General features: G+C 70.2%; 44 protein-coding genes (2 of these 44 running past the window's edge). 26 read left to right on the top strand and 18 right to left on the bottom strand.

Annotation, left to right across the window (positions count from 1 at the left end; translation table 11 throughout):
* The 4 genes from WME97_RS41895 to WME97_RS41910 all read left to right on the top strand — a co-directional run.
* Positions 1–1,146, top strand: the end of a protein-coding gene (locus tag WME97_RS41895; protein WP_437546233.1) for a sulfatase-like hydrolase/transferase. It extends 1,158 nt beyond the left edge of the window; only the last 1,146 of its 2,304 coding nucleotides appear in the window; the start codon falls outside the window, past its left edge; it ends in the stop codon at positions 1,144–1,146.
* A gap of 204 nt (positions 1,147–1,350) precedes the next feature.
* The gene (locus WME97_RS41900; protein WP_437546235.1) at positions 1,351–1,776 is read left to right on the top strand and encodes a MarR family winged helix-turn-helix transcriptional regulator; all 426 of its coding nucleotides are present in this window, start codon (positions 1,351–1,353) and stop codon (positions 1,774–1,776) included.
* Between the two features lie 54 nt (positions 1,777–1,830).
* Positions 1,831–2,814 carry a hypothetical protein gene (locus WME97_RS41905; RefSeq protein ID WP_437546237.1) on the top strand — a complete coding sequence of 328 codons (984 nt, stop codon included), beginning with the start codon at positions 1,831–1,833 and terminating at the stop codon, positions 2,812–2,814.
* 102 nt (positions 2,815–2,916) lie between these two features.
* Positions 2,917–4,464 (top strand): Eco57I restriction-modification methylase domain-containing protein, encoded by a 1,548-nt coding sequence (locus WME97_RS41910; protein ID WP_437546239.1) that lies wholly within the window; start codon positions 2,917–2,919, stop codon positions 4,462–4,464.
* A 198-nt stretch (positions 4,465–4,662) separates the two neighbouring features.
* Here WME97_RS41910 and WME97_RS41915 read toward each other — a convergent pair whose 3' ends face one another.
* Positions 4,663–6,369 carry a hypothetical protein gene (locus WME97_RS41915; RefSeq protein ID WP_437546241.1) on the bottom strand — a complete coding sequence of 569 codons (1,707 nt, stop codon included), beginning with the start codon at positions 6,367–6,369 and terminating at the stop codon, positions 4,663–4,665.
* Between the two features lie 136 nt (positions 6,370–6,505).
* On the opposite strand from WME97_RS41915, the gene WME97_RS41920 reads away from it, so the two are divergent.
* From WME97_RS41920 to WME97_RS41945, 6 genes are all read left to right on the top strand, one after another.
* Positions 6,506–6,763, top strand: coding sequence for a hypothetical protein (locus WME97_RS41920; protein ID WP_437546243.1), 258 nt, complete (start codon positions 6,506–6,508; stop codon positions 6,761–6,763).
* Positions 6,760–7,845, top strand: a complete 1,086-nt coding sequence (locus WME97_RS41925; protein WP_437546245.1) for an ATP-binding protein — start codon at positions 6,760–6,762, stop codon at positions 7,843–7,845. The genes WME97_RS41920 and WME97_RS41925 overlap by 4 nt, the downstream gene beginning before the upstream one ends.
* Before the next feature lie 13 nt (positions 7,846–7,858).
* Entirely contained in the window at positions 7,859–10,315 is a 2,457-nt protein-coding gene (locus WME97_RS41930) for a DUF5682 family protein (RefSeq protein ID WP_437546247.1), read from the top strand.
* Positions 10,316–10,394: 79 nt separating this feature from the next.
* Positions 10,395–12,062 (top strand): VPA1262 family N-terminal domain-containing protein, encoded by a 1,668-nt coding sequence (locus tag WME97_RS41935; RefSeq protein ID WP_437546249.1) that lies wholly within the window; start codon positions 10,395–10,397, stop codon positions 12,060–12,062.
* Positions 12,059–15,493 carry a hypothetical protein gene (locus WME97_RS41940; RefSeq protein ID WP_437546251.1) on the top strand — a complete coding sequence of 1,145 codons (3,435 nt, stop codon included), beginning with the start codon at positions 12,059–12,061 and terminating at the stop codon, positions 15,491–15,493. The genes WME97_RS41935 and WME97_RS41940 overlap by 4 nt, the downstream gene beginning before the upstream one ends.
* Entirely contained in the window at positions 15,483–17,096 is a 1,614-nt protein-coding gene (locus tag WME97_RS41945) for a hypothetical protein (RefSeq protein ID WP_437546252.1), read from the top strand. Before WME97_RS41940 ends, WME97_RS41945 begins: the two co-directional genes overlap by 11 nt.
* Before the next feature lie 89 nt (positions 17,097–17,185).
* On the opposite strand, the gene WME97_RS41950 is transcribed toward WME97_RS41945, so the two are convergent.
* Positions 17,186–18,142 carry a hypothetical protein gene (locus tag WME97_RS41950; RefSeq protein WP_437546254.1) on the bottom strand — a complete coding sequence of 319 codons (957 nt, stop codon included), beginning with the start codon at positions 18,140–18,142 and terminating at the stop codon, positions 17,186–17,188.
* Positions 18,143–18,548: 406 nt separating this feature from the next.
* Between WME97_RS41950 and WME97_RS41955 the strand changes: the two genes are divergently transcribed.
* Positions 18,549–18,800, top strand: coding sequence for a hypothetical protein (locus WME97_RS41955; protein ID WP_437546256.1), 252 nt, complete (start codon positions 18,549–18,551; stop codon positions 18,798–18,800).
* A gap of 43 nt (positions 18,801–18,843) precedes the next feature.
* Here the strand turns inward: WME97_RS41955 and WME97_RS41960 are convergent, their stop codons facing one another.
* Positions 18,844–19,794, bottom strand: coding sequence for a LysR family transcriptional regulator (locus WME97_RS41960; RefSeq protein WP_437546257.1), 951 nt, complete (start codon positions 19,792–19,794; stop codon positions 18,844–18,846).
* 162 nt (positions 19,795–19,956) lie between these two features.
* On the opposite strand from WME97_RS41960, the gene WME97_RS41965 reads away from it, so the two are divergent.
* The 9 genes from WME97_RS41965 to WME97_RS42005 all read left to right on the top strand — a co-directional run bounded on the left by WME97_RS41965 (position 19,957) and on the right by WME97_RS42005 (position 27,642).
* Entirely contained in the window at positions 19,957–20,277 is a 321-nt protein-coding gene (locus tag WME97_RS41965; protein WP_437546259.1) for a putative quinol monooxygenase, read from the top strand.
* Between the two features lie 63 nt (positions 20,278–20,340).
* Positions 20,341–20,823, top strand: a complete 483-nt coding sequence (locus WME97_RS41970) for a hypothetical protein (RefSeq protein WP_437546260.1) — start codon at positions 20,341–20,343, stop codon at positions 20,821–20,823.
* An 86-nt stretch (positions 20,824–20,909) separates the two neighbouring features.
* Entirely contained in the window at positions 20,910–21,182 is a 273-nt protein-coding gene (locus WME97_RS41975; RefSeq protein WP_437546262.1) for a hypothetical protein, read from the top strand.
* 169 nt (positions 21,183–21,351) lie between these two features.
* Positions 21,352–22,815: a sensor histidine kinase gene (locus tag WME97_RS41980; protein ID WP_437546264.1), complete on the top strand. Its 1,464-nt coding sequence runs from the start codon at positions 21,352–21,354 to the stop codon at positions 22,813–22,815.
* On the top strand, positions 22,812–24,197 hold the full coding sequence (locus WME97_RS41985) for a sigma-54-dependent transcriptional regulator (RefSeq protein ID WP_437546266.1): 1,386 nt from the start codon (positions 22,812–22,814) through the stop codon (positions 24,195–24,197). The genes WME97_RS41980 and WME97_RS41985 overlap by 4 nt, the downstream gene beginning before the upstream one ends.
* Positions 24,198–24,398: 201 nt before the next feature.
* A complete protein-coding gene (locus tag WME97_RS41990; RefSeq protein WP_437546268.1) occupies positions 24,399–25,097 on the top strand; it encodes a UPF0158 family protein in 699 nt (232 codons plus the stop codon).
* Between the two features lie 23 nt (positions 25,098–25,120).
* Positions 25,121–25,753, top strand: a complete 633-nt coding sequence (locus tag WME97_RS41995) for an OmpA family protein (RefSeq protein ID WP_437546270.1) — start codon at positions 25,121–25,123, stop codon at positions 25,751–25,753.
* 50 nt (positions 25,754–25,803) lie between these two features.
* On the top strand, positions 25,804–26,190 hold the full coding sequence (locus WME97_RS42000) for an AgmX/PglI C-terminal domain-containing protein (RefSeq protein WP_437546272.1): 387 nt from the start codon (positions 25,804–25,806) through the stop codon (positions 26,188–26,190).
* Between the two features lie 210 nt (positions 26,191–26,400).
* Positions 26,401–27,642 carry a VWA domain-containing protein gene (locus tag WME97_RS42005; protein ID WP_437546274.1) on the top strand — a complete coding sequence of 414 codons (1,242 nt, stop codon included), beginning with the start codon at positions 26,401–26,403 and terminating at the stop codon, positions 27,640–27,642.
* An 865-nt stretch (positions 27,643–28,507) separates the two neighbouring features.
* On the opposite strand, the gene WME97_RS42010 is transcribed toward WME97_RS42005, so the two are convergent.
* The 5 genes from WME97_RS42010 to WME97_RS42030 all read right to left on the bottom strand — a co-directional run bounded on the left by WME97_RS42010 (position 28,508) and on the right by WME97_RS42030 (position 37,987).
* The gene (locus tag WME97_RS42010; RefSeq protein ID WP_437546276.1) at positions 28,508–30,697 is read right to left on the bottom strand and encodes an ATP-binding protein; all 2,190 of its coding nucleotides are present in this window, start codon (positions 30,695–30,697) and stop codon (positions 28,508–28,510) included.
* A gap of 16 nt (positions 30,698–30,713) precedes the next feature.
* Positions 30,714–35,048 (bottom strand): HAMP domain-containing protein, encoded by a 4,335-nt coding sequence (locus tag WME97_RS42015; protein WP_437546277.1) that lies wholly within the window; start codon positions 35,046–35,048, stop codon positions 30,714–30,716.
* A 111-nt stretch (positions 35,049–35,159) separates the two neighbouring features.
* The gene (locus WME97_RS42020; RefSeq protein WP_437555595.1) at positions 35,160–35,579 is read right to left on the bottom strand and encodes a response regulator; all 420 of its coding nucleotides are present in this window, start codon (positions 35,577–35,579) and stop codon (positions 35,160–35,162) included.
* A gap of 17 nt (positions 35,580–35,596) precedes the next feature.
* A complete protein-coding gene (locus WME97_RS42025; protein ID WP_437546279.1) occupies positions 35,597–37,177 on the bottom strand; it encodes an ATP-binding protein in 1,581 nt (526 codons plus the stop codon).
* 405 nt (positions 37,178–37,582) lie between these two features.
* Positions 37,583–37,987, bottom strand: coding sequence for a winged helix-turn-helix transcriptional regulator (locus tag WME97_RS42030; RefSeq protein WP_437546281.1), 405 nt, complete (start codon positions 37,985–37,987; stop codon positions 37,583–37,585).
* 142 nt (positions 37,988–38,129) lie between these two features.
* Between WME97_RS42030 and WME97_RS42035 the strand changes: the two genes are divergently transcribed.
* Both WME97_RS42035 and WME97_RS42040 read left to right on the top strand, forming a co-directional pair.
* Positions 38,130–39,260, top strand: coding sequence for an alkene reductase (locus tag WME97_RS42035; protein WP_437546283.1), 1,131 nt, complete (start codon positions 38,130–38,132; stop codon positions 39,258–39,260).
* 191 nt (positions 39,261–39,451) lie between these two features.
* Entirely contained in the window at positions 39,452–42,400 is a 2,949-nt protein-coding gene (locus WME97_RS42040) for a HEAT repeat domain-containing protein (RefSeq protein WP_437546285.1), read from the top strand.
* Between the two features lie 85 nt (positions 42,401–42,485).
* Here the strand turns inward: WME97_RS42040 and WME97_RS42045 are convergent, their stop codons facing one another.
* The 3 genes from WME97_RS42045 to parA form a co-directional block, all read right to left on the bottom strand.
* The gene (locus WME97_RS42045) at positions 42,486–42,908 is read right to left on the bottom strand and encodes a response regulator (RefSeq protein ID WP_272102242.1); all 423 of its coding nucleotides are present in this window, start codon (positions 42,906–42,908) and stop codon (positions 42,486–42,488) included.
* Between the two features lie 105 nt (positions 42,909–43,013).
* Positions 43,014–43,694, bottom strand: a complete 681-nt coding sequence (locus WME97_RS42050) for a hypothetical protein (protein WP_437546287.1) — start codon at positions 43,692–43,694, stop codon at positions 43,014–43,016.
* On the bottom strand, positions 43,645–44,328 hold the full coding sequence (gene parA / locus WME97_RS42055; protein WP_437546289.1) for a ParA family partition ATPase: 684 nt from the start codon (positions 44,326–44,328) through the stop codon (positions 43,645–43,647). Before parA ends, WME97_RS42050 begins: the two co-directional genes overlap by 50 nt.
* Before the next feature lie 221 nt (positions 44,329–44,549).
* Between parA and WME97_RS42060 the strand changes: the two genes are divergently transcribed.
* Positions 44,550–45,689: a DUF4419 domain-containing protein gene (locus WME97_RS42060; protein ID WP_437546291.1), complete on the top strand. Its 1,140-nt coding sequence runs from the start codon at positions 44,550–44,552 to the stop codon at positions 45,687–45,689.
* Between the two features lie 18 nt (positions 45,690–45,707).
* On the opposite strand, the gene WME97_RS42065 is transcribed toward WME97_RS42060, so the two are convergent.
* The 6 genes from WME97_RS42065 to WME97_RS42090 all read right to left on the bottom strand — a co-directional run bounded on the left by WME97_RS42065 (position 45,708) and on the right by WME97_RS42090 (position 49,021).
* Positions 45,708–46,106, bottom strand: a complete 399-nt coding sequence (locus tag WME97_RS42065) for a type II toxin-antitoxin system VapC family toxin (protein WP_437546293.1) — start codon at positions 46,104–46,106, stop codon at positions 45,708–45,710.
* Between the two features lie 452 nt (positions 46,107–46,558).
* Positions 46,559–47,116, bottom strand: coding sequence for a flavin reductase family protein (locus WME97_RS42070; protein ID WP_437546295.1), 558 nt, complete (start codon positions 47,114–47,116; stop codon positions 46,559–46,561).
* 22 nt (positions 47,117–47,138) lie between these two features.
* Positions 47,139–47,630, bottom strand: a complete 492-nt coding sequence (locus tag WME97_RS42075; RefSeq protein WP_437546297.1) for an N-acetyltransferase family protein — start codon at positions 47,628–47,630, stop codon at positions 47,139–47,141.
* A gap of 51 nt (positions 47,631–47,681) precedes the next feature.
* Complete coding sequence (locus WME97_RS42080; RefSeq protein WP_437546299.1) at positions 47,682–47,987, bottom strand: MafI family immunity protein; 306 nt, start codon at positions 47,985–47,987, stop codon at positions 47,682–47,684.
* 40 nt (positions 47,988–48,027) lie between these two features.
* Positions 48,028–48,525: a GNAT family N-acetyltransferase gene (locus WME97_RS42085; protein WP_437546301.1), complete on the bottom strand. Its 498-nt coding sequence runs from the start codon at positions 48,523–48,525 to the stop codon at positions 48,028–48,030.
* A 22-nt stretch (positions 48,526–48,547) separates the two neighbouring features.
* The gene (locus WME97_RS42090) at positions 48,548–49,021 is read right to left on the bottom strand and encodes a macro domain-containing protein (protein WP_437546303.1); all 474 of its coding nucleotides are present in this window, start codon (positions 49,019–49,021) and stop codon (positions 48,548–48,550) included.
* A 278-nt stretch (positions 49,022–49,299) separates the two neighbouring features.
* Between WME97_RS42090 and WME97_RS42095 the strand changes: the two genes are divergently transcribed.
* The 3 genes from WME97_RS42095 to WME97_RS42105 all read left to right on the top strand — a co-directional run bounded on the left by WME97_RS42095 (position 49,300) and on the right by WME97_RS42105 (position 55,991).
* Positions 49,300–50,538, top strand: coding sequence for a PAS domain S-box protein (locus tag WME97_RS42095; protein WP_437555597.1), 1,239 nt, complete (start codon positions 49,300–49,302; stop codon positions 50,536–50,538).
* Between the two features lie 138 nt (positions 50,539–50,676).
* On the top strand, positions 50,677–54,819 hold the full coding sequence (locus WME97_RS42100; RefSeq protein WP_437546305.1) for a hypothetical protein: 4,143 nt from the start codon (positions 50,677–50,679) through the stop codon (positions 54,817–54,819).
* On the top strand, positions 54,816–55,991 hold the full coding sequence (locus WME97_RS42105; protein WP_437546307.1) for a UDP-N-acetylmuramate dehydrogenase: 1,176 nt from the start codon (positions 54,816–54,818) through the stop codon (positions 55,989–55,991). Before WME97_RS42100 ends, WME97_RS42105 begins: the two co-directional genes overlap by 4 nt.
* Positions 55,992–56,030: 39 nt before the next feature.
* Here the strand turns inward: WME97_RS42105 and WME97_RS42110 are convergent, their stop codons facing one another.
* Positions 56,031–57,671, bottom strand: partial view of a trypsin-like serine protease gene (locus tag WME97_RS42110; protein WP_437546309.1) — the 3' portion only. The gene runs 123 nt beyond the window's last position; 1,641 of the gene's 1,764 nt are visible here — the last part of the coding sequence; its start codon lies off the right edge, out of view — the gene reads right to left on this strand; it ends in the stop codon at positions 56,031–56,033.

Below are 57,671 nucleotides of genomic sequence, written 5' to 3' on the forward strand. Positions count from 1 at the left end.
GTCGACACGCTCCGCTGGGACCTCGGCTACGCGGGCAACCCGCGGCCCGTGTCGCCGAACCTCGACGGCCTCGCGGCCCGCTCCACGGTGTTCGAGCGCGCGTACTCGCTCGCGTCCTACACGGGCAAGAGCGTCGGCCCGATGCTCATCGGCAAGTACGGGAGCGAGACCCACAGGAACTGGGGGCATTTCAACAAGTTCAGCGAGGAGGACACGTTCGTCGCCGAGCGCCTGAAGCGCGCCGGGGTGCGCACGATGAGCGTGCACGGGCACCGCTACTTCGGCAGCTTCGGCGGGCTCGATCGCGGCTTCGACGTGGTGGACATGTCCGCGGCGCCGCCGGAGGGCGCGCCCTGGGACGTCGACAACAAGGCGACGAGCGCCGCGCTGACCGACGCCGCGCTGCGGCTGATCGGGTCGGCCGAGAACACGGGCGGGCGCTTCTTCCTGTGGGTCCACTACCTCGACCCGCACGCCGACTACCTCCGGCACGACGACGTTGCGGGCTTCGGCGCGGCCTCGCAGCGGGATCTCTACGACGGCGAGGTGGCCTTCACGGACCGGCACATCGGCCGGCTGCTCGACGCGATCGCGGCGGCGCCCTACGGCGGGCGCACGGCGATCGTCGTGACGAGCGATCACGGCGAGGCGTTCGGCGAGCACAAGATGTTCCGCCATGGCTTCGAGCTCTGGGAGGAGCTCGTGCGGGTGCCGCTGGTCGTCCACGTGCCGGGCGCGGCGCCGTCCCGGGTCTCGGCGCGGCGCAGCCTGATCGATATCGCGCCGACGCTGCTCGATCTGATGCGGGTGCCCGGGCCTGCCGAGGGCGCGGCCGCGAGCGACTTCCTGTCGGGCGCGTCGCTCTTGCCCGACGTGTTCCTCGCCCCGGGCGAGCAGGCCCAGGCGCGCGACGTGCTGATCGACATGCCGGCAGGGCCGTACAACGACGCGCGGCGGTCGTTCCTCCGGGGCGACATGAAGCTGACGATCTCGGGCGGCGCCCGGTTCGAGCTCTACGACCTGGCGAGCGACCCGGAGGAGCGGAAGAACCTCTGGGGCACGACGGCGGCGAAGGAGATCGAGCCGTACTACGCGGCGGCGCGGGCGCGCCTCCGCGAGGTCCACGTGACCGGCCCCCGCAAGTGACCGGCGCCCGCGCGTAAAACCGCCACCCGACGCGACCGCCGCGTGAAGCGGCCGGCCCGTGCGGCTGACCGCCAGCGCCGGTCGGTGTGGCCGGCCGCGCGGCGCGCGGGTCCGCCCTCCGCGGCGGACGGACCCGCGCTGGGCTCGCGCAAACGCGCCGAAAATTACTTGCGCATTAGCAACTAATGCGTAATAGACAATATTGTGAGTAAGCAAAAGGTCCTGGGCTCGCCGCTCGAGCGGTTCACGCGGATGATGTTCTCGCGCATCATCGCGGGGCTCGCGCGCGCGCTGCACGAGGAGGACTTCAGCGTGGCGCAGGTGGCCGCGCTGCACCTCGTCGATCAGGACGGCCCGGTGCGCGTCACCGCGCTCGCCACGTCGCTCGGGCTCTCGGCCTCGGCCGGGAGCCGGCTCGTCGATGGCCTGGTGCAGCGGGGGCTCCTGGCGCGGCAGGAGGATCCCGAGGATCGCCGCGCGAAGACGCTCGCGCTCACGCCGCTCGGCCGCCGCTTCGTCGACCAGGCGAGCGCGGAGCGGGTCCGGGTGATCATGGAGACGGCCAGGTCGCTGCCGCCCGAGATCTCGGCGGCGATCCTGTCAGCGATCAGCGCGTTCCAGCGAGAGTGAGCCACGTTCACGGAACGTGGTGCGTGAAACCCCTTGTCTGAAGAGGAGGTCAGCATGGATATCGTCGTGTTTCTGTCGCATGAGCTCCCGGCGGCGCTCGGCGCGCTCCGGGAGGTGGCCCTGGCCGACGGCCCGCTCGCGCGCTTCGACCCGGAGCAGCGCGCCGTCCTGGAGGAGCTCGCGGCCCTGCACGGCGCCCGCGCCGACGTCGACGGGCTGCCGCGCGTCGCGCCCGAGGCGGTGGCCAGCGCGATCCCGGATCCGCACCGGCGCAAGCGGCTCGTGCAGCTCGCGCTCGTGACCGCGATGGCGGACGGCGAGGTGACGGCGGCCGAGGTGGACGCGGTCGAGGCGCTCGCCCGGGCGCTCGGCGTGCGCGAGCAGGGCGTGGGCGTGCTCCGCCTCGTGGCGCGCGGCCACAGGGGGCTCGCCAAGGCCGCCGTGAGGCGCCGGCTCGTCGGCGCGTTCGCCGGCGAGGTCCTGAGGAAAGAGGGCCTGGCCGGCGTGCGCAGGCTCCTCGGGCCCTTCTTCCGCGCGGGCGCCGAGGATCGCTCGCGGGCTCTCCGCTACAAGCAGCTCGGGCTCCTGCCCGAGGGCACGTTCGGCCGGGTGTTCTGGGAGCACTGCACAGCGCGCGGCTTCCTGTTTCCCGGCGAGAGCCGGGACGCGATCCCGGAGCGCATGGTGTTCCACGATCTCGGCCACGTGCTCGCGGAGTACGACACCGATCCTGCGGGCGAGATCCAGGCCGGCTCGTTCCAGGCGGGGTTCGTCCGGCGCGACGGGTTCGCCTTCCTGCTCTTCGTGATGCTGCAGTTCCACCTCGGGATCCAGATCACGCCCGTCGCCGCGCCGCAGGTCGGGCTCTTCGAGGCGCGCAAGGTGCTGCGCGCGGTGGCGCGCGGCGCGGCCTGCAAGGTCGATCTGAGCGATCGCTGGGACTTCTGGGGCGTCGTTCACCTGCCGCTCGGCGAGGTGCGCGAGCGGTTCGGGATACCGCCGCTCGCCCCGGTGGCGGCGCGGCAAGAGGCCGCCTGAACGGCGCGCCGTGGGCGCCGCCTCGCTGGCGAGGCGCCCACGGCGCGTTCACCGCCCAGGTACCGTTGGCTCGATGCCCCAGCTGCGGTAACCACGTCATCGATGAGCCCGGCAGCGAGACTCGAGGCAGCCGCCCCGCCGCCGCTCCTCGACCGCGTCGACCTCCACCGCATCGAGGCCGCGCGGGCGCTCGATCCCCGCACGCGGTCCGAGCTGGGTCAGTTCCTCACGCCGCCGCCGGTTGCGTCGTTCATGGCGTCGCTGTTCGAGCTGTCCTGCGAGGAGATCCGCGTGCTGGACGCCGGCGCCGGTGTGGGCAGCCTCCTCGCGGCGTTCACGGCCAGCGCATGCGCCCGCCGGATACGCCCGAGCGCGATCCGCGCGACGGGCTTCGAGATCGACCCGCGGCTCGCGGCGTACCTGCGTCGGACGGCGCGGGCGTGTCGTGACGAGTGCGCCGGCGCCGGGATCGACTTCGCTGCCCGCATCATCGAGGCCGACTTCATCCGGTCAGCCGTCGAGCAACTCGACGGCGGCCGGCCTCGCCCGGGCATGCCGCGCTCGTTCACGCACGCGATCCTGAATCCACCTTACAAGAAGCTCAACTCGGGCACCGAGGCGAGGGCGGCGCTGCGGCGCGTGGGCCTCGAGACCAGCAACCTGTACACGGCCTTTCTTGGTCTCGCGATCCTCCTTCTGGAGCCGGGCGGGGAGCTCGTCGCGATCACCCCCCGGAGCTTCTGCAATGGTCCTTACTTTCGACCGTTCCGGGAGCTGTTCTTCCGAGAGATGTCGCTGCGAAGGGTGCACGTCTTCGAATCGCGCAAAGCGGCGTTCGCGGAGGACGAGGTCCTTCAAGAGAACGTCATCATTCACGCTGTCAGGGGCGGTCGGTGCGAGTCCGTCACCATCTCGTCGTCGCGCGGTCCCGGAGGCGAGCTGCTGTCGGTCCGCTCCGTGCCAGTCGAGCACGTCGTCCGGCCCGGAGATCCCGAGCTGTTCGTCCACGTGGTGCCGGACGACGCCGGGGAGAGGGTCGCTGCCACGTTCGCGCGCATGCCCTCCCGATTGGCGGACTTGAACGTGGGCGTCTCGACGGGGAAGGTCGTCGACTTCCGAGCGCGTGAGTTCTTGCGGCAGGAGCCCGGCAGGGACACCGGTCCACTGATCTACCCCACGCACCTCGCGTCAGGCGTCGTTCGCTGGCCCAAACACGGCAAGAAGCCGAACGCCCTCGTGGACGCTCCGGGAACCGCCGATCTCTGGATGCCCAGCGGGAACTACGTGCTCGTCAAGCGCTTCTCGTCGAAGGAGGAGCGGCGGCGGGTCGTCGCCGCCCTCTTCACGCCCGAGAGCGCGCCGGGCGACAGGATCGGGTTCGAGAACCACCTCAACGTGCTTCACCGAAACGGCAAGGGGCTGCCGGCCGTGATGGCCCGCGGCCTCGTGGCCTTCTTGAACTCGACGCTCGTGGATACACACGTTCGGCAGTTCAACGGGCACACCCAGGTGAACGCGACTGACCTGAGGAACCTCAGGTACCCGACCGTCGAGCAGATCGAGCGGCTCGGGCGGCGCGTGCCCGATCCCGGCCTTCCACAGGAGGAGCTCGATCACGTTGTCGAGGACGTGGTCCGCCTATCCTCATAAAGGCGTTCACGAGTCATGGGCCGGTGAACCGCGCGGCTCCTGCGCACGCCCAGCGTCAAGAACAGCGCCGACATGCTTCCACTGTCCAGCTCTCATCTCGGATGAGCTGAGCGCGCAGACGTGTGCATGTCGCGAGGGGTCAAGCAGCTCTTCGGCCTCGCGTGGAGCCGACAGCCCCGCAGCGGTGTGCCTCCCGCTTCAATCGTCGTCGTCCTCACGCCGTCGACGCGCTCGCGCCGGAAGCGCACTCCCCTCGAGCAGTCGTTCGTACTTGGTTTCAAGCCATCCGTGGACATCTCCGCCGTCGAGCGCCCCACCGCGGAGCTCGTCGATGACCTGCGGCTCCTCCGAGGGAAAGCGCAGGAGGAGGACCCGGAGCACGTGCCCGGCTCCAAGGTCGGCGAGCACATGCACCGTCCCGGCCTCGCCATGGCCCGCCAGTATCACGAGACGAGCTCGCGACGCCGCGTCAAGCAGCAAGGGTCGTGTCGGTTCGTCGCTCTGCCACGCTCGCGAGGCCAGCTCTGAGAGCACCTCGTGTGCCCGTGCGGCTTCTTCCGGTGAGGCCAAGCGAAAGGGCCAGCACGGGCCAGCCCACTGTCGTGCCATGGCCTGTTGCCACCCCGCAACCGTGCCCTCGATCGAGATCCCCGTCTCTTGGGATATCGCCTCGCACAGCTGCCTCCACGGCTCGCTCCGAGTGACGCTCTGCTCGGACCGCTGCTCGACGCGCCATGGGTTCCACTGCTCGCTCGCGGTCTTCCAACGGGCAAACACCGCCGGTTCAAACACCTCATGGTACGGCGCGAGCAATCCTCGAACAGCGCCAACGTTTGGACCGATACCCAGGATGCGCTCGCCGTGGGTCCAGCACAGCGTCGCGCGCGACTGGTCGAAAAGAATTTTCTTCGCCAGCTCTGCGAGAACGCCCCCAGATGCCCCGCCGCGCCCGCTCCACACCACAGGGTTCTCCTCGGACGAGTAGCGTAGATCCCAATCTGGGTCCAGAACGCCGTTCCGCCTGGCGCATGACGCTGTGATGGCCCACCCGAGACCGGCCCGAGCGGAGAGCACGGGGAGGAGCCGGTGGACTGGGAACGAAGGACGGCGCTCCCGCGCGTCGGCTTCCTCGATGAGCGTCTTCAACGCCTCATAGTCGTCCCGGTCGCGGAAGAGGCACCCCCCGGGCGCGCGGCAGTCCGGGCGGCCCCAGCGGGAAAACCCGCTCCGATGCTCCTCGCGCGCCAGCTCCTCACGCACCGCGCGCTCGAACACGTCGTCCGGCATCATCGGCTCCCCCAATCGGTCGAACCGGCACGGCGGATCCGGCTCCGGCATCGGCACGAGGTCCGGCACGCTCTCGAGGAGAAAGCCGCGCGGCGACTTCGTCACCGTCGACCACGCGATCTTGGCCCCCGTGAAGTACATGCGATCATTCACGCCGTTGGACGCTGCCACGACGAGGTAGCGGGGCTCGCTCTCGGCGATCTGGCGGATGGCGTCGAGCACGACTTCGCGCGGCGCCCGCCTCGGATCCCCGTCCACAGGGACTTCGCGGCAAGCGAAGCGGCCCGCCCCGGCGACCTCCTCGCGTCCGCGCAGGTACTCTCGCACCGAATCGTCGAGCGCTGGATCCAGGATGAGCACGCGAACGTGTCGCTCGCGTTCCATCCAACCAGCCGGCACCGCGAGGGCCCGTTCGAGCGCGGCGCATCGTCCGGGCGTGTCGAGGAAGTACCGCTCCCCTTCGGGGTCGCCGTTCAACAGCTTCGAGAACTTCGTTTCAAGCGTCGAGAACTTCGGCTCGTCCGCGCTGGCGAGCTCTTCTATGTATGCCCGAAGCACATCCTTGCTCTCCCGCTGGCCCTGCTGCCGACGTATCTCGTCTCCCAGTCGCGACATCATGCTCTCCTCGGCAGCAAGGATAGATTACCGGCAAGCCAGATGGATGCCGACCGACTTGCCGGCCAATAGAGGCCTCGCTCCCGGAGCCCCGGCGCGCCGTTCTGCGCCTTGCCGGCAAGCGAACGGAGACCGAGTCATGTCCGCGAGCCCGAGCTCGTCGTCGCGCTCGTGCCCGGTGAACCCCAGCGCCTTCTCGCTGGAGAACGACGACGGCAACTGGCTCGTCAACCAGCTCGTGCGGGCCGGCGCGCACCTCCCGGCGCGGATGGCCCGCGCGGCAGCGACCGCCCCCACGGGAGCCACAGACGCCGCGAGCCGCGCAGCGCGCCGGCCGCTGATCTCCTCGGAGGGACGCCTCGCCCCGTTCTGCGGTAACCTCCTGCGCCACCCATGAGCGACCTCCGCCAGCCCGCCGAGACCAAGTACGAACACGAGCTCGCGGCCCTCGCCGCCAACGACACGGCGCCCAGGCCGCCCGGGTGGCGCCTCTCGCCGAGGGCCGTCGAGACGTACATCCTCGGCAGCGACAAACCCGTCGGCGGCGTCGCGATCACCCCCAAGTACATCGGCGATCGCGCCCTCGTGCAGGTCGCGCTCGCGACGCTCGCCTCCGACCGCGCGCTCATGCTCGTCGGCGAGCCGGGCACCGCCAAGAGCTGGCTCTCCGAGCACCTCTCCGCCGCCATCAGCGGCACGAGCGCCCTCGTCGTCCAGGGCACCGCGGGCACAAGCGAGGAGCACGTCAAATACGGCTGGAACTACGCCCTGCTCCTCGCCGAAGGGCCCTCGCAGAAGGCGCTCGTGCCCTCGCCCATCCTCCGCGCCATGCGCGACGGGCGCTTCGCGCGCTTCGAGGAGATCACCCGCACCTCGTCGGAGATCCAGGACGCGCTCATCTCCATCCTGTCCGAGAAGCAGATCGCCGTCCCCGAGCTCGACCAGGTCGTCCCCGCGCAGCGCGGCTTCAACCTCATCGCCACCGCCAACACCCGCGACCGCGGCGTCAACGAGATGAGCGCCGCGCTGAAGCGCCGCTTCAACTTCATCACCGTCCCCGTCGTCGACGACCTCGAGCAGGAGATCAGCATCGTGCAGAAGCGCGAGGCCGAGCTCCGCGGCGACTACCAGGTCGGCGTCGAGCCGCCCGCCGAGCTCGCCAAGCTGCTCGTCACGCTCTTCCAGGAGCTCCGCGCCGGCGTCACCAAGGACGGCAAGACCAAGGTGAAGACCCCGGGCTCCGTCCTGTCGACCGCGGAGGCCATCAGCGTGCTCTTCAACAGCGGCATCCTCGCGCAGCACTTCGGCACCGGGAAGGTGACCGCCGACGACCTCTCCCGCTCGCTGCTCGGCGCCGTGAGCAAGGAGGGCGGCGACGACCTCAAGGCCGTCCGCGAGTACTGCGAGACCGTGGCCAAGGGCCGCGCAGGGCTCTGGAAGGAGTTCTACGCCTCCGCCAAGAAGCGCCTCGCGATCTGACGGAAGGGATCCGATGGACCTCGACCGGCTCGCCGCCGTCCACCTCTTCCCGGTGCGCCACCACTCGCCGCGCTCCAGCGCGACGCTGCGCGCCTACCTCGACGAGGTGCGCCCGAAGGCGATCTTCGTCGAGGGCCCGAGCGACGCCACCTCGCTCCTCGAGGCGCTCGTCGACCCGAAGACCGTCCCGCCCGTGGCGATCCTCGGCTACCGCACCGACGGGGAGCCCGCGTCGTCCCTGTGGCCGTTCGCCGCCTACTCGCCCGAGTACGTCGCGGTGAAATGGGCCTTCGAGCACGGCGTGCGCGTCGAGCTCATCGACATCCCCGTCGGCACGACGCTCGCGCCCTTCGACGGCGCCCTGGTCGGCCACGACGACGCCGACGATCCGGGCGGCCACGAGCGCGAGATCGACGAGGACCGCGGCGGCGAGCACGGTGAACACGGCGAGCACGGCGAGCACGGCGAGCACGCGGATGACGGCGGCGCAGGGGACGGCGGCGACGGCGGGCCCGCCAGCGCGGAGGGGGAGCAGGAGAGCATCTATGCGGCGTGCGCGCGCGCCCGGGGCTTCCGCTCGTTCGAGGAGTTCTGGGAGGCCTCGTTCGAGGCGCCCCGCTACGATCCCGGGCCGTTCCGCGAGGCCCTGCTCGCGTACGCGGACCTCGTGCGCAGCGACGGGGACCGGCTGATCCACCGGGCGCGCGACGCCTACATGGCGCGGAGCATCCTCGAGCGCATGGGGCCGGACCTCGCCCCGAACGAGGTCGCGGCCGTGCTCGGCGCGGCGCACGCGGCGGCGTTCGCGGCGCGCGACGTCGATCCGGCGCTGGAGGCGCGGCTGCCGGCGCCGATCCCGTGCGCCGTGACGCTCATCCCGTTCAGCTTTCCGCGGCTCTCCGAGCAGCTCGGCTACGGCGCGGGCAACCGGGCGCCGCAGTACTACCAGCGCGCGCACGACGCGGGCGGCGACTTCCGGCGCGCCACCCTCGAGGTGCTTATCGACTTCACGGAGCACCTCCGCCTCCGCGGCTTCATGGCCTCGCTCGCCGACACCATCGAGGCCTTCCGCCTCGCGGTCTCGCTCGCCGAGCTCCGCGGCAAGGCGGAGCCCGGCCTCGACGAGGTGCGCGAGGCGACGATCGCCACGATGTGCCGCGGCGACGCCACGCACGTCGACGGCTTCCTCTGGCCGGCCGTCATCGGGCGCAACGTGGGCCGCGTCGGGGGCGGCATCGGGAAGAACTCGCTCCAGGAGGAGTTCTGGCGCGAGGTGCGCGAGCGCAGGCTCCCCGCCACCGACGCGCCCGAGTCGTTCCGGCTGTCGCTCACGAACGAGGTCGAGGTCGGCACGAGCGTGCTCCTGCACCGGCTCCGCATCGCGAAGATCCCTTACGCGGCGTACGCCGGCACCCGGGCGGCCGGGCGCGGCGGCGCGGGCGCTCGCGGGCAGCGGCGCGGGCAGGCGGCGAGCGAGGTGCCGCCGGACGAGCTGCTCCGGCAGCTGAGCGAGACGTGGGAGGCGCAGTGGACGCCGGCGACCGACGTGGCGCTCGTCGAGAAGATCGTCCTCGGTGACACGCTGGAGCAGGTGGCGACGCGGCTGCTCGAGGAGGACCTCGCGGCGTGCCACACCACCGGCGAGGCCGCCGACGTGCTGCTGAACGCCGTGCTCGCGTCGAGCGCCCGCGCGGCGGCCTCGGCGCTCGACGCGTGCGACCGGTTCGCCGCGGGCGACAGCGATCTGCCGTCGCTCGCCCGGGCGTGCCGCGCCTTCGCGGGGCTCGCGTCGTTCGGGTCGTCGCGCTCGCTGTCGTCGCTCGGCGACGGGGTGATCGCGACGATGCTGGAGAAGACGTTCGCGCGCGCGGTCCTGCGCGTCCACGGCGGCTGCACGGGCAGCGACGAGGCGGTCGCCCCGGCCAAGGAGGCGCTGCGCACGCTGCACGACGTGGCCCTGTCGCAGCCGATCGTCGACCGCGCCGCGTGGTTCGAGGCGGCGCGGGCGCTCGTGGACAGCGACGCGGTGAACCCCACGGCGTCGGGCCTCGCGTGCGGGCTGCTCTACCTGGCGCAGGTGATCGATGATGCCGAGGTGGCGCGGATCGTCGGCCTGCGGCTCGGGAGCGCGGCCCCGCCCGAGGCGGCGGCGTCGTTCCTGGCCGGCTTCCTCGAGGTGAACGCGCTCGTGCTCGTGAAGAGCCGCCCCGTGGTCGAGGCGCTCGACGCGTTCCTCGGGGGCATCCTTCCCGAGCGCTTCAAGGACACGCTCCCGGTCCTGCGGCGCGCGTTCGGGGCGCTCGGCGCGACCGAGCGGCGGTACCTGCTCGAGAACGTGCTCGCCGCGCGGAAGCTCGGGGACAAGGCCCGCGCGGCGCAGGCGGTGCTCCTGGAGAAGGACCGCGAGAAGCTGAAGGAGATGAGCGAGGACCTGTCGCAGGCGATGGACGACCTCGACGACCTGCTCTGACGCGGGGCCGGGACCGCGGCGCGCCGCGCGCCGCGCTGGTTGCGCGTCCGGCCGCCGCCGGCTCATGATGCAAGCGGATATGGCAATCCAGGAAGTGACCGCCCAGCCGTCCCATCCGCTCGCAACGCTCGAGAGCGACTACGGCGACGCGGTCGTCCACCTCGCGTGGGACCTGCATAAACGAACCAAGGAACGGGTGCTGCTATTCGGGCTGGTCGAGCTCCTCCCTGCGGAAGTGCCGCCGCCAACCGACGACGGCGAGCAGGTCCGTGAGCTCAGAAGGAGCGAACGCCGCGTGTACGTGCGCCACACCGTGATGCCCGCCGGACGAGCACTGGAGTGGTATCTTCGCTGCCGACGCGGGGACGCGGTGCTACCGACGGACGATGGAACGCTTCCGGCTCCAGGCGACGAGCAAGCACGACGACTGCGGCTGCTCGATCTCGGGGAAGAGCCCCCATGGCCGAGCCTTGCGCTTGCAGTGGAGCAACAACAGGAAGCGCCTTTCGTCCCCACGTGGCACGGGCAGCCACGTATGCACCACATGATTCCCTTGATCGACTTCGACTTAAAGACGCTCTGGCCACGTGAAAACGAGTGCCGCAACGCGGTCGAGTTCCTGTCGGAGCGGCTTCACTTCGATTTGGACGACTACCCGGAACTCTGGGGCTCGGTACACCTCATGGCACCCAACCCACGCTTCCGGAAGATGGAGGGGAGACGGCTGTCGGCGAGCACGGAGCACATCGGCCGGATGCTCTACCGCCTGCATCCACGAGCGGGAAAGGACCTTACCGGCCTGGAGCTCGCCGTCGACGAGCAGCGGGCTTCGGGTGAGTGCTCCACGGCGAGGGTCGCCCTCGAAGCGCCTCTCGTCCGCGTGACGTTCAGACATAGAATCGGAAGATTCCGAGAGACGATTCACGATCCGCTTCGCGGCCTACTCCACACGCGCCACACCGTCGTCCTGGCTAGCGTAACCGGAAACCTCTCTATAGGCGAAAACCGCAAGCGTGTTGTCCCGGTTCCCGCCACGCCCCGACGAGCCGCCGAGGAGTATGAGGTTGCTACACGCAGGACCGAAGGCCAAACCATCAAGATCGGCTCGGCACGGGGGCCGCATGTCCCCGGAGCCGAATCGCGCATTTGGGCTGCACAGCGCGCCCGCAAGGCGCAGGATGCAGTCCGAAGCCTGAGCGAGCGATTGTTCGACGATGACGTCCAGGAGGCGACTGACATCCTCCGGAGCCTCCTCAATGAGGCGACGAGAGAGGTCCTCATCATCGACCCCTACTTCGCCCGCCCAGAGCTGGTCAGATTTGCCCTGGCCGTAGGACAGATCGACGCACCGATCTCGATCCTCACATCCGCCGAAGTGCTCAAAGCGATGGACCCTTCCTCAAACAACATGGAGAAGGGGGACGTACTCCACGCAGAAATCGAGAACTTGGCGACGCAGAAGGATATCAACACGTTCAAGATCCGCGTCATGCCAGGCGAACGCCCGGTCATCCACGATCGCTTTCTAGTGGTGGACGACCGCATTTGGCTCCTAGGCTCATCCTTCAATGAGTTCGCATCGCGCGGCACCATGATCATCTCGCTCTCGCACCCGGAACTCGTGCGTGACAAGCTCCGCCAAGCCTGGAACGACGCAGAGGAACTCGCTTCGTGGCTCCACGAGCGGCACGCATCTCGAATCATAAAATCACCGATCAGCTCGACGCCGCAGGAGAAGGGCTCATGAGCGCGCCGTGGCTCGACAAGGCGACAGAGAAGCAGCGAGCGCCGACCGAAGGCGATGAACGCACTGCTGTGCTCAGGCGCGCCGCAATGGATCTCTCGTCAGGCCCCGTCGACGTCACGGCGTTGATGCACGTGTACCATGGCAGCGAGGGCCTACCCCGTAATGCGCTCGTGGCGTTCGAGGACACGTTCGTCGACGCCGTACTGGCCCAACCGGCTCGACACCGCGCATGGATTGACGCCCTGCGATCCGCCATCACGACGTGTACTGCCACCGCGCACACGCTCGCAGATGAACGCCTGGATTCACGCGACCGAGAGGCGCTCGAAGCTGAGGCTCGGCACTGGCAGAATTTGCGTGATCCGTTCCTCGTGTGGGAAGCTCGAAGGTACGACGGCCCCCTCAAGGATGCGGGGGGGTTCGAGTTCGATGTCCTCTTGCGGCTTGATCGAACGGCGTGGCTCGAGGGGCTCGACGCGCTGCCATGGCCCAGCTTGATGTGGAACACCGTTTGGCTGTCGGACATCGCTTCAAATAGGGAGCTCCTCCTAGAGCTCGTCCGAGCCGCTCCGCCCGTGTTCGATGAGGAGGGTCGATGGACCCGCAGCGTTGCCCTGCTGCTCGTTGCGGAGCTCCTCAGAATGCACGCCGATCGCCTCGACGATCAGGGCACGCGAACCCAATGGTTGCGCGAGGCGTATGGCCTGCTTCTCACCCGCCCAGATGGCGCGACGATCGCGTGCGCGCTACTCGCCGATTTGTCGGCGCAGCATCTGAGCGACGTCGCGAGACAACCCGGAGGCGATGGCTCCACCTCGAGCCTCGCGTTGGAGACGCTGGTGGAAAGCTTAGTACACAGCGGCGTCCGGGTGGCTTTCCTTCATCGCTTCTGGAAAGAACGCGAGGCGCTGACGCAGCGCGAGGTCGGTGATGGCTCGGCCCGACGTTCCGTGCGTGCCCGCTCCTTCCAGAAGCCTGCGCACATCGGCGAGGGCCGTCGGCAGCTCAGCTACAATGCCTTTCCCCTGCTTTATGGGTCTGCCCGCGTGCTCGACGCAGCCGATGCTCCCGACGAGGAGCTGGAAGGATACTGGGCGTGGCTCGTCGAGATCCTCGACGGTCGCGCCCCCGGCTTCTCGAGCGCGGCGCTCTGGTCGCATTGGGATGAGGCCGTGCAGCCGCTTGCTCGGCTCCTCGCGCGCCTCCCCGCCCCGGCCACTGCATGGCGCGTGGCCTATGCGCGCCTCGAACCACAACGACGCCGGAGCCAGTTCCTCGTCCGTTACGAGGACGATGACAGTGACGAGCCGAGTCTCATCCTCGTGCGCATCGGTCTGTTCGCCTGCGCGTTCCTCGGGGCCGCGGAGGACGCCGCACGGCCTGGAGCAGGCCTCAACGCGTTCTTCTGGACTATCTACGATGCAGTTCGACGCCTGTGGTTGACCGCGGCTGCCGATCCTTCCGACTCAACAAAAAAGCTCGTGGCGACGTGCTTCGCATTCATGCCCACCGTCTTCGGGGATGCCTTGAAAGATGCGTTGAAGCGCGCCGTTCCCCCGATCGCCACCGAGCCGTGGCTCGTCTGCTTGGCAGCGCACCACCTCACGCAGAACGGCGTTGAGCCACGCCGGGTCGCCGAGTTCCTCGCTGCTGCGGGAGCCGATTTGGCGTGCAGCCTCCAGGACGTCTTCACGTGGGCCTCCCTTACCGGGGTGAAGGACGATTTCCTCCCGGCGTTCAAGACGCTCGCAGGCGCTATCGATCTGACACTGCCCGACGAGGTGTCCGAGACCGCCGAGCAACGGCTCGCGCGCCACGAAGCACTGTTCGTCCAGCGAGTCCCTTGGGGCAAGGACATGCTCGACCGCCTGCAGAGAGACGGCTGCGCACCGGTCAAGATTGAGCCTTTGAACGAGCTCAGCACCACATGGCTCATCCAGGCACGCGCGTCGGCACAGCTCCGCGAGACGTTCGCGCTAGCGCCCGAGCTACGGATCCTGGCAGCTACCGGGGGCTTCGACGGTCGAGACATCCTCCGAGCGGCCGAGTATGCTGCAGGTGCCGGCGAGATCGATCCCGATCTGCTGCTCATCGCAACCGAGCGCAGGGACCTCACCGAGCGCCTCCCGTTTCTGCCTGGTCCTTGGGGGCAGCGGATCCCCTGGGTTCCCGTGGAGAATGTGCTTCCACCACTCATCGAGTCGATCCGCCTACATGCGCGCGACTTCGACCTTTTTAGCCGCGTCGATCCCGTCCACGGACGCGCCTTGATGGGCCGTGAGGATGAGATCTCGCGCCTCTCGTCGCACCTCCTCCGCGGTGACGCCGTGGGCCTCTTCGGGCTGAGCAAGGTCGGCAAATCCTCGCTCCTTCAGGCCGTGGCGGAGCGCTTCGATCCCGTCGGTGCCCCGCAGGCGCTCATTCACTTCACGCCCGCGCCCGAGGAGGGTGCGCTGGTTCAGGCGCTGGTGGTCGCGCTGGACGTGCAGAACATCGCCGATGTGCAGCATCCCGCAGGACACGGGCTCGACAAGCTGCTCTTCGTCATGGTCGAACAGTTGCGCGATCGGCTCCTTCGGGCAGCCCCCCACGCTGTCTTGCCCGAGCGTCAGGCCGATCTGCTGGACGACTTCGAGCGCCTGCTCCAACTCGCGCTCGCCATCCAGCCTCTGCCTATCTGCTTCATCCTTGATGAATGCGATCTGCTCTTCGAGGACCACCTCGGCGAGCACGGCATATGGCGCATCGAGAGGCTCTTCGAGCGGCTACGTCGAATCGCGCGGCGCACTCGGCGCGTCTCGCTTGCCTTGGTCGGACGAGACCCAGGACCGCTCCTGCGCTCCGACCGCGGAGCGGCAGACAACCCCTTGCGCTCCTACTGCGAAATCTCCTGGCTGGGCCCGCTTCGACGCGACGAGAGCGACGATCTTCTCACGCGCCTATGCCTCCGAGTAGGTCTCACCGTCGGGTCGATGACGAAGGAAGCCGCTTGGGCGTCAACCGGCGGATTCCCGGTGCTACTACGGCAGTACGGCTCGGCCCTGCTCGAAGTGGTGAAGCGCGATCAGCCTGATAGCCGGCACGTCGTGCACACGGATGTTCTCTGCGCCGAAGCCGCGATGTTGGTCCGGCAGCGTGCTCTGGTACTCGAGGCCGGACGCGAGGTTCGCGCCTTGCTAGCGAGATCTTCGCCGCCAGCGCTGGGGCTCTTTCAGGAGCTCACCGCACCGAGCATCAAGGACCCGGGTAAGGTCGTCGCGGCGCACGGCGGCTGGGAGGGAAGCGCGGCGAAGCATCTCCAGCGCTATGGCCTGCTGACCGGCAGCGCCGAGATGCCTCGGATCCCGGAAGCGCTCCGACCGCGTGGCGCCCACGCGCCGCCAGTGCGCACGCGTGCGGTGCAGCGGCGGAGGGCGCGCCATGGCGCATGAGCACAACCCCTATCGCTTGGGTGAGGATATCGAAGTCGTCGTGCCGCGCACCCACCTGCTGCGCGACGTACAGCAGGAGCTGATGTCGGGAGGAGGGCTTGGATACCTACTCGGCAGCTGGGGCGTGGGTAAGAGCGTCTTCCTCGCCCAGCTGCACAAACAGCTCCAAGGTATCCCGGGCGTCCAGTCGCTCTTTTTCCGCGAGCCACCGATGTTCAGGACCATCGATGCGCTCTGCCGGAAGCTGGTTGATGCGCTCCTTGTGGATGTCCCCGTCGAACAAGGCAGGCTCGAGCCTCTGCGCCAAGATCTCTATCTGCTCGCCGAGCCTCTCAAGGTTATCGAGAGGTACCAGAATGACGTGAAGTCAGATCCGCATGTACTCGTCCTGCTCTACGATGAGCTGAACGACTACGTTGATCCGTCGGGCTTCGGGCGAGAGTGGTTCAAGCGGATCGAGAGCGCCAGAAAGGCGCGATCCGCCCGTCTCAAGGTCTTCGCCACGGGAGGCCTAGGGATCTTCGACATAGGGGAATCGTTGGCCTCCCCCTTCCTCTCACGCGCGCGCCGGTTCATCATGCCGGCGTTCACGCGAGACGAGCTACGCGCGTTATCTTCACCTCTCTGGGAGAGAATGGGTATCATGGTCGATGACGAGATCATCGATCATCTCCTGCTGCACTCGGGAGGAAACGCCTACCTCGCACAGTACGGTCTCCACGAGCTATGGGAGCGAGAATCCATTCGCATCGAGGACGTCGTCGAGATCTATGGCTCCTTCAGAGAGAGGCGGCCGGATTTCGTACGCCGCTTCCGCCGAGCGATCGCGGACGTGAAGCTGTCGCGTCTGCCCATGAGGTTCTGGGACGTCATCTTGCGAGGCGGCGGCAAGCTCCGCCGACGAAAGGTGGATGAAATATTTGCAACTGAGGAGAACCCGCTTCAGTTCGAGATCCTCGACATCCTCCATCTGCTCCAGTCCGCAGGCCTAATCCGGGTTTTGTCGGCCGCCGACGCCGATCCCATCCTCGTCACAACGATCCCCAGCATCCTCAACTTTGAGCCTCGGCGCGCCCGCAAGAGCAAGCCGACGCTCCGGAAGCAGCTCATCGCCGACCTGCTCGACATCCTCGTCGTGGTGCGCTCCATGGCGCTCGACATGTTCAGGCAAGGCGGCGAGCTCGTGCAGGAGAAGCTGTTCTCTGCGCTCATCACATCCAACCTGATTTCCCGGGGGTGGAAGGCCGTACGCGAGGACAGGCGCAGTACGGGATTCGCCGACGTCAGAGCGACGCACGACGATTTTCCGTCCGAGCATGCGATCATTGAAGTCAAGCGCTGGGCTCGTGATTTCAGGATTCACCAACAAGTATTGGACTACAAAGACGACTCCACGACCGCGCTGGCGGCGGTGATGATCAGCAAAGCGCAAAACGGCGACTGGCGAGAACAGTACAAGCAGCGATGTCTCACGAAAGAATGCCAGGTGAGGGACAGCGCGTGGATCGAGTGCAAAGGCCCGCTCCGTGGCTACTATCGCGCTAGATCGATCGAAGGCCCCGAGGTCGACCACTTCCTGCTACAGCTGCCGCGGCGTCGTTGAGCTCTCCTGCTTACTTGGCCACCTGTGTACAAGCACATCGCTACGGGCGCGCGCCGGGGCCGGCCCGCCGCCAGCGGGGCTCGCTCGCCTCACTCCTCCCGGCCGGCCCGCGACCAGCCGCCGACGTTGACGTCCGGGTGCTCCGCCAGGAAGCTCTGCAGGCCGGGCGGCGGGGACGCCCACGCCGCGAGGCGCTCCGGCGCCTTCTTGGCGGGCACCACCGCCGAGCGCGAGTAAGAGCTCCACGCGCCGTCGCCGCAGGCATAACACGCAGCGCGCGCGAGCTTCGCGGTCACCCGGAGCGCCCCCCGCGCGTCGTAGGCCGGCGCGATCTGCACGAGCTCCGGCGCATCCCGCTCTTGCCGGGCGGCCTCCGGGTCGTCCTCGTCTTCGTCGAGGAGCGCCTCGGCCTCGCCCTGCAGCGCCGGCACGCCGGACACCTCGGCGAGCAGGTTGACGATCGCCCCCTTGTCGGCGTCCCACACCGTGAACCCCACGCCCACGAAGCCGTGTGCGCCGCACGCGTAGGTGTACGTCCGCTCCTCGATGAACAGGTACGGCCCGACGCTCCCGATCGCCTCCGCCTCGTGCTGGATCACGTTGCTCCCATCCGCGTCCGACGGCGCGATCACCTGCTGGCGCGCGCCCGTCCCGCGCAGCACGAGCTCCGCGCGGCTCGCGGTGCCCTCGCCCGGCTCGCGCGTCTCGTCGGGCCCGAACTCGCAGGCCGAGGTCTCCACCTTCACCTCGCGCACCTCCCAGCGCCACTCCCCTCGACCGGTCGCCACGACGATCCCCGGTTCCTCGCGGATCACCGCGCCTTCCTCGGTGAGGTGCCATGTCCTCGGCGGCCCATCGCCCGTGCGGCCCCAGACGAGGAGCTCCCCACCGAGCGCGGCGCCCTCAGCGCCCTTGGACTCGGACGAACGCGGGGCAGGCGAAGGCGGGACGTCGAGGGCAACGGGAAGAGCCGACTGCGGGCGGGCGGCGCAGCCGGAGATCAGCGCAAGCAAAGCGATCGACGTGGCGAGTCGGGGGCGCGGCATGCCGGCCCGAAACAGCACGACGCGTGCCGCAGAACGATGTCAGGAAAGGCCGCGCCGCGCAGGGGGTGGGTGTCTCCGCAGGCCCACACCGCGTGGCAACCGGGAACCATCATGGCCCTTCAGAGGGTGGGATGGGTCGGCCACGTCGCCACAAAGGCGCGCTCGCCCGGGTCAATGGCTCGCCGGGCGAGGACGATCCGCGCCCCAAAGCGAGAGCGATCGTGCATGTGCAGAAAACAAGCACGTCGGACCGCGCGAGCACGTAAGCATTAGCGCGCTCTTTGCGGTGCTCCGCCAGCTACCGGAAGACGCGCCGGAGCGCGCCATCGCGCTCGGCCCTCGGCTACGCTTCCGAGCGGCGCTCGTCGAGCCCGGACCGGCGACGCCCGAGGAAGAGGAGTTTGTCATGACCACCCAGGAGCTCGTCGAGCAGTTCATCGAGCAGGGGCGCAAGCAGGGGATGGCGCAGGGGATGGCGCAGGGGACGATCGAGCTGTACGAAGCGCGGTTCGGCCCCATGCCGCCAGCGCTGCGGTCCGCCGTGGAAGCCATGCGCGACCTGCCGACGCTCCGGAGGTGGCACCTGCTCGCCGGAACCGGGACACGCGACGAGGTGCATGACGCGATAGCCGCCGATCCGGCTGGGCGCTCGTCCTGACACCTGGGCCGCCAAGCGGCCGCGACCGGAAGCGATAAGCTGCTCACCGCCCTCGCGCAGGGGGCCCACTGGCCTCGCCCAGCCCCGCGACCGGCTCACACGCGACGGCGCGCTCGATGGCGGCGCGAAGCCAGCTGTGGCCCTCGTCGCCCTCGCAGCGTTCCGGCCAGACGAGCGTCAAGGTGTAGCCCCTCGCCTCGAGCGGACACGGACGCACCACGAGATCGAGCTTCCGGGCCAGCGCCACGGCGACCCGCGCAGACACGGTGAGCAGCAGGTCAGAGCCGGAGAGGATGAACGGAGCGACGAGGAAATGCGACACGGTCAGGGTCACCCGACGGCGCAGCCCCCGCGCCGCCAGCTCCTGATCGATGACGTTGTGGTCCTCTCCGTGCGGCGAGATCATCAGGTGCTCGCAGGCAGCGTAGCGCGCCGCCGTGAGCGCCTTCCGGGAGGCCGGGTGGCCCCGCCGCATCAGACAGACGAGCTGCTCGGCCGCGAGCTGCGTGGACCGGCATCCGTCGGGCACCGGCCCGCCGCGCCCCAGCTTGGCGTCGAGCTCGCCGCGGCGCAGGAGCTCGGCGAAATCCGGCGGGATGTTGCGGCACCGCAGGTTGACGTGCGGCGCCTCGGCGGCGAGGATCCTGGTCAACGGCGGGAGCACGAGCAGCTCCAGGTTGTCGGTCGCGACGAGCCGGAACGTGCGGGTCGAGCGCCTCGGGTCGAACCGCTCGGCCTGGCCGAAGACCTGCTCCAGCCGCTCGACGGCCTCGGCTGCTCTCGGCAAAAGGTCCCGCGCGCGCTCGCTCAACGTCATCTGCCTGCCCACCTGGACGAGCAACGGATCCCCGAAATGGGCGCGCAGCCGTGAAAGCGCGTGGCTCATCGAGGGCTGCGTCACGCCCACCCGGCGCGCGGCGCGCGTGACGCTCCTCTCCTGAAGCAGAGCGTGCAAGGCCACGACAAGGTGGGTGTCCACCGACTGCAGGCGCATGGTCGATGGATACCACGCCGACCCATAGACATCACCTATGTGTTGGCGCGCCTGCTATCGATTCGACGTTCGATCCGCCGGCGCGTATCTCTGGTCTCCGGCGGGCTCGTGCCGCCGCACGGAGCCGGAGCCCCCAGGACGCCCCCAACCCAGGAAGCTGCCATGATCATCGAATACATTCGCTACACGATCCCCGCAGAGCAAGAGCAGGCGTTCCTGTCCGCTTATCGCGCTGCGGCCACGGAGCTGCGCGGCTCCGTGCATTGCCTCGACTACGAGATCTCCCGATGCACCGAGGAGCCGGCGAGCTTCGTCGTCCGCATCCGCTGGGACTCGCTGGAAGGCCACCTCCAGGGGTTTCGCAAGGAGGCGTCGTTCCCGTCATTCTTCGCCAAGGTGAAACCCTTCTACGCGTGCATCCAGGAGATGAGGCACTATGCCTTGACCGACGTCGCCGGCGCGGGGAGCCACCCTGGCGGCTGAACGAGCGCGCGTACGACGCGGGCTCCCCTGGTTTCGCGCAGGCCATCGTGCGATGCTCCCTCGATGACGCGGAAGATCGCATCGTTCCAGGCGCTCGCTCTCGGACGGTCGCTCTCGCTTCTTCTGCTCCTCGCCCACTGCACGAGCACGCCGAGCCCGACGACCTCGGCCGCGACTCCGGACGCTCCGCCTGGCCGAGGGCCTGGCTCGCACGCGGAGCGGGGGCCCGACCCCGAGCCGGCCCCCGAGCAGGGGCCGGCCCGAGGGCCCGAGCCCGCGACCGGCGGCGCGCCGACGTCCGAGCCCGACCAGAGCCCTGCTTCCGGTCACGCGCCCAGCGCGGATCTCCCGTCGCCCACCAAGCCGGCACGATGCGCTGCTCCGGCCCGACCTGTTCAGCACTTCGTCGACTGCGTCGGCAGCGAGGTCTTCGCCGCCGGCTGCTGCTTCCCCAGCTTCGAAGCGGCCTGTGCGGGCCTCGGCTGCGCTCTGACGGCCTGCGAGCTCTTGAAATCGAACCCACCGCAGGCCGGATGCTCCCGCTGATGTCCATGCCCCCGGAGGGCGCGGCGATGGGCAGCTCTCGACAACAGCCATGTCCGCGGCGACGGCCCGGTCGCTCGTCGCCGTGGGTGCATAAGCCCGTCGCGGCGCTCCTCGTGCTCCTCGTGGCGGGCGCCGCGCTCGCGGCCTGCTCCAGGGTCACCGGCGCGCCGAAGGGCCGCGAGGCAGCGCCGGAGCGCGACAGCGCCTGCGCGGATCCCGCGAAGCCCAAAGCGTACTTCTATCCAGCGGAGAACCGGACGGACTACGCGCCTGACGACCCCTGGAAAGACGGCTGCGCCATGCTGGTGCCAGATCACCTGTTCTGCTGCCCGGAGAAGGCGCCCGCCGAGCCGCGGTAACGGGTCCTACCGGAGCGGCCAACCAGGCTCCGCAGGGGAGCGCGCTCTGACGGCCCGCGCGGCCCGCGCGCGGGCCATCGCCGGTGCCGCAAAATGCGGCATGTCGTACTTTGCGGCGGCGTCGAGCGGCGTTGGCTCGCCGCGCGCCACCTGCGCTACGACGTCGGGCATGAAGCTGGCGCGCAAGCTCACGCTCGCCCTGGTGTTCGGGGTCTTCCTTGTGCTCGCGCTGAGCGCCTACGTGCAGATCCGCAGAGAGTCCAAGACCTTCGAGAACGACGTCCAGCGGGACCATCACGCGATGGGCCGCGCGCTGGCCGCCGCCATCACGGGGGTGTGGCGCACGGAAGGGCCCGCGCGGGCGCTGCGCCTCGTCGAGGACGCCAACGAGCGCGAGAGACAGGTGGACCTCCGGTGGGTCTGGCTCGACGAGCAGGCGGATGACGCCCATCGGCCCCGCCTCGCGCCGGAGCTGCTCGTCCCCGTCTCGCGAGGGCAGGCGGTCGTGCACAGGCTCCCTCACGAAGACGCGGACGTGCTCGTCACGTGTGTGCCAGTGCCGGTGACCGGCGACCGCGTCGGCGCGCTGGAGCTCTCCGAGTCGCTGGCGGGAGCCCGCCGCACCATCCACAGCATGATCCTGAACACGGCGGTCACGACGGCCGCTCTGACGCTGGTATGCGGGTTGCTCGCGACGTCCCTCGGAGTCGGGCTGGTGGGACGTCCCATGCGCACGCTGATCGATCAGGCGCGGCGGATCGGCGCGGGCGATCTCTCCCGGCGCCTGTCGCTGCGCCAGGAGGACGAGATCGGAGAGCTCGGACGGGAGATGGACGCGATGTGTGATCGCCTCGCCGCGGCCAACCGGAAGCTCGAGTCCGAGGCGACCGCGCGGCTCGCCGCGCTCCAGCAGCTCCGCCACGCCGAGCGACTCGCCACGGTCGGCAAGCTCGCGTCCGGGATCGCACACGAGCTGGGAGCGCCCCTCCAGGTCATCGCGGGGCGCGCGCGCATGCTTGTCGACGGAGACGTCACCGGAGATGAGGTGCCGGCCAACGGGCAGATCATCCTCGAGCAGTCGCAGCGGATGACGCAGATCATCCGCCAGCTGCTCGATTTCGCCCGGCGCCGTAGCGCAGAGAAGCAGGAGACCCCGCTGAGGAGCGTCATTCACAGCACGTTCGTCATGCTGAGGCCGCTGGCCGAGAAGCAGGGCGTCACGATGGTCCAGGAAGAAGGAGACACGCCGGAGCTTGTCGTCCACGCCGACGCCGACCAGCTCCAGCAGGCGCTCACCAACGTGGTGGTCAACGCGATCCAGGCCATGCCATCCGGCGGCACGCTGGCCGTCGGCCTCCGGGCAGAGCGCGCCAGTCCCCCGGCCGACCAGGGAGGGGCCGAAGGGGAGTATGTCGCGCTGTCCGTTCGTGACGAGGGGCAGGGCATGCCGGCCGACGTCCTGGAGCACATCTTCGAGCCGTTCTTCACGACCAAGCCCGTGGGCGAAGGGACCGGGCTCGGCCTGTCGGTCGCCTACGGCATCATCAAGGAGCACGGCGGCTGGATCCACGTCGACAGCCGCGTGGGCTCAGGGAGTCGCTTCACGATGATGTTGCCGCGGGGGAACTCATGACAGGGCGCGTCCTGATCGTCGATGACGAGCGCGGCGTCTGCGAGCTCCTCGACGCCGGGCTCAGGAAGCGCGGGTTCCGGACGGCGTGGCGGACGTCGGCCGCCGAGGCGTTCGAGCTCCTCGGCGTGGAGGATTTCGACGTCGTGGTCACCGACATGACCATGCGCGGCATGAGCGGCCTCGATCTCTGCGAGCGGATCGTCCAGAACAGGCCCGATCTCCCGGTCATCGTCATCACCGCGTTCGGGAGCCTCGACACCGCCACGTCCGCCATCCGCGCCGGCGCGTACGACTTCGTGACCAAGCCGTTCGAGCTCGACGCGCTCCGGCTCACCGTGGAGCGCGCCCTGCGCCACCGCGCCCTCCGCGAGGAGGTGCGCCGCCTGCGGCGCGCCGTGGCCGACGCCCACGGCTACGAGCAGATCCTCAGCGGCAGCCCGGTGATGAGGAGCGTGTTCGACCTGCTCGATCGCGTCGCCGACTCGGACACCTCGATCCTCATCACGGGAGAGAGCGGGACCGGCAAGGAGCTCGTCGCCCGCGCCGTGCACCAGCGCAGCCGGCGGAGCGAGGGCGCGTTCGTGGCGGTCAACTGCGCCGCGGTCCCGGACGCCCTCCTCGAGAGCGAGCTCTTCGGCCACGCGCGGGGCGCGTTCACCGACGCCAAAGGGGCCAGGAGCGGCCTGTTCGCGCGGGCCCACGGCGGCACCCTGTTCCTCGACGAGATCGGCGAGCTGCCGATCGGGCTCCAGCCGAAGCTCCTGCGCGCCCTCCAGGAGCGCGTCGTCCGGCCCGTCGGCGCCGACGAGGAGCTCCCGGTGGACGTCCGGCTCATCGCCGCGACGAACCGCGACCTCGAGACAGCGATCGAAGAGCGCCGCTTCCGCGAGGATCTCTACTACCGGATCAACGTGGTTCACGTCGACCTGCCGCCGCTCCGCTCCCGCGGCGCCGACGTGCTGCTGCTCGCTCAGCATTTCCTCGAGCACTTCGCGACCGTCAAGGCGAGGCCCATTCAGGGCCTCTCGGCGCCCGCGGCCGAGAAGCTCATGGCCTATGCGTGGCCCGGCAACGTGCGCGAGCTCCAGAACTGCATCGAGCGGGCGGTCGCGCTCGCGCGGTACGATCAGATCACCGTCGACGACCTGCCCGAGAAGATCCGCACGTACCGGCGCTCCCACGTCCTTGTCTCGAGCGACGACCCGACCGAGCTCGTCCCCATGGAGGAGGTCGAGCGGCGCTACATCCTGCGCGTCCTCGAGGTGGTCGGCGGGAACAAGAGCCAGGCGGCGCAGATCCTGGGCTTCGACAGGGCGACCCTCTACCGGAAGCTCGAGCGGTACGGCATGCGCGGAGGACGCTCGAGCGACCCGAAGCCGTGATTGCCCGGCGGCCTCGCAGCAGCGCCCGGCCGCGCGCTCGCTAAGGCGCGCCGCCGCACCTGGTCGAGCGCGCGCCGCGGCCTCCCAGGGCGCGCGACTCCGCTCCTCGTCGGCCTGTTGCACAACGCGACACCCGCAGCTGCTGGCGGAAAACACGCTCCCAGGCGCGCCGCGCGGCCGCGCGCCTTTTGCGTGACTGGCATGCGAGCTGCCTGCGGGCCGGTCGCGCAGATGAGCACCACCACGCCGGAGTCCGCCGCTGCGAACCGGAGCGTCGCTGTCGACTGGAACGCTCTCGCGAACGCCTTCGACAACAGCGCTCAACACATCCGCTATTTCCTTCACCTCGAGACAGGCGCGGTGATCCGGCTCGTCGACGGGCTCGCCGACCCGGACACGCGCGCGCGCGTCGAGGAGGATCCGGGCTGCGTGCGCGTCGAGGCCATCGGCGCGCCGGAGCAGTACCGATGGCTGCAGGCGTTCATCCCGACGGTCGACGACCTCGAGCTCCAGCTGCTGCTCCTGCAGTGCCTCCAGGGGCGGGGGTCGTTTCGGCGGTTCAAGGCCGTGCTCTCTGGCAGGCCGGAGCAGCTCCGACGCTGGCGCGTCTTCCGGCTCGCGCAGATCCGTGCCACCATCCTCGCGTGGTTTCACACCCGCGGTCTGATACCGGCTTCGTTCGAGCATGCGTGGCCCAGCGAAAGCGCTGAGCCGAGGAGATCTCACGCCGCCGACTCGGCTCGCCAGCGGCTCCACGCGGCGGCGAGCGCCCTCGCGCCCGGCGATCTCCACGCGCTCACGTCGCTCGCAGAGTTCCTGCGCGCGACGCGCTCCGGCCTGCCGATTCCCGCGGTTTCATCGAGGGGCGACGCAGAGCGCCCCGGTGGCCTGGGCCCGTGACAGCGGGCCATGGAGACGCGATCATGAACGATATCGACGATAAACGAGATGTGACGAGCCGCCCGAGCCCCCGCCGCTGGCTCGTCGCGCGGCGAGCCACGGGCCTCGGGCCCTGGGTCGCCGGCGCCGTGCTCACGGCGATGGCCCTGGGCTCGATCGCCTGCGGCGGCGTCACCACGTTCGAAGGAGGGAAGGCGCTCGCCGTCGTGGGCCGGCCGCCCGCGCCGCCTCCGCCGCCTCCGCCGCCCCCGCCGGAGCGCGTGGTCGTGACGGACGACAAGATCATCATCAACGAGAAGATCCAGTTCGAATACGACCAGGCGACGATCCGGACGGAGTCCCACAGCTTGCTGGACGAGGTCGTCAGCACGATCAAGAAGCACACGCACATCAAGAAGATCGCCATCGAGGGCCACGCGAGCGCCGAGGGGTCGGCCGATCACAACCTGAAGCTCTCGGATCGCCGCGCAAAAGCCGTGATGAAGTACCTCGTCGATCACGGGATCGCCGCCGGCATGCTCACCGCCAAGGGCTTCGGCAAATCGAAGCCCATCGCGGACAACGACACGCCCGAGGGGCGCGAGAAGAACCGTCGCGTCGAGTTCAACATCGTCGAGCAGGACACCGCGCAGAAGACCGCGGACGCCGCGAAATGAACGCTGGTCCGAAGCCGCCCGTGAGCGGCGCTCCCCGCAAGGAGGCGAGCATGAAGCAATTGTTTTCGGGTCTCACCATGATGGTTCTGGCGAGCGCGTCCGCGGGCTGCTCCTTCGCCGTGCGGAACGCCGAGATGTACCGCGACGATACGGCGGCGCTGTTCGAGACGAAGCGCGACGAGATCAGCGCTTGTTATGACGCCGAGCTCGCGCGGAACCCCGGCGCGCAGGGCAAGGTCACCGTCGGTTTCACCGTGCTCGAGGACAGCGGCCGCATCACGAACGTCGCCGTCGACCCCGCCGGCACCACCGCGTCGGACGACGTGGCGAGCTGCGTCGTGAAGTCGATCGACGGGCTCGTCCTCACGCCGCCCGATGAGAAGCAAGGCAAGGGGAAGTTCGTCTGGGAGTTCACCGTCGGGGCTCCGAAGGCGTAGCTCCGCCGCGCCGGCGGAGCCCGGCAGCGCCGCCATGCTCCGCCGCGCCGTCCTCCTTGTGCCAGGCGGCCACGCCCCCTATCCTGCCGCTGTGCGGCACGCGCGCACGGCGCTTGCGGCCGCTCGCTGCGCGCGTCGCGGGGCGGCTGATCGGGCTCCCGCCAAACAGGCTCTCTCGAGAGCTCGCGATCCCTCCGACACCCCACAGCGATGAGCGCCCGCACCCCCAAGAAAGCCCCTCCGCCCCCCTCCCCCGCCGGCGCGACGGACGACCTCACCGACGGCGACCGCGACGCCCTCCTGCGCTGGCGGCTCGCGCTCGGGCCCGAGGCCGAGCGCGTCGATCCTCGGCTCTCCCTCGGGGGGCTCGGCGGCGGGGCGTCCGCTCTTCACGTCGACCCGCGGCGGCTCGGCGACCTCGACAAGGCCCTCTCGTTCATCTACGACGAGCGCGCCGGCAACCTCGGCGGCTCGCGGCCGTACGTCCCCGAGTGGCTCTCCGCGGTGCGCGAGTTCTTCAGCCACGACATCGTCGCGCTCGTCCAGAAGGACGCCATCGAGAAACGAGGGCTGACGCAGCTCCTCTTCGAGCCCGAGACGCTGCCCTTCCTCGAGAAGAACGTCGAGCTCGTCGCCACCCTCATGAGCGCGAAGGGCCTCATCCCCGACGCCGCCCGGGAGGCCGCCCGGCAGATCGTGCACGAGGTCGTCGAGGAGGTGCGGCGCGCGCTCGAGTCCGAGATCCGCACCGCCGTCCTCGGCGCCCTGCGGCGGAACACGACGAGCCCGCTCCGCGTCCTCAGGAACCTCGACTGGAAGCGCACCATCCGCAAGAACCTCCGAGGATGGGACGCCGAGCGGCGCCGCCTCGTCCCGGACAAGCTCTATTTCTGGGCGAACCAGACGCGGAGACACGAGTGGGACGTCGCGATCCTCGTCGACCAGTCGGGCTCCATGGGCGAGAGCGTCGTCTACAGCTCCATCATGGCCGCGATCTTCGCGTCCCTCGACGTCCTCCGCACTCGGCTCCTCTTCTTCGACACCGAGGTCGTCGACGTGACTCCGATGCTCGTCGATCCGGTCGACGTGCTGTTCACGGCGCAGCTCGGCGGCGGCACCGACATCAACCGCGCGGTGGCCTACGCCCAGGCGAACTTCATCGAGCGCCCCGAGAAGACGCTGTTCATCCTGATCACCGACCTGTTCGAGGGCGGCAACGCCGAGGAGCTCCTCGCCCGCATGCGCCAGCTCGCCGACAGCAAGGTGAAGTCGATCTGCCTGCTCGCGCTGTCCGACAGCGGCAAACCGTCGTACGACCACGACATGGCGCAGAAGCTCGCCGCCCTCGGGACCCCGTGCTTCGGCTGCACCCCGAAGCTCCTCGTCAAGGTGGTAGAGCGGCTCATGCGAGGTCAGGACCTCGGCCCGCTGCTCGACGCCGAGGCGCGCTGAGCGCCCGGCGGGGGCACAAAAACCACGAAGGCACAGAGGACACAGAGGTTCTTTTCCTTCCTCTGCGTCGTCTGTGCCTCCGTGGCCCTCGCGCCTCAACGCGGGGGCGGCGCGCTCTCTCGACACGCCCGGCGCCAGCGAGGGCGTCCTCGACGCCCCGCGCCGGCCCTGTCACCGCGCGCGGCGGGTCGCCTTCGCCGAGCGCTCGTCCGTCCGACGGGCGGCGGCGCGCTTCCGGGACGTGGCGCCCCGGGCAGCGGTCGCAGAGACCCGCCGACGGGCCCCGGCCGCCCGAACCACCTCTTCGAGAGAGGGTGTCTTGACCAGGAGGGGACCCGCGCTGTCCATGGCGCTGATCGAGGGGCCAACTAGGCTGATAGAAAGTTTCACTTGAACTACCGATATGTGTGGCGGACTGATCACGTCTCTCAGCGAGGGCTCATCACCTATAAACCGTTTTGATCTTTTACGCAGCGTCGCAGTGCGGAGATCACGAGCCCTGAGCGCCCGTCCGGACGTGAACTTGTCCACCCGGGAGATCCGCTCGCCTTCCGCCTCTCACGGCGGATGCACGCAGGCACCACGGAGGCACGAAGGCACGGGTCTGGGTTTGCTCCGTGCCTCCGTGTCTCCGTGGTGATCGGCGAGGGACTGCCCCCGGGTGTCGCACCGGGCGCTCTGTCACGAGCTTGTTGCACGATGCAGGCCAACGATGGCCGGATGCCGGCATCGCCGCTTTTCCCAGGGGGACCGTGAGACGCCTTTCACGGTTGAAACCACCGGTTGCAACGGTGGCGCAGCGCGACCGCATCCCTGCCCCGGCGGGCGCCAGGTGAGACGCCAGGTGAGCTCAGGAGAGCGCCTCTCAGCCGGCGGGACCGGTCAACGACGATCCAGGGCGCTCGCCCAGGGGCCCGGACGGACCAGCCGCTCGGGGCGGGAGCGGCAACGCCACCTGAAACCTCGCCCCCATGCCCGGGGCGCTCTCCACCTGGATGGTGCCGCCGTGGGCCCTCAGGATCTGGTCCACGATGTACAGGCCGACGCCCAGCCCGCCATACGAGCTGGTGGGCGCCGCCCGCTCGAAGCGCCCGAAGATCCGGGCGATGTACTCCTGAGCGATCCCGATGCCCTGATCTGCCACCTGGAGCACCGCGGACCGCCCATCCACCGAGATGCGCACCTGGATCGGCTTGCCCCGCCCGTATTTGATGGCGTTCATGAGCAGGTTGGTGATGACCTGATCGATGCGCAGGCGGTCCCACCGGCCGACCGCGGTCACCGGCATGTCCAGGTCGAGCGTACAGCCGGCCCGCTCCAGCTCGGCCTCGAGGCGGCCCGCCACGTCGCGCGCCACGTCGCACAGATCCACGTCATCGAGGCAGAGCTCGAGGTGGCCGCTGTTGATGCGCGCCACGTCGAGCAGCGTGTCGATGAGCCGCGTGAGCCGGTCGATCTGCCCGCCGGCCTGGGAGAGCTTCGCCAGCACCTGCTCCGCCGGCAGCCCGCCGTTCGCGCGGTGGAGGGCGCGGGTGAGGCCCTGGACCTGGAGCACCAGCGCGCTGAGCGGCGTCCTCAGCTCGTGCGAGGCGACCGCCACGAAATCCTCGCGGATCTGCACGGCTTCGCGCGTCATCCGCAGCAGCCGGGCGTTCTCGAGGCAGAGCGCCGCGCGCTGCGCGACGTCGAGGGCGACCGCGAAATCGGGCGGCTCGAAGCGCTCGCCCGGCTCGACCCACACCATGCTGAGCGCGCCGAGCACCTCGCCGCGCGTGACGAGCGGCACGCACAGGTAGCTGCTGGCGCCGATCTCCTGGATCACGGCGGGATCGTCGATGTCGAGCGCCACGGCGACGTCGCGCGGAGCGCACTCGACGCGCAGGTCGGGGCGGCCGGTCGTGAGCACCGCGCCGACGCCCTCGGCGGTCAAGGCGAGCTCCCGCGGGCCGAACCGCGCCGTGAACCGCGCCGCGTCGCGGGCCCTGTGCGCGGCCGCGAGCCGGCGCGCGCCGCCCTCCTCCCGCAGGTCGAGCACGCACCAGGTGCAGACGCGCTCCGCGGAGATGCGCACGAGGGCCGCCGCGACGCTGTCCTCGTCGAGCGACGCCGAGAACGAGCTCGACGCCTCCGCGAGGATCTCCGAGCGGCGCACCGCGGCCTCGGCCTCGGCGCGGGCCGCCCGCTCGCGCGTCAGGAGGTGCAGGCGCTCCTGCTCGTGGCGCTTGCTGTCGTCGATGTCCGTGAAGCTGCCGAGCCAGGCGACCACCCGCTTCCAGACGTCCCGCTCCGGGACCGCCCGGCACAGGTGCCAGCGGTAGGCGCCGTGAATCGACCTGAGGCGACACTCGCCCTGAAAAGGCTCACCCGACTCCAGGGAGCGCCGCCACTTGCTGACGAACTGGTTCAGATCGTTCGGGTGCACGGCGGCCTGCCAGCCCCAGCCGCGGAGCGCCTCGAACGCGAGCCCCGTGTACTCCAGCCAGCGCGAGCTCACGTAATCGATGCCGCCGTCGAGCTTCGCCGTGAAGACGCACTGCGGGATGGCGTCGGCCAGGTTCTGGTACCTCGCCTGCGCGGCGCGCCGGAGGTCCTCGACCTCGGCGTCGCGCCGCCGCTGCTCGGCTTGGCGCAGGAGCTCCGCCTGCTCCTTGATCTGCTCGCCGCGCCGGTGGAGCTCGACGAACACGGCGACCTTCGCCTGGACGACCTCCGGCTCGAGCGGCTTCAGGAGGTAGTCGACGCCGCCCACGGCGTACGCCCTGTAAATGGCCGCGAGATCGTCCGTCGCCGCCGTCAGGAAGATGATCGGCGTGTGGCGCGACCGCTCCCGCTGCTTCACGAGCGAGGCGACCTCGAAGCCGTCGATGTCCGGCAGCCGCACGTCGAGCAGGATGACCGCGAAATCCTCGGACAGGATCCTGAGGAGCGCGTCCTTCCCGCTCGCCGCGGTCACGAGGCGGTAGCTCTCGTCGACAAGGATCGCCCTGAGCGCCGTCAGGTTCTCCGGCTGATCGTCGACAAGGAGAATGCTGGTCGTCTCGGGCGGTGTGGACACGGTACGGCTCCGTGGCTCAATCCGGCCGCACCCAGTGCAGGATGGCCGACATCAGCCGCCCCTCGTCCACCGGCTTGGCCACGAAATCGTTCAGCCCGGCGTCCAGGCACTTCTGTCGATCTTCCGGCATCGCCTTGGCCGTCACCGCGATGATCGGCAGCTCGTTGAAGCGAGGATCGCTCCGGATCTCCCGCGTCGCCTCGTAGCCGTCGAGCTCGGGCATCATGATGTCCATGAGGACAACATCGATCGACGAATCGGCCTCGCGCAAGATCTCGATACCGTGCCTCGCGTTCTCGGCCAGGACCACGTGCGCCCCGCGCCGCTCGAGCAGGCTCGTGATGGCGAAGACGTTGCGCGCGTCATCGTCGATGACAAGCACGCTGCGCCCGGCGAGCGCGACCGAGGAGGAGCCGTTCGTGAGGAGCGGCGCGATCGGCTCGGGTAGCTCGGCGCGCGCCGGCCTCGTCGCCTTCGGCTCCGTCCGTTCCGCCGGCAGGTACAGGGTGAACTTGCTGCCGAGCCCGGGCGTGCTGTTCAGCGAGATCTCCCCGCCGAGCAGGCTGGCCAGCTCCCGGCTGATCGTCAGGCCGAGCCCTGTGCCGCCGTAGGTGCGGCTGGTCGACGCGTCCGCCTGCTGGAACGCGTCGAAGATGAGCGTCTGCTTCTCCGTCGGGATGCCGATCCCCGTGTCGGTGACGGCGAACGCCAGGACGGTCTTCGCCTTGACGAGCGTCTCCCGCTTGAACGTGAGCCCCTTGCTGGCCACCTCGATCTCGAGCGAGATCCGCCCGGACGACGTGAACTTGAACGCGTTGGACAGCAGGTTCTTCAGGATCTGCTGGAGCCGCTGCAGATCCGTCATGATCCCCGCGGGGACGCCGGTCGCGACCCGCACCCAGAACTCGAGCTCCTTCTGCTCGGCGATCTGCCGGAAGCTCCGCTCGACGTACTCGGCCAGCTCGGAGAGCAGCACCCGCTGGGTCTTCACGTCGATCTTGCCGGCCTCGATCTTCGACAGGTCGAGGATCTCGTTGATGAGCTGCAGGAGGTCCTGCCCCGCCGCGGCGATCGTCTTCGCGTACTCGACCTGCTTCGGCGTGAGCGTGTGCTCCTCGTTGTCCGCGAGGATCCTGGCGAGGATGAGCAGGCTGTTCAGCGGCGTGCGCAGCTCGTGCGACATGTTCGCGAGGAACTCGGACTTGTACTTCGAGGTGCGTGACAGCTCCCTCGCCTTCTCCTCCAGGGAGGCGCTGGCGCGCGCGATCTCGCGGTTCTTGATCTCGAGCTCCGACGCCTTCTCCTCCAGCTCCTGCGAGCGCGAGCCGAGCTCGGTGTTGGACCTCTGGAGCTCCTGGAGCAGCTCCTCCGTCCTCATGCTGGCGCCGATCATGTTGAACACGACGCCGATCGACTGCGTGAGCTGCTCGAGGAACGTGAGGTGGATGGGCGTGAAGTTCTGGAAGCTCGCCAGCTCGATGACCGCCTTGAGGCCGCCCTCGAAGAGCACCGGCAGGACGCAGATGTTGCGGGGCGGCGCGTCGCCGAGGCCCGAGCTCACCCGGATGTAGTCGTCCGGGAGATCCGTGACGACGATGCTCTTCTTCTCCAGGCCGCACTGCCCGACGAGCCCCTCGCCCAGCGCGAACCGGTTGGAGATGCCCTTGCGCTTCTGGAACGCGTAGCTCGACGTGAGCTTGAGCGCCGGGTACTTCTCCTCGGACTCGAGCACATAGAAGGCGCCGTGCTGCGCCGACACGAGCGGCGTCACCTCGGACATGATGAGGCGAGAGAGCGCCTCGATCGTCCGCTGCCCGGCCATCATCCCGGAGAAGCGCGCCAGGTTCGTCTTCAGCCAGTCCTGCTCCTGGTTGGCGCGCGTCGTGTCCCGCAGGTTCGAGATCATCTGGTTGATGTTGTCCTTCAGCTGGAGGACCTCGCCCTGCGCCTCGACCGAGATGGCCCGCGTGAGGTCGCCCTTCGTCACGGCGGTGGCGACCTCGGCGATGGCGCGCACCTGCGTGGTGAGGTTGCCCGCGAGCTGGTTCACGTTGTCGGTGAGGTCCCTCCACGTGCCGGCCGCGCCGGGCACCTTGGCCTGGCCGCCGAGCTTGCCCTCGATGCCGACCTCGCGCGCGACCGTGGTCACCTGCTCGGCGAACACGCGGAGCGTGTAGGTCATGTCGTTGATGGTGTCCGCCAGCGACGCGATCTCGCCCTTGGCCTCCAGGGCGAGCTTCTGGCGGAGATCGCCGTTCGCGACCGCGGTCACGACCTTGGCGATGCCGCGCACCTGCGAGGTGAGGTTCGAGGCCATGACGTTGACGTTCTCCGTCAGGTCCTTCCATGTGCCGGAGACCCCGGGCACCTGCGCCTGGCCGCCGAGCTTGCCCTCGGTGCCTACCTCGCGCGCGACGCGCGTCACCTCCGCGGCGAACGCGCGCAGCTGATCGACCATCTTGTTGATGGTGTCCTTCAGCTCGAGGATCTCCCCCTTCGCCTCGACCGTGATCTTCTGGGACAGGTCGCCGCTCGCGACCGCCTTCGTGACGAGGGCGATGTTGCGCACCTGGTTCGTCAGGTTGCCCGCGAGCTGGTTCACGTTGTCGGTGAGGTCCTTCCACGTGCCGGCGACGCCCGGCACCTGCGCCTGGCCGCCGAGCTTGCCGTCCGTGCCCACCTCGCGCGCCACGCGCGTCACCTCCGCGGCGAACGCGCGCAGCTGATCGACCATCTTGTTGATGGTGTCCTTCAGCTCGAGGATCTCCCCCTTCGCCTCGACCGCGATCTTCTGGGACAGGTCGCCGCTCGCGACCGCCTTCGTGACGAGGGCGATGTTGCGCACCTGGTTCGTCAGGTTGCCCGCGAGGACATTCACGTTGTCCGTGAGGTCCTTCCACGTCCCGCTGACGCCGCGCACCTCCGCCTGCGCGCCCAGCTTGCCCTCCGTGCCTACCTCGCGCGCGACACGCGTCACCTCCGACGCGAACGCGCGCAGCTGCTCCACCATCTTGTTGATGGTGTCCTTCAGCTCGAGGATCTCCCCCTTCGCCTCGGCGGTGATCTTCTGAGAGAGATCGCCCTTGGCGACGGCCGTCGTGACGAGGGCGATGTTGCGCACCTGGTTCGTCAGGTTGCCGGCGAGCTGGTTCACGTTGTCGGTGAGGTCCTTCCACGTGCCGGCCACGCCCGGCACCTGCGCCTGACCGCCGAGCTTGCCGTCCGTGCCTACCTCACGCGCGACGCGCGTCACCTCCGCGGCGAACGTCCGGAGCTGCTCCACCATCTTGTTGATGGTGTTCTTCAGCTCGAGGATCTCCCCCTTCGCCTCGACCGTGATCTGCTTCGACAGGTCGCCGTTCGCCACCGCCGTCGTCACGACCGCGATGTTGCGCACCTGGTTCGTCAGGTTGCCCGCGAGGACATTCACGTTGTCCGTGAGGTCCTTCCACGTCCCGCTGACGCCGCGCACCTCCGCCTGCGCGCCCAGCTTGCCCTCCGTGCCTACCTCGCGCGCCACGCGCGTCACCTCCGACGCGAACGCGCGCAGCTGCTCCACCATCTTGTTGATGGTGTTCTTCAGCTCGAGGATCTCCCCCTTCGCCTCGACCGTGATCTGCTTCGACAGGTCGCCGTTCGCCACCGCCGTCGTCACGACCGCGATGTTGCGCACCTGGTTCGTCAGGTTGCCCGCGAGGACATTCACGTTGTCCGTGAGGTCCTTCCACGTCCCGCTGACGCCGCGCACCTCCGCCTGCGCGCCCAGCTTGCCCTCCGTGCCTACCTCGCGCGCGACGCGCGTCACCTCCGACGCAAACGCGCGCAGCTGCTCCACCATCTTGTTGATGGTGTTCTTCAGCTCGAGGATCTCCCCCTTCGCCTCGACCGTGATCTGCTTCGACAGGTCGCCGTTCGCCACCGCCGTCGTCACGACCGCGATGTTGCGCACCTGGTTGGTCAGGTTGCCCGCGAGGACATTCACGTTGTCCGTGAGGTCCTTCCACGTCCCGCTGACGCCCTGCACCTCCGCCTGCGCGCCCAGCTTGCCCTCGGTGCCTACCTCGCGCGCCACGCGCGTGATCTCCGAGCCGACGGTCTGCAGCTGCTGGACGACGTCGTTCACCTCATCGGCGATCTGACCGATCGTCCCCGGCACCTCGCCGATGCCGACGCGCGCGGAGAAGTTGCCGGCCTTCACCGCCTTGAGCACCTCCAGCACGGCCTGGAGCTGCATCTCCCGCACATCCAGGTGGCTCCCGTTGGCGCCGCGCTTGCGGGGCGGCGGCTTCTTCTTGCTCGCTCCGCTCCCGTGCTTGTCCTTCGAGGTCGCCGCGATGTTGTTCGATTGCATGACCACCTTCCTGACGACGATAGCGCGCCTGGAGTGCTAGTTCCCGTTTCAGGTGTTCAGGCCTCGTCGACGCCGGGGAGCTCGGCGTCATGAAACCCTGGAGGACGGCCGTTACGACTTGCCGCGGCGCAACACTTCTGCGACCTGCCGCTGGAGACGAGCATGCTCGATATCGCGAGCGCGGCGCTCGAGCGCGCGTCGCATGCGAGAGCTTAGCTCATCGGAGCGGAAAGGTTTGGAGAGGTAGTCGGAGGCGCCGACGCGGAGGGCGCGCATCCCGGTCTCGACGGAGCCGAACGCGGTGATCGCGATGATCGCCAGCGACGGGTCCTGCTCCTTGGCCCGCGCGATCAGCTCGATGCCGTCCATCCCCGGCATGCGGATGTCGGTGATCAGCAGGTCGAAGTCCCCCGACGGCAGCAGATCGAGGCCCGACATCGCATCGGCCACGTGCGTCGCTTGGTAGCCGTGGTCCTTGGCGATGTCAACGACGAACCGGCCGAGATCATCGTCGTCTTCGACAACCAACACGCTCGGTGAGCTCTGACTCATGCTTTCTGCCCTTCCTCTCTACCCCCTCTACTCGACTCCGAGCTCGCCTCTGAGCTCGCTTCCACGCTCGCCGGTGAACCGGACGCGATCGCGGGTAGCGTGACACGGAAGCGCGCCCCGCCTGTCGACGAAGCGGCGGCCTCCACCGAGCCGCCGGCTTCCTCGACGATCCCGCGGACGATCGCGAGCCCGAGCCCGCTCCCGCCGCCGGCCGCCTTCGTCGTGAAGAACGGGTCGAAGATCTGCTGCAGATCCTCGGCAGGGATCCCCGGCCCCGCGTCGGCGACCTCGAAGCACACGATGGCAGAGCCCGCTGGACCTTCACATTCGGCCAGGATGCGCACCGCGAGCTCGCCGCCGCGGCACTGGGCCTCGACGGCGTTCAAGCACAGATTGAACACGACCTGAAACAGACGATCGGAGTCGAGGGCGACGCGCGCCCTCGCGGCGCCCTCGCGCACGACGCTCGGCTCGATGCCGCGCCTCCTGCACTCCGGGCCCAGGAAAGCGACCACATCGTCGATGACGCGCCGGAGATCGCTGTCCGCCCGCTGCGGTCTCGGCGGCCGAGCGAGGGAGACGAGGCGAGAGACGACGCGCGTGATCCGCTCGGATTGCCGCGCGATGGTCTCCAGCTCGGCGCGCAGGTGCTCCGGGCAGCCGGGCAGGTCGGCCGCGCGGCGCGCGCGGCCATGGATCACGTTCAGCGGCGATCCGATCTCGTGGCCGAGCGAGGTCGCCACCTGCCCCGCGGCGGCGAGCGCCTGCGCCTGCTGCAGCTTGCGCTCCCCGTTCACGCGCGCCGCCTCCTCCCGCACGGCGCGCTCCCGCGCCTCGCGGAGAGAGCAGGTCATCGTGTTGAAGGTGCTCGCCAGACGAGAGAGCTCCTCCGCGCCGCGCTCGGGCACGGCCGCGTCCAGATCGCCGCTCGCGACGCGCTCGGCCCCGGCGAGGATGGCCCGCGCCGGGAGCGCGACCGTGAAGCGCCCGACGAGCCCGGCGACGACCGCGCTGACCAGCAGCAGCACGAGGCCGGTCACCGCGAGGCCGTGATTCAACGTCCTCTCGAGCACCTCGACGTAGTGACGATCGCGCACCAGGACGGCGACCAGGGGCCGATTGGCGCTGCTCGGCCGGATGTAGACCGTGCGGAGCAGCACGGATTGCTCGGCCAGGCTGGCGGTCTCCTCGATGTCGCCGCCTTCAAGGAACGCCCGGCGCGCGAGCTGCTCGAGGCGCGCTGCTTCGCGCTCGACTCCCTTCGTGATGAAGATCGCCTCACCTTCCCTGGTGAACGCGGCGATGCCAAGGATGCGCTCGGCGCTCGCGAAGTCCTCTGCCCTCCGGCGGACGAGCGCGACGTCCTTGCGCTGGAGCGCGCTCTCGACGAACGCCTGAAGCAGGGTGGCGTAGTTGCGGAGCTCCGCCGTGGCCTCCTCCCGCAGGACCTGCTTGCGGTGCGCCGACGCGAAGATGCCATACAGCAGGATGGCCATCGCGATGGGGAGGACGAGAGACAACCAGAACTGGTGCGCGAGCCTCATCCCCCCCGGTCGGCGCTGGTGCTGCAGTACCATACGGCGATCCACCGCGACCCCCAGGGGACGCCCACGCGTTAACACCCCGCGTCATAGCGGGGTGCATTTTCCTACTTAGCGCAACCTTGGCGCGCACTTGGCGAGCTCATCCGCGTCGTTCGGCTCGCGCCGCGTACCGTCGTACGCCTCACTCGCCTGCCTAACGGCTGAGCTCGTATCCCACGAATCTGCACCCTATTTTGTCAGCCACCGAGATGCGAAGCCCTCGAATTACATCACCATTCCACCTGAGCGGCAAGCGCAACCTCGCGATCGACACGAGCGCTGATCTCGCTACCTCGCCACACGAGCGCTCGGCGTCAGGTATTGCCTGAGCGCTGCTCAGGACCGGGCGGACTCCTTCGTGACATCCGTCACGCGACCTGCGTGGACGCCACGTGAAGGCTACGTGGATGACGCCCGCGCGCGCTTCGCCGCCGGTGCGGCCCGCGCCGCCCGTGCGGCGCGCTTCGCCCCCCCGCCGCGCGCCGCGCTCACCGCGAGCCGCTCTCCCCACCGCGAGATCGCCTGCGCCACCTCGCCGAATCCCCGGCCGGCGTCGGTCAGCTCGTACTCCACGCGCACGGGGGGCCCCGGCAGGACGCGCCGCACCACGAGGCCCAGCGCCTCGAGCTCCTTCAGCCGGCTGGAGAGCATCCGATCGCTGATCGCGTCGAGCCGCTCGCCGATCTCGCCGAAGCGCAGCGCCCCCTCCTCGAGCGTCGCAATGATGAGCCCGTTCCAGGGCTTCGCCAGCACGTCCATCGCGACCTGAAACTTCTCGCAGAGGTGCTGGCACGCGTGCTTCATGTGTCGTCCCAGACACCAGAATGACCTATCCACTTCCAAAAGGGAAGTGACTTGACATCGTGCAGTGCAGATTCATGATGCCCGCCGAACGGATGCCACTTCCCTTTCGGAAGCTACATCTTCTTTGCAAGGAGCATCGATCGTGACCACCGCCAAAGACCTGCTCTTCAGCCCCTTCGCGCTCGGCCCCCTCTCGCTGCCGAACCGCGTCGTGATGGCGCCGCTGACGCGCTGCCGCGCGGGAGAGGGCAACGTGCCGACCGAGCTCAACGCGCGGTACTACGAGCAGCGCTCCTCTGCGGGCATCATCATCACCGAGGGGACGCAGGTCACCCCGGAGGGCGTGGGATATCTCCGCACACCCGGCATCCACACGGACGCGCAGGTCGCCGGGTGGCGGCTCGTGACGGACGCGATCCACCGGGCGGGGGGGCGCGGCTTCCTGCAGCTCTGGCACGTCGGGCGGGCGTCGCACCCCTCGTTCCAGCCGAACCGGCAGGCGCCCGTCTCGTCCTCGGCCGTCGCCATCCGCAACGGCCACGCGTACACGCCCGAGGGCCCGCAGCCGTACGCCGCCCCGCGCGCCCTGGAGACGGACGAGATCGCCGGCGTGGTCGCGCAGTTCGAGGACGGCGCGCGCCGGGCCAAGGCCGCCGGCTTCGATGGAGTCGAGATCCACGCGGCGAACGGCTACCTCATCGACCAGTTCCTCCGGAACGGCGTGAACCAGAGGACGGATCGGTACGGCGGCTCGGTCGAGAACCGGGCGCGGTTCCTGCTCGAGATCACCGAGGCCGTGACGGGGGTGTTCGGCGCCGACCGGGTCGGCGTGCGGGTCTCGCCGCTGGGCGAGTTCAACGACATGAGCGACTCCGATCCGAGGGCGATCTTCGGCCACGTCGCCGCCGAGCTCTCGGCGCGCAAGGTCGTCTACCTGCACGTCGTGGAGCCGCTCTCGGGGCAGGCGCTCGACGCCGCGGCGCGGGTGACGCCCCTCCTCCGCGATCGGTTCCGCGGCGCCCTCGTCGTGAACGGCGGCTACACGCTGGAGACCGCGGAGGAAGCGCTGCGGACCGGCGCGGCGGATCTCGTCTCCTTCGGCGCGCCCTTCCTGGCCAACCCCGATCTTCCGGAGCGCCTGTCGCGCCGCGAGCCGCTCAACGCGCCCGACGTCGCGACCTTCTACTCCGAGGGCCCGCGCGGCTACATCGACTACCCGCGCCTCGGCGAGGCCGCGGTGGGGCGCGCCGGCGCCGGAGCACAGCTGGCCTGACGGCCTGAGGGCCCGAGGGCCTGATCCCACGATCCGATGGCCCGATCCGGCGGAGGCGGGCGGAGGCAGCAAGAGCTCCCGCGCCGCCGCCCGTGATAGCCTTCCAGGCCGATGCCGGCCGCCCATCCGCTGCTCCCGAACGACGAGATCCCCACGGCGCCGCGCCCGGCGCGCTCGCCCGCGGAGGCGCCGTGAGCGCGGCCCCGGGCGACGTGAAGCGCATCGGGGCCGGCGAGCTCCGGGCGTTCATCCAGGACGCGGGAGAGCTCAAGAAGGGAACGCTGCTCTACGACGGCGGGCAGCTCCTGAACCTCGCGCGCTACGAGAACAAGCTGTTCTGCGACGCCAAGGGCTCGGGGGCCTCGCCTTACAAGGTGTCGCTCGTCTACAGCGACGCGCCGGCGCCCGCGTTCAAGGGGCGCTGCTCCTGCCCGGCGCGGACCTTCAACACCGCGTTCTGCAAGCACGCGGCGGCGCTGCTCGTTGCGTGGGCGCGCGCGCCCGAGTCGTTCGCCGTGAGCGAGGCGCCGCCGCCCGGCGCGCCGGGCGGCGACACCGCGCGCAAGAGCGTGAAGAAGGGCAGCGCGGACGCGCAGGCCATGATGAAGTCCGGCGTCGAGCAGGTCGGCACGCTCGTGCGCGAGCTCGGCGTGTCCGGCGTCGCGACGATCGGGGGCGACCGCATCGAGCAGATGGAGAAGCTCGCCGAGGCGCTCCGGGAGAACCGCCTCCGGCGCCTCTCGGCGCGCACGCTCGACCTCGCCGCGCTGCTCCGCGGGCAGGCCGCGGGGGGCCGGCAGGCCCGGGGCGCTCCCCGCGGCGCGCTGCCGGCGGTCGCCTACGCGAACGTGATGGCCGATCTCCTGCTCACCGCCCGCAAGCTCGAGAAGCACCTCGCGGGCGAGCCGCTCGACGACCGCCACGTCGAGGAGCTCGTCGGCAAGACGTGGAAGGCGTCCGACAGGAAGCCCGCCGGGGACCTCACGCTCGTCGAGTACGCCTTCTCGACGCGGACGACGAGCGACGATTTCGTCATCCGGGAGAGCCGCTTCATCGACCTCGAGTCGGGCCGCCACGTCAGCGAGAAGCAGATCCTCCCCGTGTTCCTGGCGAAGCGGACCGAGCCGAAGCGAAGCTTCGCCGGCGAGGTGCTCGCCGGGGCGCGGGCGACGACCTACCCGGGCTACCCGCCGCTCCGCGTCGACTTCAGCGATCTCGGCGACAAGCGCCCGCTCGACGCCGGCGCCCTCGAGGCCGTGCTCGCGCGGGCGCTGCCCGACGTCGGCGCGGCGCTCGCGGCGCTCCAGGAGCACCGCAAGGACGTCTTCGCGCCCGACCTCGTGCCCGTGGCGGTGCTCACCGACACGCTCTTCGCGCGCGGCGCGCGGCTCGCGGCGGTCGACGACAAGGGGGAGGCGCTCCACCTGCCCGATGACCCGGCGCTCGAGGAGCGGCTCGCCGGCTCGCTCCGCGACGCGCGGCTCCGCGCGCTGCTCGGGGACGTCGGCATCGACGCAGCGCTGCCCACGCTGTGGCCGCTCGCCGCCGTCGTCGAGGGGCCGCTCGGCCTGGAGCTGCGCCCTGTCTTGGACCAGGGCCTCGCCGCGCGGGGCGGGCCGCTCGAGGGCTCCGCGTGGAACGCCGCCGCCCGCGAGGCGGGCGCGTCGCCCGCGGCCATCGCGCTCGGCGAGGTCCGCGAGGAGCTCGCCGAGGCGCTCGTCACGGGCCTGACAGGGCTCAGCGCGCGCGCGACGGACCCGCTGGCCGCGCGGCTGCGCGACCTCCGCCTCGAGAAGCAGGCCGCGCTGCTCCAGGCGCTGCCGCAGCGGCCCGAGCCGGCCGATCGGCTCGACGACTTCATCAAGCTCTACCAGGTGCTCGAGATGGCGCTCGTCCGCCTGGCCGGCGCGACGCAGATCGACCGCGCCTCGACCGAGCGCGTGCCGACCTACGAGAGCGTCGCGGTGGCGCGGCCCGACGAGACGCTCTCCCCGGACGAGGTGGCGCGGCGGCGCGCGGCGGGCGCGATGAACCGCTACGTCGCCGCGGTCCACCACGCGCGCTACTACGCGTCGCTGCCGGCGAGCGAGCTCGTGGCGAGCATCTTCCCGATCTGGGCGGACGGCACCGCGACGCCGACCATCGCGAGGACGTTCGCGCCGCTCGGGGCCGAGGCGATCGCCGCCGCGGAGAAGGCGCTCACGGTGAAGGCGGGCCGCGTGGCGAAGCTGACGGCGGTGCGGGTGCTGCAGGCGGTCGTGCTGCACGGCGGCCCGGCCCGCGCCGAGGCCGCGGCGATGCTCGGCAAGGTCGCGGAGCACGCGAAGGACGCGGGCCTGCGGGCGCTCGCCCGCGACGCGCTCGACGTAATCGACGTCACGCATGCGGCGCCGTCGGGCGGGCCGGGGAACGACGCGGTGCGCGCCCGGCGCGCCGCGCGGCTCGGGCGCGTGCACGAGCTCGCGAAGACGCTGGGCGCCGCGCCGACCAAGGAGGAGCGGCTCGAGGCGCTGAAGGCGCTCTCCGAGCTGGGCGATCTCGCCGCGCTGCCGGCGTTCCGCCGCGCGTTCTACGCGGACGCCTCCCGCGACGTGCGCGAGGAGGCCGCCTACGCGCTCGCGCAGCTCGGCGACGTCGAGATGGTCGAGACCTTCGTGCGGATGCTGGCGAGCCGCGGCGTGGACGAGCGGGAGGCGAAGATCGCCGCGTACGCGCTCGGCTTCCTCGGCGACGTCCGCGGGCTGAGCGAGCTGCTCTCGGCCTACGCCGACGGATACAAGCCCGGCATCGTGGCGGACGCGATCCGCGCGTTCGGCCCCGTGGCGCTCACGCCGCTCGTGGACCTCATCGAGGCGCGGCCGGAGCTCGCGAAGCGCGCGGCGGCGCTCGACGCGCTGAAGAAGATGGACGACGCCGCGGTGGCGGCCTGCCTCGTCGAGCGGATCGAGGCGCGGCGCGGCGACGCCGATCTCGCCGACAAGGCGCCGCTCTACCTCAAGCTCGCGGACGTGCACGCGCACAGCCGGCGCGAGGTCGCGACGGCGCTCATCTCGGCGCTCTCGAGCGCCCCCGGCAAGGAGGCGCAGGCGGCCGTCAAGGCGGCGCAGAAGGCGCTCGGCGTCGTCAAGCGCAGCAAGTAGCGCGGTGTCTCCCGGAGAGCGTGAGCGCGCGCGCCGCGCGGGGCGCCCCTCGCCACGACGAGGATCGGAAAGCCGATGTGTTTCGCTACGGTAGCTCCACAAGTCTCCAGTACTTGTTGAGCGCCGCCATGAGCTCGACGAAGCTGAGGAACGTGACCGGCTTGAGGAGATAGCCGGCCACGTTGAGGTTGTAGGCTCCCACCTTGTCGCGGTCGTCGTTCGATGTGGTCAACACGACCACCGACGTGGCCCCGAGCTCTGGATCGGCCCGCAGCTCGCGCAGGAACTCGATCCCGTTCATCTTGGGCATGTTCAGGTCGAGCAGGATGAGCCGTCGTTCGACCGGGACGACACCGCTGCGCAGCATCTCGAGGGCCTCGACGCCGTTCCCGGCGACCCAGAGGGGATTCGAGATGTTGTTCCGCTTGAACGCCCGGCGGACATTCATCACGTCGACGTCGTCGTCTTCGACGAGGAGGATGTTCAAGAGTTTTTCTTCGACGTCCATTGTCTCCTAGGTTCTCATTGGCGAGATGGACGTGAACGTCAACTCCCTGCGAGGCGGCCGCGCCAGTCAGGTGCGATAGGGGCGGCGTCGATGCGCGCTGGTCGGTCAGCTCGCCCGGGGCCGCTGACGCCAGAGCGTCATCAGCACCCGTCCGACCTGGACCACGCGACCGACCCGCCCTTTCGGCCCGGTGTCCGCAGGACGGAACGGTTCGGTGCGGTAGCTCGCGCTCGGGGGCGGCGCCTCGCGCGGGGCGGCGGCCTCAGCCGGGGCCGCGGAGACGGACGCCGGCCCGAGGCGCTTGTCGAGGTGGACCTCGACCGCCTCGCCGACCAGGTTGCTCATGTCGCGGTCGTTTTCGATGCAATGGAGCAGCAGCCGATCCGCGAGCGGATCGGGCAGGTAGACGGTGACCGCGCGCCGGGAGCGGCCGTCGTTCCCGAGGAGCACCGGCGGGCCGGCGTGCGGCTCCGAGGTGGTGGCGAGCGCCTGGGGCCCGGCGGCGGCCTGGGGCGCGGCGGCAGCGCTGGCTGCCTGCGGCGCCGTCGCCGCGAGCGGCTCTGCGCCTGGCCGCGCCTCCGGTGCTCGCTCCTGCGGCGCTTCCTGCGCTCGCTCCTGCCGCGCCTCGACGGGCTTCTCGCCGTCGTGCGCGCGCTGATGGGCGGCGGGCTTCGACCTCACGACGTCGTCTGCCGCTTTGCCGCCTTCGCCGCCCGCGACGAACGCGTCGGCCTTCTCAGGCGACGGCGGCTTTCGTAGCGAGACCGCGACTTGCTTTTTGGCCATGGTGAAGCTTCTCCAGTTCTTCGAGAAGGTGGGTGATCTCTCTGGCCGCGGCGTCCCGCGGTGCGTAGCCCGTCACCCCTTGCCCGCAGGCGAGGGACTCCTGGTAGGCGATGCGATAGCCGAGCTCCGTGGAGAGCACCGGCAAGCCCGACGTCTCGAGCACCGCGCGCGCCGATTTGCCGAGCGCCGTGCGGCCTTGCTTGCGCGTGATGAGGATGCAGCCCTTGAGCGCGCTCCGCAGCGCGGAGGCCTCGCGGAACACCTCGAGCGCGGCGGTGAGGGCCCACGCGTCCGCGGCCGTGGGGCCGCAGGGATAGACGGCGATGTCGGCGACCATCAGCGCCGACCGCGCGATCTCGCCGTGGCGTGGAGGGCAGTCGATGACGGTGAGGTCGTACGCGGCGGCGACTTCCGGCAGCTGTCCCGGCTTGTGCATCGAGGCGCCCATGGCCATGACGGTCGGCGTATCGTGCCCCGCCTCGGCGGCCACGTCGCCCCACGTGCGGACGGTCCCCTGGGGATCGGCGTCGACGAGCAGCACACGCCGGCCGCTCGCCAGCGCGGCCACGGCGAGGCTCACCGCCGTGGTGCTCTTGCCGATCCCACCTTTCTGTCCGGTGAGCGCGATGATCATGATAGACCCCCCTAGCAGAACCTTCGCCGGGCGGTCCACTTTCTTGCGAGCGCGGACAGGGCTTCTACCGAGCCGTCCTGAGGGGAATTCCCGACGGGTACGTTGATTTCTCGGTGCTGTCGACGGGTTGGCCGGCACATCGCAGGAGGTTGTTCAGCTCTCTATCCGGCGGGAGCGTCTCGACGTGGAGGTGTCGTCGATGGGCAGGGTAGGATGCATCGATGTCAATCACCTTCGCCGTGTCCGAGGTCGATCGGCCGCAGCAGCTCATGCAGGTGCTCGATCGCGCCAAGGCCATCCCGAGCCTGCTCGGCGGGGGTGAGCGCGCCGCACCGGAGCAGCGGCGAATGCCCTGGGGCAAGCCGCGACCTCCCGTGGTGCGCGTCGAGGCGTTCTCGTCGAGCGACGCGCCGCTGGTCTCCGCGACCGACGCCAACGCGCTCGCGCAGGCGGCGCACGATGCATTTTACCTTCACCATCCGCTGGTTCTGTCGCCGGATGCCGTGTGGCTCTGCCTTGCGCAGGGGTTCGCCCACCATGTCGCGCTGAACGCCGAAGCGCTGCGCGGGCGGTTCGTCCGTCATCAGGGGAAGAAGAAGCTCGTCGTCGACCGGCCCGATTTCTTCCTGGGCCAGCCCAATCCATGGCCCGAGGCGTTCACGGCATTCTCGGACCAGATCGCCGCGCATATCGGCCGCCTGCGCGACCTGATCGTGGCCGACTTCTCGACGACCGGCGCCCTGGAGCGCGCCGCCTCGGAGGTCGTCCTCATGGACGCGTTCCAGCCTTACTTCGAGTACGAGATGATGGCTGGTTGCGGCATCCCCTCGGTCACGCTGCTGGGCAGCGTCGACGACTGGAAGAGCGTTCGCCGGCGCGCCGCGATGCTGTCCGAATTCGGCCTGGAGGCCTGGACCGACGCGCTCCTCCCGGTGCTCGACGAGGTCGTACGCGCCGCCGAGGGGCACGTCGCCCCAGGCTTCTGGCGCTCGTTCTTCCGCTACCAGAGCGGCTCCGGGCCGAGCGAGCTGACCGGCTGGATCCTCGTCCTCTTTCCGTACCTCAAGACGTTCGATCGGAACGGCGAGCGCCTCGAGCCAAACCCGTATCTTGGCCGATGGGAGCAGGCGCTGCGCGCCGCGGAGAAGCGCACGGACTGGAAATTCGAGCGTGAGGGACCGGACCTTCTGCAGATCCCGAGCTCGATCTCCAGCGCCCCCGTCAGGTTCGTCGATGTGCGCGACGGCACGGAGCACCCGTTGCGCTTCGTCGCAGGCCTCTTCGGCGTCACGCAGGAGGCCGCGACCGGCGCGCTCGCACCCGAGTTCGGCTGGGCGATCGTCCACGACGACGGCTGCTGATCGAGCGGAGGTTTCATTTCAGACCCAGTTATCCATGCGTAGCCCGTGCACGCGGCTGAAATGTTTCGTGTTGTTCGTCACCAAGGTCACGTCGAGCACGAGCGCATGCGCCGCTATCAGCGCATCGAAGCTACCGATCGGCGTACCTTGACGGACGAGCGCCGAAGCAACCGCTCCGAACCGAGCAGCTACTCCCTCATCGACAGGGACAACCGTCACGGCAGCCGCAAAGGCGTCGATGAGACCATGCAGCTTCCTGGAGCGACGATGATCAGCGCCATATCGTAGCTCCGCGAGCGTGATCGCACTCATACAGATCTCCGACGGTTTGTGCTCGAGCAACCGCGTGGGAACGCCACCGAATCCGCGGAGAGCGAAGCTCACGATGTCCGTGTCGAGCATGTAGAGGAGCGTCATTCGAACGGATCCTCTATCCCCGTGACGGGCTCCTGTGCCGGCCGCTCGATCTCATCCGACCAGGCCCCAAGGCAGGCACGAAAGCTCGAAGGCCACTCGTCGATCGGCTCCAGGATCACGCGGCGTCCCTCACGCCGTACGAGCACCTCGCCATCGGGGAACCGGCAATCTTTGGGAAGCCTAACAGCCTGACTTCCACCGTTCTGGAATATTTTTGCCCTACTCGCGCTCATGGCATGAACAGTATATACATTTGTATATACTTCGTCAAGTATGCGTCTGACCCGGCACGACGCGAGCAGGCTATTGCCTGCACCGAGCTTCCTCCTTGTGCCTTCTTCCTGGCACCGTCCCGGCGCCGCAACCAGCACCGCGCGCGCTCGGCGGAGAGTCCGCCCCGGTCGACACGGACACGCTCCGGCCTGCCGTCCTCGTCTACAGCGCCGGGCGCGCTACAGGTTCTCCGGTTTGAAGAGCCTCCGATAGCTCACATTGCGACCAGACACCATGAACACGCCGTCGCCGCGGTAGTGGACGGTCGTCGGATAGCGCGGCGACGTCGCGACGTGCGCCTTCACCACCTCGAAGACGAACAGGCTGAGGCGCTTGACGGCGCTCGTGTCCACCAGCTTGCACTCGAAGCTCGCATAACACTCGGCGATGAGGGGCGCGCCGACCTTCGTCGCCTCGACGGCGGTGAGCCCGAACTGCTCGAACTTGTCGACCTCGGATCCGTGGCTGTTCCCTATCCCGATGACGGCGCGCACGAGATCGACCGTGGGCACGTTGATCACGCACTCCTTGCTGCGCCGCACCATCTCATGGCTATCGTTCTGGTCCCAGAGGAAGCACCCCACGAGGGACGGCTCCTGCATCATGACCATGTGCCAGCCCATCGTCATGATGTTCCGCCGGCCCTTGTGCGCAGAGCTCACAAGCACCACAGGACCCGGCTCCAGGAAGCGCCTGACGTTCGCGACCGGAAAATCAGCCTTCTTGTAGGTCTTCATGCGATCACCCGTGCTGGCGAGATCAGAGCTTGCGGTACATCCACACGCTGGGGATCTCGATGTCGAACCCCGCCTTCCGGTACGCGCGTCGCGCCGGAGCGTGGCTCGGATCGCCGCCGGTTCCGACGGTGGCGACCCTCATCCCGGCCTGCTTCAGGCGCGCCGCCGCGAAGTCATACATCGCCGTGCCGATCCCCTTCCCGGCCTGCGCGGGGTCGACGGCATTGAGGCCGATCTCGCCGACGAGCGTCTCCGGAGCGAGCCGAAGCGCCACGAAGCCGACGACCTCATCGCCGGATTGCGCGACGTACAGCTCCCAGCCCGAATCGGCCGCCATGAGCGACGTCAGCAGCCCCTCCTGCGCCTCGTCGTCTCGCCGCTGCGCCAGCTCGTAGAGCTCGTCGCCGAGGATCGAGCGGAACGACGCGAACACGGGCGCGAAGGCCGCGCGCCGGATGTCCTGAAGGCGAGCCGCGTCCTCGGGATGGGCACGGCGGAAATGGAGCTCAGTCAATTGGCTTTCCTCCTGTACGGCGCCATGCACGAGCATGGCGCTTGTAAAGCTTCATGCGGACTCACCCTCACGAGAATTCCCCGATCTGAGCGACGCGAAATATCCACGGAGCCACTTCATCCTCGAGCTTTCAGCCCATCCCATTGCGGCCATGACGTGCTCGATGGCGTCGAATTGCGCTTGGTCCACAGGGAGATCGAGGTCGCCGATCCAGTCGATGACGTGCTCCATGGCGAGCCCCCACTCCCCGTACCGGTGAACCCAGTCGTGCGCATCGCGGAAGCGCTCTGGGGGGAGCACGTCCTTGAAGGACTCGAGCGCGACAGCGCACAAGGCTTGGATCTCTTGCTTCGTCACAAGTCGACGATTTCGACAAATAGCCATCTCTCGCAGCGCCTTATGGGGCACACAGGCGCAGCTCTGCCAGTCTGGTCGCGACCACCACCATGTACACCAAGGAGGTGACGCTTGGATCATCTTCCGGGTACTGGCTTTCCACGAAGCCCAGCCTCCGGTACAGCCGCATTGCAGGCGTGTTGTCCGCAACGACGAACAAGGAGCATTCGCCGACACCCAGCTCCTGAACACCGAGCTCGACCAGGCCGCCGACGAGCCACCGGCCCAGCCCCGCACCCCGGTGCTCGGGCGATATAACGAGCCGTCCGAGATGACAGCGACCGGCCCTCAGGTAATACTGGCCAAAACCGAGGAGCTGGTCATCAGCTCCGAGCAGCACATAGGAGGGCAGCACACCGCTCCGCGTGTCCTCCAGGAAGGTGCTGTCCGTGAACGGGAATCTGAACTGCGGACCACCCCAGATCTGGCAGCTTCGTCGATCGGGGAACCATTTCTCGATCGCCATGACATGACGATCTTCTGCACGTATGAGCTTCATCTGCCTGGCGTCGTCCCCCGCATCAGAGGTCGTAAACGTGCACGGATAGTCCGGCAGCACAGAGCGTTCTCTGGACAATCGACTCGACCTCTGGCCACTCCCCACCCGCCAGGCCGCAACCGATTCTTGGCATATGGATCGATGCGCTGACGCGCTGCGCGTGCTCGGCGAGCGTGGCGAGACATCGCTCAAGCGCATCATACCGGATCGGGGGAACGCCATGCTGCGAGCGCACGCCGTGCTGGGCGATCATGTTCGCGACCGAGAGATCGCCTTTCACGCTCACAATCTGTATTTCGCCAAGCTTGAATCCAGCGGCTTCACCCCTGGCATGCCAGGCGCGGTACTGCACCTCGGGTTCGGGCCACTTCTTCGAGAGCGCGACCACGAACCCACGCCCCCAGCCGCCGACGTCGTTGCAGACGTGGCAGATGATCCTCGCCCCCTCTCCGACGGGATCGGTCGCATCCCCCGTGCGGTAGTCGATCGGTCTCATCGTCGACGCAGCGCCTCCTCGTCCTGTTGAACGTAACCGTTCACGGATGAGCACGCCAGGCTGGGTTCGCGAGGAGGACGGATGGATGGACGTGGGGCGGCTCCTCGTCCCCGACCTCATCCGATGGAAAGGGGCCTTGCCTCGAATGGCTCGACCTCGCAGGGCGGCCCGACGAAGTTCATCTCACAAACTCGGCTTACCCCTCGTCCTCCCTGCCGGCCTCCCGTCGCTCGTCCTCGACACCGACCGGCGGCCCCGTTTACCTTGGACGAAAAATGATGAGCACAGTGACTGCTCCCGGTTCCCCGGGCCTCGCCGCGAGCTACATGAGGGCTGTCCGCAGCGCGCCTTTCGCGGTGATCGAGTGCGCCGGGGAGCTCGACGATCTCGTGGTCGCCGAGTGGAACGCCGGGGCAGAACGCATCTTTGGATATACCGCTGACGAAGCGGTGGGCCGCCGCCTCGCGGACACGATCGTGAGCGAGCCGGACGCCAGGACCTTCGGGCGTTCGCTCGGGCAGGAGAGCGCCCCGCACCGCTGCACCCATACCCGCAAGGACGGGCGCGCCGTCGTGTGCGAGTGGCGGGTTGCGCCCGTGCTCGACGACGGCGGCGAGCCGATTCGGCTGCTCTGCTTCGGCCAGGATGTCACGGAGCAGGTCGAGGCCGTCGAGAAATTCAAGGAGAGCGACATGATCCTCCGGGCCATCCTCGGCACCGTGGACACGGCCGTGACCCGGATGGATCGGGAGGGAGTCTGCACCTTCCACGAGGGCAAGACGCTCCCGTCTCTCGGCCTCAGGCCGGGCCAGTTCGTCGGAATGAACGTGTTCGACGAACCTCCCGCGCCGATGGACATGGAGCCGATGAGAAGGGCGGTCCGGGGCGAGTTCGTCCGCACCCGCGTCGAGGCGTACGGGATGGCCTGGGAGACGTGGATCATCCCGCTGACCGACGAGCGCGGGGAGCGCAACGGCGCGGTCAGCTTCACGCAAGACGCCACGGAGGCGAAGCTCCGGGAAGACGAGCTGAAGGCGCGGCTCGACCTCATCGAGCGCCAGCAACAGGTGATCCGCGATCTGTCGACGCCCATCATCGAGGTCTGGGACAGCGTGCTGACCCTCCCCATGGTGGGCGTCGTCGACAGCAGGAGGGCCGCCGACGTGATGGACGACCTCCTGGCCGCCATCGTGGACAAGCGGGCCCGCTTCGCGATCCTGGACCTCACCGGCGTCGAGGTCGTCGACACGCAGACAGCGAGTTATCTCATCGAGCTCATCCGCGCCATCCGGCTCCTGGGCGCCGAGGGGGTCATCACGGGCATCCGGCCCAACGTGGCGCAGACGATGGTCTCCCTCGGGCTCGATCTATCGGGCATCGCGACCGTCGGAAACCTCCGCGCGGGCCTGAAGCTCTGCATGCAGCGCGTGGCCGCGGGCGGCGCGGCGCCGAACGGCGCGCCGCCGCGCGCCCCCGGGGGCGCAGCGCCGAGGCTCCCGGGGAGCGGCGGGCGCTGAGGTCCAGGACACGAGGCGGGCCTCGGAGGTCGGGCAGATCGCGGCGGCCTGCGGAAGTTCACCTTTGCGTCGGCAATCCCAGGCCCGTAAGGAACGGCGGACAGGCACCGCGCGCGCGGCGCCGTGGAGACGCCGATCGTGACCACCCACCCCCGCAGCCCCAGGAGCGGCGGCGAGCGCCCCGGGAGCCCTCGCCTCGCCGAGCGCCCCCTCGTCGCTCGCCGCCCCCTCCACGTCGCTCGCCGCGCCGCCCTGGCGCTCCCCCTCGCGCTCGCCGCCGCCGCGCTCGCCGCGTGCGCCCCTCGAGGCGCGGCATCGCCGCTCCCCGCCGACGCGCCGCTCCCCGCCGCGTTCTCGGCCGCGCTGGAGGCCGAGATCACGAGCTCCGCCGCCGCCGCGCCGTACCTCGACGCCCTCGACCGCGCCGTCGAGGCGCCGAGCGACGACGGCGCCCTCGCCACCGTGATCGCGTCGCTCGACGCGCTCGTCTTCGGCGCCGGCACCGCGGGCGGCCCCGATCCCGACGCCGCGGCCATCGCCTTCCGCTCGCGCGAGGCGCTCCCCGAGGTCGCCCGCCGGCTCCAGCGCGCCTGGGCGTTCGCGGACGTCGACGGCCGCGGCGCGCCGGAGATGCCGTTCGTGCGCGGCGCGCTCGCGAGCGCCCTCCACCGCGTCGCCCTGTTCGTCGGCGACGAGGCCGCGGCGGCGACCTGGAGCGCGCGCCGCGGCTGCGCTGGTGAGGCCGCCCTCGTCGGCCCGCTCGACGCGGCGCCCCTCCACGGCCTCGCCCGGCCGTCCCCCGTGAGCTCCGCGCCGGGCGCGCCGCTCGCCAGGGCTTACCCCGGGCTCGCGCCGTTCGCGCAGAGCGCCTCGCCCATCGTCGTCCGCGCCGACGCGTGCGCCATCGACATCGACGCGGTGAGCGCCCTCCAGGGGACGCGCGCCGTGGTCGTCGACCTCCACAACCCGATCGCCCAGCGGGTGAGCCTCGCGCTCGCCTCGTCGTCCGCCGCCGTGCTCGAGGTGGGCGGCGTGCCCGCCCTCCACCGCGACTACGCGGCCGGCGGCGCGCAGGTCACGCGCTTCGCGACGGTCGAGGCCCAGCCGGGGACGCTGCGCGTCGTCGTGCGCGTGGCGCAGAAGGGCGACGGCGACGCCATCGAGCTCACCGCGTGGGGCGAGAACGGCCTCCCGCTCCGCGCCCGCGCGCCGCGCCCCGGCGCCGCCGCGACCGCGTCCGCGTCCCGGCCCGCCGCGGTCAGCCTGGCGCCGGCCCCGGCGTCGCGCGGCGCCGCCGGCCAGCGCCCCGGCGCGGCGAACGTCGAGGTCGCGGCCGCGGCCCTGCTCGCGCTCGGCGACGCGCGCGCGGCCGAGCACCTCCTCGACCCCGACGGCGACGGCCGCCTCCACCAGAGCGACGCGCGCTCGCCGGCCACCGCGCCGCCCCCGGCCGCCCCCACGCAGCGCTCGCCGGCCGCCGCGCCGCCCCCGGCCGCCCCCACGCAGCGCTCGCCGGCCGCCGCGCCGCCCCCGGCCACCGCCGCGCCGCGCTCGCCGCGCCTCGATCTGCTCTACGCGAGGGCCATCCGCCGCGTGGGCGACCTTCCCGAGGCCGAGGTCGTCGAGCGCATCCGCGCCGCCGTCGATCGCGTGCTCGCCGCGTGGCCCGCGTCCTGGGAGGCGCGCCTCTACAAGGCGGAGCTCGCCGAGCGCCGCGGCGGCCGCGGCGAGGGCACCATGGACGCCCTCCGCGAGCTCGGCGTCCGGGTCGCGCCCCCCGGGCCGGCCGGCTTGGGCGCGCCCGCCGTCGCCAACGCCGATCGCATGGTCCTCGCGGAGCTCGCGGTGGCCGCCCGCCGCGCGAACGTCACCGACGTCGCCGAGGCCGCCTACGCGAAGCTCGCCGCGGCGGCGCCCGGCTCGACGCTGCTCGCCGTCGTCGACGACCGCATCCACGGCCGCGCCGGCGTCGACGCGGTGAAGGCCGCCTGCGAGGGCGGGCTCGATCGCTCGAGCGCCGCGTGCCTCGGCGCGCTCCTCGACGCGAGCGACCGCGACGCGGTCCTCGCCGAGATCAAGCGGCTGCGCCGGCTCCGCCGCGCGCCGGACGCCCTGCGCGAGGTCGAGCTCCGCGAGCGCGTCGCCCGCGGCGACCTGCGCGGCGCGCTCGCCGTCTACGACGCCATGCCGCCGGGGCAGCGGGTGATGCTCGAGGCGCTCGGCCTCGCCGCCGGCCGCGGCGACGCCCGCGCCGTGCGGGGCCGCCTCGCCCGCGACCGCACGACGGCGCGCGACACCCCCGCCGGGATCGGCCCCATCACCCGCGCCCTCGGCCTCGCGCCGGACCCGGCGCCGGCGCTCGAGGCCGAGGGCCGCAAGCTCGTGCTGGAGGACCAGCAGAAGGCGTTCCTCCCCGGCGCCGCGACCGCGGTGCTCCGCCACGTCGAGCGGTTCACGATCTCGCCCGACGGGCTCGTCCACTACGTCACGTACGACCTCCGCCGCGTCTCCGGCACCACGGACGTGGCCCAGGGCGCGGCCACCTACGGCCCGCTCATCGAGGGCCGCGCCATGCCGCGCCTCCTGCGCCGCCGCATCCACAAGCGCGACGGCCGCATCCTCGCGCCCGACGCGGCGTCGAACGCCGCGCAGGACCAGAGCGACCTCTCCCAGCTCGAGCAGGGCGACTACGTCGAGCAGGTCACCGAGGGCCACGCGCTGCCGGGCGACGGCGGCCAGCTCGTCATCGACACGTGGGACCTGCTCCCCGAGCGCACGAGCGTCCGCGAGGCGACGATCGAGGTCAGCCGCCCGACGTCGCTCCGGCTCGCGCTCTGGTCGCACCCGCTGCTCGGCGCCGCGGAGCAGCGCGCCGAGGGCGCCTCCACGATCAGCGTCTGGCGCATCAAGGACCAGCCGCCGCGGCGCATGGAGGACGGCGTGCCTCGCGTGGAGATGGGCGTCGGCGTCAGCCTGGGGACGCAGACCTGGGGCCACGTGGCCGCGGCGCTCGACGAGAACATCCGCGCGCTCGAGGACCGCGATCCCACCATGACCCGCTGGGCGCGGGAGGCCGCGGGCGCCGACCGGACGCCGTCGCCCGCGCTGCTCGAGCGCGTCGTCGCGGCCGCGGGCAAGGCGGTGAAGGTCGCCGGCGGCGTCGAGCTCTCGGACATGGCGGCGCTCCTCGGCGGCGGCCCGCAGCGCACGACGGCGCGCGCGATGATCGAGCTCGGCCAGGGCAGCCGATCGTGGGTCGTCTACCGCGCGCTGCGCGAGCTCGGCGTGCGCGCCGATCTCGCGATCGCCGAGACCGAGCCGTTCAGCTCGTCGGCGGACTTCCCGCCGCACGCGGGGCGCTTCCGCCACCCGCTCGTGATCGCCCGCCTCCCGGGCGGCGACGTGTGGATCGACGCCGACGTCGAGGGCCCGCCGCTGCCCCCCGGCCGCATCAGCCCCGAGCTGCGCGGCCGCGCCGCCATGCTGCCGAACGGCGAGCTCGTCACCGTGGCCGGGACGAGCGGCGAGACCGGCGACGAGGTCGACCTGCGCCTGACGGTCGACGCGCAAGGTAACGCCTCGGGAACGTTCACGATTCTGCTGCACGGGCGGGCGGCGCAGGCGCTCTCGGAGGCGTTCGAGACCGTGGTGGGCACGGCGCGGCGCGAGATGCTCCGGGGCGTCGTGCTCGGCTGGCTCCCGTGGGCCGACGTCGAGGACGTCGTCGTCTCGTCGACGGAGGGCTCGTGGGAGGTCGCGCTCCGCGCCACCGTGACGATCCACGGCTTCGCGCAGCCGGCGGGCAAGGACGCCGCGGCGTGGACGCTGCCGGGGCTGGAGCCGGTGCACCTCGTGTTCCCGCGCGCGTACACGAGCACGCTCGGCGCCTCGTACGCCTCGCGGGGGGCGCGCAAGAGCGCGCTCGCGATCGAGACCGCGCTCCAGTACCACGTGCGCCGCAGGATCGAGCTGCCCGAGGGCTACACGGTCGCGCGCGCGCCCGAGGGCGTGCGCGTCGAGCACGCGGGCCTCGCGGCGTCGCGCAAGGGCAGCTACGGCGCGGCGATCGAGGAGGACTTCGCGCTGAGCTTGCCGACGGGGACGGTGTCGATCGACGAGTACAAGGCGTTCGTCGAGCGGGTGCAGGCGGTCGACAGCGGCTTCATGGCGGGCATCCGGGTGGCGCGGCCGGCGGCGCCGGCGAGGCCCGCTGGCGGCGCGCAGGGGCCGGGCGCTGTCCGCGGCGGGGCGCGGCCGCAGGCGCCGGAGAAGAAGCCGTGAGCCTCGACGTCCGCGAGTCGGTCCCGCTGGCCCCGCTCACGACGCTCGGCGTGGGCGGGCCGGCGCGCTACTTCGCCGAGGCCGCCGATGAGGCCGCGGTGGTCGAGGCGTTCCGCTTCGCCGAGGCCCGCGGCGTGCCGCTCTTCGTGCTGGGCGGCGGCTCGAACCTGCTGGTCGCGGACCGGGGCGTCGACGCGCTGGCGCTGCGCGTGCGCGTCCGCGGGATCGAGCTGCTGCGCGGGCGCGGCGAGGACGGCGGCGGAGAGACTCGCGGCGGCGGGGTGGACGGTGGCGGCGGAGAAGCCGGGCGCGCCCTCGTGCGCGCGGGGGCGGGCGAGGCGTGGGACGACCTCGTGGCGCGCTCGGTCGCCGAGGGCTGGGCGGGCGTCGAGTGCCTGTCGGGCATCCCGGGCGACGTCGGCGCGACGCCTATCCAGAACGTGGGCGCGTACGGCCAGGAGGTCGCGGAGACGATCGTCGAGGTCCGGGCGATCGATCGCGCGACGGGGGCGGCCGTGGTCCTTTCCGGTGCGGACTGCGGCTTCGGCTACCGCGACAGCCGGTTCAAGCGCGCGTGGCGCGGGCGGTACGTCATCACGGCCGTCACGTTCGCGCTGCGCCCGGGGGGCGCCGCGACGGTGCGCTACCCCGAGCTCCAGCGGGCGCTCGCCGCGCCTGCGGGGGGCGCCGCGCCGCCGCTCGGCGAGGTGCGCAGCGCGGTGATCGCGCTCCGCCGTGGCAAGTCGATGGTGCTCGATCCGGCGGACGAGAACGGCCGGAGCGCGGGGTCGTTCTTCATGAACCCGACGCTCGCGCCCGGCGCCGCCGCGGGCGTCATCGCGCGCATCGAGGCGGCGGGCGTGCTCGCGCCCGGCGAGGCGATCCCGCGGTATCCGGCGGACGGCGGCCGGGTGAAGCTGTCCGCGGCCTGGCTGATCGAGCGCGCCGGCTTCGCGAAGGGGACGCGCCACGGCGCAGCGGGCATCTCGACGCGCCACACGCTCGCGCTGGTGAACCGCGGCGGCGCCACGGCGGAGGAGCTGCTCGGCCTCGCGCGGCGCGTGCGGCGCGGCGTGCTCGATCGCTTCGGCGTGGCGCTCTCGGCCGAGCCCGATCTGGTGGGGTTTGCGCCCGGCGAGATCGACGATCTCGTCGGCGGCGCCCACCTGTAAGAGGGGCCCCCGGGCGACCGAGGACCCCTCCTCGACAGCTCACCGCCCGGCGTCGTGGAGCATGCCCTTGATCGCCCAGCCGCTGTCGACCTGGCGCGGGTACAGGTCGCCGACGAAGTGCGCGCCGTGCATCAGCCAGATGCCGACCTGGCCGTTCGTGTGCCGCCAGACGATGTCGTCGCGGCGATCGTGATCGAAGTCGCCGACGCCTTGCACCTGCCATGCGAGGTCGCCGGGCCCGTGCGCGTTGTTGTACGAGGGGGAGTCGAAGCCCTGCTCGCCGCCGAACCAGATGGCGAGCTGGCCAGTGGCGTCCCGCCACAGGATGTCCGAGCGCAGGTTGCCGTCGAAGTCGCCGATGGCCTGCACCTTCCAGAAGAGGCTCGGGTCCTGGCCGCCGGGGTTGGCCTCGCCCACCCGCGTCCCGCCCGACATGAACCAGATGGCGACCTGGCCGTTCGTGTTTCGCCACAGGATGTCCGAGCGCGCATCGCCGTCGAAGTCGCCGACGCCCTGCACCTTCCACGCGTTGTCGACCGGCGCGGGCTGGTTGTTGTAGCCGGGATAGGCGGCCTGGGCGGCGTCGCCCTTGAACCAGATGGCGAGCTGGCCGTTGGCGTCGCGCCACAGGACGTCCGAGCGCCCGTCGCCGTCGAAATCGCCGACGCCAGCCACCTTCCAGAAGAGGCTCGGGTCCTGGCCGCCGGGGTAGGCCTGACCGACGACGGCTCCGTCATTCATGAACCAGATGGCGACCTGACCATGGGTGTGTCGCCAGAGCAGGTCGCTCTGGCCGTCGCCGTCGAAGTCTCCGGAGCCCTGGATCTTCCAGGAGAGGCTCGGGTCCTGGCCGCCGGGGTAGGCCTCGCCGACGATGTCGCCGCCGTCCATGAACCAGATCGCGACCTGGCCATTGGTGTGCCGCCACAGCAAGCTGGTGCTGGCCGAGCAGGAGCACGTGTCGCCGTCGCCTCTGCACTGGTTCGAGGGTGACGACGGGCACATGTGCGACTTGATCCAGTCGAACTCGGAGCCCGTCGTGACTCCCTTGCTGACCCAGCCGTGGGTCGCCGTCCACGTATGCATCGAGTGGACGGCGTAGAGCCGGCTCGCCTCGACGTTCAAGACGGCCCCGCCCGAGTCGCCGCCGCAGAAGACCTGGTCGTTGAAGCGCAGGATGTCGTGGCCGTCCTCGTACCCGCCGACCTTGGCGGCGTCGAAGTTCAGGGTGCCGAAGGGGGTGCTGCAGTCGGCGCCCGTGCGCCCGAAGCCGGCGATAGTGACCCGCGATCCCTCTGCGGGGTAATCGCTGGCCACGACGAAGGGCTTCACGTGCGCCGGCGCGACGCCGTTCAGCTTGATGACCGCGACGTCATGCTCGATCTGCCTCTCGGTCCATGACGGGTTGTAGTCCGGCTGGATCTTGGCCACGCCGCTCAGCACGCGCGGGCGCGCGCCCGGGGTCGCCGGGTCGGGGCGAAAGGTCACCGTCGCGTCCGTGGAGCAGCCGTTGCCGCCGACGTAGCCGTCCTCGCAGAAGCAATGCGCGGCGGTGAGGACCGTGTCCGCGGCGATGACCATGCCCGAGCAGCTCCCCTGCGAGCTCGACACCTTCACCATCGCGAGCAGATCGCCGGGCCCCGCCGGCGTCGGGTCGACGATCGGCGATGCGACCTGGGC

Origin of the sequence: Sorangium sp. So ce367 (genome assembly GCF_051520455.1) — a bacterium.
Taxonomy (GTDB): domain Bacteria; phylum Myxococcota_A; class Polyangia; order Polyangiales; family Polyangiaceae; genus Sorangium; species Sorangium cellulosum_B.

Bases quoted from the DNA above. Each gene is read 5' to 3' on its own strand.
- WME97_RS42070 (WP_437546295.1), bottom strand. From the start codon at position 47,116: ATGAAGACCTACAAGAAGGCTGATTTTCCGGTCGCGAACGTCAGGCGC.
- WME97_RS42025 (WP_437546279.1), bottom strand. From the start codon at position 37,177: ATGGTACTGCAGCACCAGCGCCGACCGGGGGGGATGAGGCTCGCGCAC.
- WME97_RS42095 (WP_437555597.1), top strand. From the start codon at position 49,300: ATGAGCACAGTGACTGCTCCCGGTTCCCCGGGCCTCGCCGCGAGCTAC.
- WME97_RS42065 (WP_437546293.1), bottom strand. From the start codon at position 46,106: ATGACGCTCCTCTACATGCTCGACACGGACATCGTGAGCTTCGCTCTC.
- WME97_RS41955 (WP_437546256.1), top strand. From the start codon at position 18,549: ATGACCACCCAGGAGCTCGTCGAGCAGTTCATCGAGCAGGGGCGCAAG.
- WME97_RS42015 (WP_437546277.1), bottom strand. From the start codon at position 35,048: ATGCAATCGAACAACATCGCGGCGACCTCGAAGGACAAGCACGGGAGC.
- WME97_RS42030 (WP_437546281.1), bottom strand. From the start codon at position 37,987: ATGAAGCACGCGTGCCAGCACCTCTGCGAGAAGTTTCAGGTCGCGATG.
- WME97_RS41930 (WP_437546247.1), top strand. From the start codon at position 7,859: ATGGACCTCGACCGGCTCGCCGCCGTCCACCTCTTCCCGGTGCGCCAC.
- WME97_RS42060 (WP_437546291.1), top strand. From the start codon at position 44,550: ATGTCAATCACCTTCGCCGTGTCCGAGGTCGATCGGCCGCAGCAGCTC.
- parA (WP_437546289.1), bottom strand. From the start codon at position 44,328: ATGATCATCGCGCTCACCGGACAGAAAGGTGGGATCGGCAAGAGCACC.
- WME97_RS41970 (WP_437546260.1), top strand. From the start codon at position 20,341: ATGACGCGGAAGATCGCATCGTTCCAGGCGCTCGCTCTCGGACGGTCG.
- WME97_RS41995 (WP_437546270.1), top strand. From the start codon at position 25,121: ATGAACGATATCGACGATAAACGAGATGTGACGAGCCGCCCGAGCCCC.
- WME97_RS41985 (WP_437546266.1), top strand. From the start codon at position 22,812: ATGACAGGGCGCGTCCTGATCGTCGATGACGAGCGCGGCGTCTGCGAG.
- WME97_RS41915 (WP_437546241.1), bottom strand. From the start codon at position 6,369: ATGATGTCGCGACTGGGAGACGAGATACGTCGGCAGCAGGGCCAGCGG.
- WME97_RS41920 (WP_437546243.1), top strand. From the start codon at position 6,506: ATGTCCGCGAGCCCGAGCTCGTCGTCGCGCTCGTGCCCGGTGAACCCC.
- WME97_RS41925 (WP_437546245.1), top strand. From the start codon at position 6,760: ATGAGCGACCTCCGCCAGCCCGCCGAGACCAAGTACGAACACGAGCTC.
- WME97_RS41940 (WP_437546251.1), top strand. From the start codon at position 12,059: ATGAGCGCGCCGTGGCTCGACAAGGCGACAGAGAAGCAGCGAGCGCCG.
- WME97_RS42000 (WP_437546272.1), top strand. From the start codon at position 25,804: ATGAAGCAATTGTTTTCGGGTCTCACCATGATGGTTCTGGCGAGCGCG.
- WME97_RS42090 (WP_437546303.1), bottom strand. From the start codon at position 49,021: ATGAGACCGATCGACTACCGCACGGGGGATGCGACCGATCCCGTCGGA.
- WME97_RS42050 (WP_437546287.1), bottom strand. From the start codon at position 43,694: ATGGCCAAAAAGCAAGTCGCGGTCTCGCTACGAAAGCCGCCGTCGCCT.
- WME97_RS41960 (WP_437546257.1), bottom strand. From the start codon at position 19,794: ATGCGCCTGCAGTCGGTGGACACCCACCTTGTCGTGGCCTTGCACGCT.
- WME97_RS41910 (WP_437546239.1), top strand. From the start codon at position 2,917: ATGAGCCCGGCAGCGAGACTCGAGGCAGCCGCCCCGCCGCCGCTCCTC.
- WME97_RS41980 (WP_437546264.1), top strand. From the start codon at position 21,352: ATGAAGCTGGCGCGCAAGCTCACGCTCGCCCTGGTGTTCGGGGTCTTC.
- WME97_RS41965 (WP_437546259.1), top strand. From the start codon at position 19,957: ATGATCATCGAATACATTCGCTACACGATCCCCGCAGAGCAAGAGCAG.
- WME97_RS41945 (WP_437546252.1), top strand. From the start codon at position 15,483: ATGGCGCATGAGCACAACCCCTATCGCTTGGGTGAGGATATCGAAGTC.
- WME97_RS41905 (WP_437546237.1), top strand. From the start codon at position 1,831: ATGGATATCGTCGTGTTTCTGTCGCATGAGCTCCCGGCGGCGCTCGGC.
- WME97_RS41950 (WP_437546254.1), bottom strand. From the start codon at position 18,142: ATGCCGCGCCCCCGACTCGCCACGTCGATCGCTTTGCTTGCGCTGATC.
- WME97_RS42045 (WP_272102242.1), bottom strand. From the start codon at position 42,908: ATGGACGTCGAAGAAAAACTCTTGAACATCCTCCTCGTCGAAGACGAC.
- WME97_RS42085 (WP_437546301.1), bottom strand. From the start codon at position 48,525: ATGAAGCTCATACGTGCAGAAGATCGTCATGTCATGGCGATCGAGAAA.
- WME97_RS42005 (WP_437546274.1), top strand. From the start codon at position 26,401: ATGAGCGCCCGCACCCCCAAGAAAGCCCCTCCGCCCCCCTCCCCCGCC.
- WME97_RS41990 (WP_437546268.1), top strand. From the start codon at position 24,399: ATGCGAGCTGCCTGCGGGCCGGTCGCGCAGATGAGCACCACCACGCCG.
- WME97_RS41935 (WP_437546249.1), top strand. From the start codon at position 10,395: ATGGCAATCCAGGAAGTGACCGCCCAGCCGTCCCATCCGCTCGCAACG.